We start from the raw sequence: 40,651 nt of genomic DNA on the forward strand, positions 1-40,651 counted from the left end.
GAGGCCGAGTGGAGGTTCTCTGTAGGAGCGATGCTTGCTCGCGATGGACGTCAACGATAACGCGTTCTGTCTGAATGATCGCGTTGCCTGGGCTTTTTTCGCGAGCAAGCATCGTTCCTACAGGCTCTTCCAAGTGACTCGCCGTAAGGGCGAAACCCTAAGTCGCCGTTACCGAAGCAACGGATATGTACACCTAAAGCGTGATACCCACTCACGCCCCAGGTGCTTGAAGCATCAATGCGCGATGCACACCGACTTCAGCTCGGTATAAGCCTCGATCACCGCACGCCCGAACTCACGGCCCATGCCCGATTGCTTGACGCCACCGAACGGCATCGCCGGGTCGAGCAGTACGTGGGCGTTGACCCACACGGTGCCGGCTTCGATGCGCGGCACCAGGTTCATGGCTTTGCTCAGGTCGTTGGTCCACAGGCTGGCGGCCAGGCCGTAGCGATTGTCGTTGGCCAGTGCGATAACAGCATCTTCATCGTCGAATGGCATCACACCCAACACCGGACCGAACACTTCTTCACGGGCCACGGCCATGCTGTGGTCGATGTCGGCGAGGATCGTTGGCTGCACGAAGAAGCCGTCGCCTTCCAGCAATTCACCACCGGTCACCACCCGCGCGCCTTCGCGGCGAGCCAGTTCGATGTGCTTGAGTACGCTCTGCTGTTGCTTGCGCGATACCAGCGGGTTGATCGCCGCGTCGCAGTTCATGCCGGCGCCGATTGGCATGGCCGATACCGCTGCTGCCAAGGCCTCGACGAACTGGTCGTGGATCGAGCGGTGCACGTAGAAACGGGACGCCGCTGCGCACACCTGACCGTTATTGAGCAGACCACCGAGGATCGCGCCTTGCACGGCTTTTTCGATGTCGGCATCGGCGAGCACGATCATCGGGTTCTTGCCGCCCAGTTCCAGGGAGAAGCGCGTCATGTTTTCCATGCACGCCACGCCCACGCTCTTGCCCACGGCGGTGGAACCGGTGAAGGACACTTTGCTCACCAGCGGGTGCGAGGTCAGCACGCCGCCAACGGAAGCACCGCCGCCGGTGACCACGTTGAACACACCAGCAGGGATGCCCGCTTCCAGCGCCAGTTCAGCCAGGCGCATGGCGGTCAGCGGCGTTTCCATCGCCGGTTTGATGATCACTGTGCAACCGGTGGCCAGGGCTGGCATCAGCTTCCAGGCAGCGATTAGCAGCGGGAAGTTCCACGGCACGATGCCGACCACCACGCCGACCGGCTCACGCTTGGTGAATGCGGTGAACTTGGCGCCCGGCGGCAGCGGGATCGACACGTCGAAGGTCTGGCCTTCGATCTTGGTCGCCCAGCCGGACATGTAGCGCATGAACTCCACGGTGGCATTCAGATCCAGCGCGCGGGCCATGTTGATCGACTTGCCCTGGCTCAGGGTTTCCAGCTGCGCCAGCTCTTCGGCGTGCTCTTCCACCAGGCGGGTGAAGTTGAGCAGGATGCGTTCGCGATCGGCCGGACGCAGCGAGGACCAGACACCGGACTTGAAGGCCTTGTGCGAGGACTGCACCGCTTGTTCGACGATTGCCAGCGGCGCATCGAGGGTTTCGCACAAGGTCTGGCCGGTGGCCGGGTTGACTACGGCAATGGTCTCGCCTTCGGCAAACACCCACTGACCATCGATAAAGCAGCCGTGACGGCGTTCGAGGAATGCAGCCACCTGCGGCAGGATTTCAACGTTGCTCATAAATCACCTCTCATTCGTTCAAATGTAGGAGCCGGCTTGCTGGCGAAGGCATCTTCAAGGACGGTGCAAGACTCAGGGCCGCCATCGCTGGCAAGCCAGCTCCTACAGGGTTCGGTAGCCGGATTCGGCCGCTTAGTGTTGTTCTTTGAGGTAGCACACGACCGCCTGACGATCGTCGGCGGAGGCCAGGCCCATGTAGGGCATGTAGGTACCGGGCACGTAGGCCTGGGGTTGAGTGATCAGTTGCTCGATGTTCTCGGCCTGCCAGTCGATATTTTTGCTACGCATGGCTTGGGAATAGTTGAAGCCTTCCAGCGAACCGGACCTGCGCCCCACTACACCCGCCAGGTTCGGCCCCATCATCCCGACCGCGCTTTTGGACACCGAATGGCAAACCCCACATTCGTTGGCGAACACTTCGGCGCCACGGCTCTGGACCGGTGCGCAATCGGCAGCGACAGCGGCCTGGGCCAGGGTGAAGGACAACAACCCCATGAGGGGCAAACGCAGGGCGGTAAACATAAGGAACGACCTTGAAAATCCACGCGTCCGTCACGCAGACGAACGCCAACACAGAAAGCGCCGGGGCAACGGAGCCCCGGCAGGTTGGAAAGGATTGTGGGTGGTCGTTGCAGCGCAGGTATTTCCCTGCGTGCCAGTTGTGTTGGCGGTTCTGCCAAAACGCTGGGCTGTTTGCTCACAGAACCTTGTGGTCATGGAAAACCCTGTAGGAGTAAAGCTTGCTCGCGATAGCGTCAGCCCTGCCAACGCGGCGGCGTCTGACCCTCCGCTATCGCGAGCAAGCTTTGCTCCTACAGGTTATCGTCAGTTTCTGAAATCAAGCCGTATAACAATAGAATTCCGTCAAACTCAGTCTTTGATAGTTTTGAATCTCTTAGCTCATTGATTGCTGACAATAGAGATGAGTCGGGCGCTTGTGGTACTTCGCGCCTTGAAACCATAAAACCATCAACAGGAAGGTTGAGTATTTCGAACTTGTGTGGATATAACTTCATAACAGTCCTTTCCACGATTGTACTGTTCAACACCAGAACAACCATGCCGAATGGGCTTTAAATCCTTACCCGCATCCCAGCAACGTTCGGCTCCAGGCGGGCAAGCGTTGATTTCCAACTCTTCGTCGTAGTTGAAAAAACTGTCACGTAAAAAGTCATTCATCATTGTTGAACCCCCGTCAGCCAAAAAAGTGTCGCGCCTATGGTTATTATTTTTCGCACGAAGTTACAAGCATGCATTTTCAATGCGTAGGAAACTTCGCTCAACATCAATAGATAGTTCGTACGGAAAAACAGGAAGTACTATTTACCAAAAACCGCAACACACGTTATTTGTAGACTCAGGCAACTGTAGGAAGCAGTAGGAACTTTCCTTCGCTGTCAAAAAAACGCTTTGTTCTAACAGGCTTCCTTCTAAACAAAAAACGACGAATGGTAATTTCAACGACACCACCATTCCCCTGCGGCAGCTCCTACAGAGGCTGCAATCCGACGCGGCAGAAGAGCCCGTCAATAGAAGCAGCAAAACCCTCCATGCCATCACCCCGCCACTCAATCTGGCATGCACAAGCAACTAATTGGCAAACAGGAAAAAGGCCGAAAAAACCGCCGCCCTTAGTATCTAAAAAGACCGCAACCCTGCGCCTAAGAACAAGAACGGATGTCATGCCATGCTCAAGTCCCCTTTGCTTCGACTTTCCACGCTCGCGCTGATGATCAGTGCCGGGCAGGCCGGAGCTTATGAACTGTACTCAGACAGCGACACTCACCTGAACGCCACGCTGGAAGCGGTTTTCGGCATTTTCCATAGCCAGGAAAACTACGCGTTGTCGGGTCGTCTCGATGAAGGTTCGTCGTCGTGGCGCGAGGGTTACATCAAGTACGGCCTGGCTTTCGACAAGGGCCTTGGTGGTGTCGGCACCACCTATGGCGCGGCGAATCTGCTGAGCTCCGGCACCTGGGGCGACGGCGATGCCGCCGGTTTCAGCGACGGCACGGAACGCACCACCAAGTTCGAAGATGCCTACCTCGGCTGGCGTTCGGCCGACCTGTTCCCTGTGCTGGGCAGCGACGGCATCGACTTCTCGTTCGGCCGCCAGAACATCGTGGTCGGTGACGGTTTCCTGATCGATGGCGACGCGCTGAACATCGGCAAGGGCCTGGCCGACGGCGAATTCAACCGTGGCGGCGCCTACTGGCTGGCCGCGCGCAAGGCGTTCGACGAGACCGCCGTGTTGCACATTGGCGGCAAGCAAGGCTGGCGTGGCGACTTGATGTGGCTGAAATCCGACAACCGCGCCCAGGCCAAGACCGAGATGTATGTCGGCACCCTGGAGCACGTGTCGGACATCGGCACGGTTGGCCTGACCTACATCGACACCACCGACGTCGACGAGCAATTCGCCTCGCCGATCCAGCTTGAACGCGACGGCATGAAGACCTATAGCCTGCGCGCCACTGGTAACGCCGGTGTGAAGGACCTGTTCCTCTCCGGCGAATACGCCAAGCAGGACAAACCCCACACTTCTGACGAAGACGCCTGGTACCTGGAAGCCGGCTGGACATTCTCCGACGTGGCTTGGGCTCCGTATGCCAGCTACCGCTACAGCCGTTTCTCGGAAAACTACGACACGCTGTTCTACGGTTTCAGCCGTGGCTTCGGCACCTGGTTCCAGGGTGAAGTGGCCGGCAACTATGCCGGTCCGTTCAACAGCAACGCGCGCATCCAGCAAGTCAAGTTCACCGTCACGCCACTGGAGAGCCTGACCGTCGGTGCGATGTACTTCAACTTCGACACCATCGACCGCAACCTGGGCAATGCCGACGGCCACGAAACAGACCTGTACGCCGAATGGCACGTCAACGACCACCTGAGCATCATGCCGCTGATTGGCCTGTTCCAGCCGGACAAGAGCGCCGACCAGGGTGGCACGCAGTTGGGCAACAACGACAAGAACCTCTACAGCCAGGTGATTTTCGCCACGACGTTCTAAGCCCCACACAATCCCTGTAGGAGCGAGCCTGCTCGCGAAAAACGTCCAGGCAACGCGGGCATCCAGACAGCCCGCGTTATCGTTGACGTCCATCGCGAGCAGGCTCGCTCCTACAGGGATCAGGTTCGTTTCCAGGAAAAAGGCATTTCCCATGCAGAAAAAATTTCTGACGATCCAGAGCAAGATCGCCCTGCTCGCCGGCCTCTGCCTGTTGTTGGTGGTGGGCCTGCTGATGGGGTTGTCGCTCTACCAGACCCATCAAAGCAGCCAGCAAGTGGCCCAGGCCAGCAGTGAAATGCTCGCCGATGCAGCCAGGGAACACATGCAGGCGCTGGGCCGGGTGCAGGCGATGCAGGTGCAACGCACCTTCATGCAGACCCACGAATTCGGCCAGGGATTGTCGCGATACTTACTCTATCTGCGACAACTCCAGCACCAGGGGACGCTGACCCGTCAACAACTGCGCCAGGAGCTGAGTACCCAGCTTCATCAGGCCCTGAACGACAAGCCCGACCTGCTCGGGCTTTACGTCATTTTTGAACCCGACGCTTTGGACGGTGCCGACGCCGGTTTCACCGACAAGGCGGATCTGGGCAGCAACGAAAAAGGCCGTTTCTCGTTGTACTGGGTGCAGAGCAAACCCGGTGAGCTGCAAGCGGTGATCGGCGACGAAGGCCTGCTCGCCAACACCGAACCAGGCCCGAGTGGCGCACCCTACAACTCGTTCTACACCTGCGCCCGCGATACCCGTCAGGCCTGCGTGCTGGAACCCTACTTCGACGAAGCCTCCGGCAGTCGCAAACTGGTGACCAGCGTTGCCTTCCCGCTACTGGAAAACGGCAAGGTCATCGCCGTGGTCGGCCTCGACATCAACCTCGCCGCATTGCAAAAGAACAGCGAAGCCAGTGCCCTGAAACTGTTCGAAGGCCACGGTCAGATCAGCATCGTCAGCCCCCGTGGCGTCATCTCGGCCGACAGTCAGGACGTCAGCCGCCTCGGCCAGCCGATGAACAGCGCCGACGTCATGGATGCCTTGCGCCAGGGTCAACCGAAAGTCTTTGTCGACCCGCAGCAGATCAAGGTCCTCGAACCGCTGACACCGATAGCCGGTGCCGCACCCTGGGGTGTTCTGGTGGGCGTGCCGCAGGAGGTGCTGCTGGCACCGGTCACCACCCTGCAAAAACAACTCGATGCCCAGGGCGCGCAAAGCACCGCGCTGGCCCTGCTGCTCGGCGGCGGCTCGGCCCTGCTCGGCCTGCTGTTGATCTGGTACACCGCGCAGCGCATCACCCGGCCGCTGCAAGTGCTGACGCGGGTCATGGAGGACATCTCCCTCGGCGAAGGCGATCTGACGCGGCGTCTGCAAGTGCAGTCCCGGGACGAAATCGGCCAGTTGGCCACGGCGTTCAATCGCTTTGTCGAGCGTATCCATCAGTCGATGCGCGAGGTGTCGTCGGCGGCTCTCGGCGTCAATCAGGGCGCTCGGCGCGTACTGGACGCGTCCAATTCGTCGCTGAGCAATTTCGACGATCAATCCACCCGCACCAACAGCGTGGCCGCCGCGATCAACCAGTTGGGCGCCGCCGCCCAGGAAATCGCCCATAACGCGTCCGATGCCTCGCACCAGGCCTCCGCCGCACGACAACAGGCCGAAGACGGGCGTCAGGTGGTGCAGCGCACGATCGAGGTGATGAACGAACTGTCGGGAAAGATCAGGACATCGTGCGCCAACATCGAAGTGCTCAATGGCAAGACCGTGAACATCGGGCAGATTCTCGAAGTGATCAAGGGTATTTCCCAGCAGACCAACCTGCTGGCGCTCAACGCCGCCATCGAAGCGGCCCGAGCCGGTGAAGCCGGGCGTGGATTTGCGGTGGTGGCCGACGAGGTGCGCAGCCTGGCCGGACGCACCCAGACCTCGGCGCTGGAGATCCAGCAGATGATCGAGGAGCTGCAAGTCGGCGCCCGGGATTCGGTCACCACCATGACCGAGAGCCAGCAGCACAGCGAGGAAAGCGTCAACATCGCCAACCTCGCCGGCACCCGCCTGGGCAGCGTGACCCAGCGCATCGGCGAGATCGACAACGTCAACCAGTCCGTCGCCGCCGCCACCGAGGAACAGACCGCCGTGGTCGAAGCCCTGAACGTCGACATCACCCAAATCAACACCCTCAACCAGCAAGGCGTGGAAAACCTGCAATCGACCTTGCGTGCCTGTACCGAGCTGGAGCAGCAGGCGACGCGGTTGAATCAGTTGGTGGGGAGTTTTCGCATTTAAGATTGATGTCGCCTGAGCTGCCGCCATCGCGGCGGTGCGGCGATCCGACAAGCCTTGCTCCCACAGTTGATCTGCGTCGTGCACAAATCTTGTGTTCACCAAAGATCCACTGTGGGAGCAAGGCTTGCCCGCGATGAGGACATCACATTCAACATCCATGTCGACTGACACTCCGTTTTTGCGGGCAAATTTCAATAATCTGGAGTGTTTTAGACCATGGGAGAATCCATTCTGTAACCCGCCCCCGGTGCACCTTCATGCAACGCCGACTGAATTTTCGAATACAAGGCATTTGCCTCCGCAGTTGTGATTGACCGCGAACAGTCACGTAGTACAACGCGCAACAGTACATTCTCCTGACCCGGCAATAGTCCGAGCCGTTCAATGGCCTGTACGGGTAAATCCGAGGACTGCCAACGCCCCTTGACCTGCATCTCTTCGATCCAATCGGAACAATCACCAGCAGCCTCCAACATCCTTTCGGTCAACACCTCCTCGCTTAATCCGGGTGTCACGGCGAGCGAAATATCACGAGCAATCGAAGGCAAACGCGATACAGTGCTCCACGGTTTCAGATCGTGCATCTGCGCCTGCACTCTTTCGTTCTGGTCGCGCAGCAATCGAATGTCCGGGATGCCTTTGCGCAGCATGGTCAGTCGATCCAACCCCATCCCCAGCGCTAACCCCCCATGTTGCGAAGGATCTATCTTCAGTCGCTCCAACAAAGACGTCGCTATACGACCACACTCCAGCACCTCGACCGGAGCGCCGTCATTCAACACATTCACCTCGATTCCACCCTCCGTGTAGTGATGCGGGCTATCGCTGTAGATCCAAGACTTGTCAGGTACAGCCGATTTGAGGATGTCTCCGACTAGACGCAACAAGTGTTCATGCGCCGCCAACTCCGGATCACCGAGCACCCAAATATCCATCTGATGCGGTTCTGCACAATGCCAACGATCCCGGCTGTCGCGACGAAAAGTGATGCCAGGTGCGGCCAACAATATTGTCTGTCCTGATTGTCGTGCCTGAGCCGCTCGCTGAAGTGCCGCCGGAATTTGACTGGTGGTTTGTGTTCGTAACAGAGACCACTCGTCGACCCATCGTGTGTGTGCACTTCCGAGAGTAATTTCAGACGGGTCGTAACCGAGCAACCCATAGTTCTCTTCAGCGGAGACAATTCTCGGCCCTGTCTGTATTTGTGCCTGTGGCCAACCCTTGTCAGCCAACCCCTGAAGAACTTCCTTCAGCAATAACCGAACTGCGTGGTCGGGCGCGGCAGGCTCTGTTAGATCGGCCAGTAACAAGGCTTGATGCACAGATGCATCTGTCAGATATTTCTTCAATTCCTGCACGAAACAATCCCTTTTTATCAGTTGAACATCGAGTCCCCAAAAAAGAGAACTCAAAATAAACCTAACCACCTCCAATCAGTGACTACAACTGAAATCGACAAAAAAATTAATTTTCGGAAGAGGACTACAGACGCAACTTACACAAATAACCTAGTGAGATTTACGAAAGAAAAACCAGAATAAATAATTCTAAAAAATCTTGAGACACCCCCTTTTATGCTTCAAAAAAATTTGCATTAATTACCCCGCCCCTGACGACTCAGACTCAGGGAGCTCAAACCAACAAAATGAAAAAGGATGATCAAATGAATAACAAAAACACTACAAAAGAAAATCTCACTCGCGTCACCTCTGGGCCAGACAATTTTGGCTGGGCACCTTTAGCCTGGGCTCACACTGAAGGATAACGATGTACCGGGCGTCAAGATCCGTCTTGCCGCCCGCTTACAAAACAAGGAGTTACTTATGTCACCCACAACAATGATAACGACGCTCTTTGGCGAAGGCAGACCTTCGATAATTGCTGACTCCGAAACATTTCTTCAGGAGTGCTCGAAATTAGGATTCGAGACTGCCAACATCTTTGATATCGATAGACTACCCCAAAACAGCATAATATTTTCATTCACTAATGACGCAGCAAAACTGACATTTGAAATAGCGCAAAGCACAAAACTTAAAAAGAGCATTTTTTGCGCAACTCAAGTATTCGAACCTACTTTAGATACTGCACTCTACAGCTTGAATCTTCTATTGAAGAGCGATTTCGAAAAAGCCTTGATTACTCAGAGACGCGTTCTTAATATGCTAAACTCGCACGACTCATTCGTCCTAACCGGAAATGGGGCTGAGGCAAAAGTAACGGTTTTCTCTCACGCACAGCCATATGCGTTAATTGCAGAAGACATTGAAGACAATTTCATCCAATCTGTGGCAGAGTTCTTTGAAGTTCATTACGCCCATATGAACCCGCAGAACCCAAGTCCATTTTCCTTTCACGGAACATTAAAAATATCCGGAATACTCACAGTTCTAAGAAGGCCCAACCCTACATTACCAGAAGGCTTAAAAACATCTTTGAGATGGTTGAGCAACCTTATATCTGAAAAAGGCGCCACATTATCCATTGAAAACAACATAATCACCTCACTAAAAACAGACAATGATGAGCATTTAAAACTACTTGATCTTGCTGCTGGCCCTCGAGGCCTTAATCTGACTGAATTTGCCATTGGAGTGAACGACTCAATTACAACAAGCATCAACTACAAGACCAATTCCCAGCTAAATGAAGGCATCAGTGGCGTTCACTTAGCTATCGGGGACGGATCTTCTGGCTACCACATAGATTTTCTTAGCCCAGAAGTAATTGTAAGCCCATCAAACTAGTAGCTAAACAATAAACCCTCTCCGCTCAACCCCGAACCCCATAATTAAATACGACTTTCACCGACAATAAAAAACATCAGTATTAAAAATTCCCAGGGCATAGTTTCCGGCGTCTTTCAGCTACGAGAGGTTTTCTTTTCACATGTAGGTCTCTGTCGCAAACAAATTTTTTACTCACGGCAGACGTCTGTGGGAGCTTGCTCGCGATGAGACCATTACATCCAACGTCAATGGTGACTGGCACTCAGTCATCGCGGGCAAGCCCGCTCCCACAGGTACGTACTCAACTCACCCAATCTGGCACCCACAACCAACCACATGGCATGCACGCAAACATGCCCCGCCGCACCCTGCGCGTAGTATCGAGACCAGCCCCATTCAGTGGGCGCAAGCAACGCTCAACCCTCTCCATTTCTCACTAAAACAATAAATCGACCTTCGGGTCGCGGGAGACTTCTGTGCTCAAGAAAAGTGCGCTGGGCTGGCCAAAGATTGCCGGCCTCGGAATTGCGTTGGTGGTGGCCGGGCAGTTTTCCGGCTGGAACTTCGGGCTGGCCGCTGGTGGCTGGATGAACATGCTGATCGCCACGCTGTTGATGGCGCTGCTGTGCGGTGGCTTGGCCTTGTGCGTGGCGGAATTGTCCACGGCGTTGCCCAGTGCGGGCGGCGTGTTTGTCTATGCGCAAAGTGCCTTCGGGCCGTTTGTGGGTTATCTGGTCGGGGTGGCTTGTGCGCTGGCCTTGACCATCGGTACCGGCGCCGCGGCGACCTTCATTTGTGCCTACACCGAGTCGATCTTCGGCCTCGGCGGCTGGCCGGTGAAAATTGCCCTGTTTGCCGTGATCATCGGCATTCACCTGCGCGGTGTCGGTGAGGCCATGGGTCTGACGTTCATTGCCGGGGTGATCGCTGTGGTCGCCCTGCTGACCTTCGGCGTGGCCATGGCGCCGCACGTCGAGCTGGCCAACCTGCTGGTGTTGCCGGCCAATGTCGCCACGCCTGTCAGCCTCGGCGGTATCTTCGCCTGCGTGCCGTTCGCCATCTGGCTGTTCATCACCGTCGAACAAACCGGCTCGGCGGCGGAAGAAGCGGACAACCCTGGCCGCACGATGCCGCGCGGCATTCTCGCGGCCATCGGCACCTTGCTGGTCACCGCGCTGGTTGTGATGGTGTGCGCTCCGGGCGCCGGAGGTGTTGAGCTGGTGGGCTCGGCGGGCGATCCGCTGTATGCGGCGATGTCCAGCAAAAGTGCTTTCGGTGAAGGCTCATGGCTGGCCAAGGTGATTGGTTGCGGCGGTGTGTTTGGCCTGATCGCCACCTTCTTCTCCCTGGTCTACGCCGCCTCCCGTCAATTGTTCGCCATGGCCCGCGACGGCCTGTTCCCTCAATGGCTGGGCAAGACCGGCAAGCGTGGCACACCCTACCCGGCGCTATTGCTGATCGGCGCCATCGGCCTGCCGTTGTCCACCGTCGACCCGGCCACGGTGATGCTCGCGGTCGTGCTGCTGCTCAACGTTTGCTACCTGTTCATCTTCGGCGCGTACCTGCGCATCAAAAGCAGTCAGCCCGACCTGCACCGCCCATTCCGTCTGATCGGCGGCAAGCTGGTCGCCTGGCTGGGCCTGGCCCTGACGCTGGTGGTGGTCGCTGCCTGCTTCCAGCTTGACCTGACCATGCTGATCGCCCTCGGCGTGACCTTCACCCTGTGCATTTTCAACTTCCTGCTGCGCACTCGCCGCGCCCCTGTCATCGAGGTTCCAGACCATGCCTGACACTCTCCTGCAACGCCGCCATCGTGTACTCGGCAGCGCCTCGCCGCTGTTCTACGACAAGCCCCTGCACCTGGTGCGCGGCGAAGGCGTGTGGCTGTTCGACGTCGACGGTCGCCGCTATCTGGACGTCTACAACAACGTGCCTTGTGTCGGTCACTGCAACCCGCGCGTGGTCGAGGCGATGCATCGCCAGGCCACCACCCTGAACATCCACACCCGCTATCTGGACGAGCAAGTGGTGCGCTATGCCGAGCGCCTGACCGCGACCTTCGCCCAGCCGCTGGACACCGCGATGTTCACCTGCACCGGCACCGAGGCCAACGAACTGGCGCTGCGCCTGGCGCGTTTCGCCAGCGGCGGCACCGGGATCATCGTCAGCGACTACAACTATCACGGCAACTCGGCGTCCCTGGCCGAGGTCACCACCGCCCTGCCCTCGCCGGAACCTTTTGCCGCCCATGCCCGGGCCGTACCGATTCCGTGCCTGTATCGCGCACCGGCGGGCACCACTGAAGCGCAACTGGCCGAGGAATACGCGGCCAATATCGCTGCCGCGATTGCCTCGATGCAGGCCCAGGGCATTCGCCCGGCGGCGCTGTTGATCGACACTTTGTTCGCCAACGAAGGCCTGCCACGGGTGCCGGCCAGTTTCGTCGCCAAGGCCGCAGAGCTGATTCGCGCGGCGGGCGGCTTGTTCATCGCCGATGAAGTGCAGTCCGGTTTCGGCCGTACCGGCGATCACCTGTGGGGGCATCAGGCCCACGGCGTGACGCCGGACATCGTCACCCTCGGCAAACCCATGGGTAACGGCTATCCATTGGCCGGGCTGATCACCCACAAGACGCTGGTCGAATCCTTCGGCCGCAACGCCATGTACTTCAACACGTTCGGCGGCTCGCCGGTGGCGGCTGCGGTGGGCATGGCCGTGCTCGATGAGATTGAAGAACGGCAACTGCTGCAAAACGCGCAGAACGTCGGTGCCTATGTGCAGCAGCGTTTGCAGGCGCTGGCCGCCAAGCACTCGATCATTGGCGATGTGCGCGGCAAGGGCCTGTTCTTCGCCATGGAACTGGTGCGCGATCACGCCAGCCAGGAACCCGCCGGGCTGGAAGCACGCAAGGTGGTCAACGACATGCGCGAGAACGGCGTGCTGATCAGCAAGATCGGTGCCGGCGACAACATTCTCAAGCTGCGCCCGCCGCTGGTATTCGGCCGCGAACATGCCGACCTGTTCGTCGACACACTGGACCAGGCGCTGAGCGCCATTTGAGGATCTGCCATGACTGAATTCAATACGTTGAGCCATGACCAGCAGGTCGCTCATCTGCACGATTTGGCGCGCCACGCCCTGCAACACTGGGACGGCGATTTTGCCGACATCGAACTGGTCAAATTCCGCGAGAACGCGGTGTTCTCCGCCTGGCGCCACGACGGCCAGCGCGTGGCCCTGCGCATCCATCGCAACGGCTATCACTGCGAAGCGGCGTTGCGCTCCGAACTGCAATGGATGGAAGCGCTGGAAACGGCCGGAATCACCGTACCGCAGATCATCCGCACGCAGGATCAGCGGCACCTGATCGAGGTGAGCCATGCCGACATCGGCGAACGCCATGTCGACATGCTCGCCTGGCTGCCGGGCGCCACCGCAGGCACCTCCGAAGCCGGGGTGCAGGCCGATACCGAGATCGATTTTCTGTTCAGGGAGGCCGGCGCGATTGCCGCGCGCATTCACCAGCATTCGGCGGATTGGCAGCAACCGGACGAGTTTGTCCGGCATGCCTGGGATGAGGAAGGCCTGATCGGTGCCAATCCGTTCTGGGGGCGTTTCTGGGAGCTGGAGCAACTGAGCGACGAGCAACGGGAGCTATTGCAACAGGCTCGACGCCAAGCGCGGCAGGACTTGCGTCAGTACGGCCGGCACCTGGGCAACTTCGGCATGATCCACGCCGACCTGGTGCCGGAAAACCTGCTGATCGAAGGCCCGTGCCTGCGTTTGATCGACTTCGATGACGCCGGGTTTGGCTGGCACATGTTCGAGCTGGCCACGGCGCTGTACTTCTGTCTGGATGACCCGCGTTATGAGCAGATCAAGACAGCGCTGATCGAGGGATATCATGCGGTGAAGCCGCTGACCGAGGCGGATCGGCAGACGCTGGCGCTGTTTCTGCTGTTGCGTGGCACTACCTACCTGGGCTGGATTCATACCCGCCAGGGCACGCAGACGGCGATTGAAATGGCGCCGATGTTGATTGAGCGGGCTTGTGGGTTGGCTCGGGAATATTTGCAGGTCTGATAGACCGCCATCGCGAGCAGGCTCGCTCCTACAGGGGGGCTCTGTCGTACACCAATCTTGTGTTCACAGCAGATCTATTGTGGGAGCGAGTCTGCTCGCGAAGGGGACGGCACATTCAACATCTGTATCGACTGACACACCGCCATCGCGGGCAAGCCTTGCTCCCACAGGTTTGAGGCGATCACAAAATGCGTGAACGACACAGACCTGTGGGAGCAAGGCTTGCCCGCGATGAACGATAACGCGGTCTAATCAAGCCGCACTGGCATGTTCCAGGCGATGGAACAACCGGTTGAAGTACACCAGGCTGTCTCGCGGTTCGCGTACGCCGACCTTCTCCAGCTCGACGAACATCACCGAATGCGACCCCACTTCCTTGCACTCGCTGATCCGCCCTTCCAGCTGCACCAGGGCGTCGCGCAGCACCGGCACGTCGGCGGCGCCGTCGTCCCACAGGTCCCAGGCAAAGCGTTCGTCCATCGGCACCTTGGTCATGCCGGCGAAGTGGCGGGCCAGTTCTTCCTGCTCACCGCACAGTACGTTGACGCACAGCCGGCCGTTGGTGCGGAACACGTCATGGGTGGCGCTGTTGCGGTTGACACACACCAGCACGGTGGGCGGTGAATCGGTCACCGAGCACACGGCGCTGGCGGTGATGCCGCAACGACCGCCAGGGCCGTTGGTGGTGATGATGTTCACCGCGGCCGGCAGTTGCGCCATGGCGTTGCGAAAGTCGATTTGCTGCTGGCTCAGGTCGGCCATGTCTTTGCCCCTTCCTTCAGGAGGACCGTCTGTTTGCGGTCCGTAGGTGATGGAACAAGAGTACGGCCGGGCACTGGGCCCAACCATTCTGACGATCACCACAACGAGCTAGGCTTTCCGCTAGTCGACTAGGTGGTTTCTTTATCGCAAGGGCCGATGACAGTGGGTATCCTGCTATCTGGCTCCAAAAAGATGAGCCGATGCGTGCCGCGCGTTCGCGCGCGATAACAATAATTAGAAACTCTCGTGGCAGCCCCTGATGCAAACCCGCAAACCGATTGTTTACATCGTTGACGACGACAAAGACCTGCGTACTTCGCTGGCCTGGTTGCTGGAGTCTGTCAGCGTGCAGGCGCAGTGCTTTGCCGGCGCCGAAGAGTTCCTCAGCCAGTACGACCCCAAGCAACCGGCCTGCCTGGTGCTGGACGTGCGCATGCCGGAAACCAGCGGCTTCCAGTTGCAGGAGATCCTCAACCAGCGCGGCAGCACCTTGCCGACCATTTTCGTCTCGGCCCATGGCGATATTCCGATGTCGGTGACGGCGATGAAGAACGGCGCGCTGGACTTCGTCGAGAAGCCCTACAACCCGCAGCAGATGATCGACCGCATCCAGGCCGCGCTGAAGGCCGCCGTGCACGCCCAGGCCGATCAGGAGCAGCGCCAGAACCTGCAAGGCAAGCTGGCCCTGCTGACCAGCCGCGAGCGCGAGGTGCTGATGCTGGTGATCGATGGCAAGGCCAGCAAGGTGATTGCCCGGGAGCTGAACATCAGCGTGAAAACCGTTGATGTGCACCGGACCAAGATCAAGGAAAAGATGGGCGTGAGCAGCATTGCGATGCTGGTGCGCGAGGTGCTGCATTTGCCGGGTGAGGAGCCGGTGCGGCATTGAGATAGGGATATGGATCTTCAGGGATCTTTAGGCCCTCATCGCGGGCAAGCCTTGCTCCCACAGTTATTGATGGTGTTCACAGATTTTGTGTACGACACCGATCACTGTGGGAGGGGTCTGGATCCTCAGGGATTTTGAGGCCCTCATCGCGGGCAAGCCTTGCTCCCATAGTTATTGATGGTGTTCACAGATTTTGTGTACGACACCGATCACTGTGGGAGCAAGGCTTGCCCGCGATGGGGCCAGGGCAATCACTATCAATTCTGGCTATAGCGCTTGCGATAGGCACCCGGCGACACGCCAAAGCGTGACTTGAACGCCGAGGAAAAGTAGCTGGAATCGGAAAAACCCCAGGCGTAGCACAGCGCCGACAGCTTCTGCTCGACATCCGAGCGGCGCAGGTTTTCCGCGCAGAAATCCAGGCGCCGGTGCTTGATGTACTGCGCCACCACCAGGCCGCGCTTGGAGAACATCCGGTACAGGCCGCGCACGGAAATCCCCACTTCTCGGGCAATCAGTTCGGGACACAGGTCTTCGTCGCTAAGGTGCGCGTCGATGAACGCAATGATCTTGCGAAACTGCCGCTCGTGGACATCGCCGTTGCTGTCGCGGGCGCTGACTCCGGGCAACAGCAGGCTGGCCAGGGCGTCGAGCACCGCCTCGCTTTCCTGCATGTCCAGCCCTTCCTGCTGGCGAGTCTCAAGTACCAGTCGGTTGGCCATCGCCGCCAACGGGTTATTGGCGCCGATGCGCGTGGCGCAATTGACCGCCGTGAAATGCGAACCGCGCTCGACCACCTGACGCGGCAGGATCAGCGACAGCTGTCGGGAATCGTGGTTGTAGGTCATGTCGCTGGGGCGGCTGGCGTCGATCAGGGCGATGTCGCCACACCCCAGTTGCGCACGGTTGTCGCCCTGCTCCAGCTGCGAGCTGCCGCGCATCTGGAACACCGCGTAGTAGTGGCCGTCGCTGCTGGTGCTGACGTCCTTGCTGCTGCGATACAGGTGCACGTGCGCCATGTCGACCACACTGAGTTTGATCGCGCCGCTGCGAAATTCCGCCAGCTCGCCATAAAAATCGGTGTCCAGTGCACGGGCATCGAAACGCCCGCAGGCCTGGTTAACCTGGCTCAGCCAACTTTCGAACGCCTCATTGCGCACCGTCGATGCTGTAATCATGTCCGCAAAGCCTCACGTGTTTTTGTTGTTATTTTCCGGCCGCTTCGTCGAGCGGCTCGCTAAAAATCATTCTTACTCCAGCCATCACCTCCCTCGATGGCCGCCGGGCGCCCATTCAACAGGCTCCGGCGTCGGCTTTCCAGCCGTATAAGCGCTTAGATGTCCAATACCAGACGAGCGGAAAGTGCCCGTGAAACGCAGGCGCAGATCTGCTTGTTGGACGCCTTTTCCTTGTTCGACAGGCAGTTGTCGCGGTGCTCCGGCAAACCGTCCAGTACTTCGACGATGCAGGTGCCGCAGATGCCTTCGCGGCACTCGGTGTCGATGTCGCAACCGTGTGCCTGCAACACATCCACCAGGCTGCTGTTGGCCGGCACGTGAAGCACCACCCCGGAGCTCGCCAGCTCCACTTCGAAACTGCCGGTCGGCGCGCTGTTGGCCGCCGGATCTGCCGCGAAATGCTCAAGGTGAATGGCGTCATCGGAACGGCTGCGCGCCGCTACTTCCACCACCTTGTTCATGAACGGCGCCGGGCCGCAGGTGTAGACATGGGCATCAACGCCGGCACGTTCCAGGCACTCGCTCAACGCGGCATCCAGATCACCCGGTTCGACGCCGTAGTGGAACTCCACGTTTTCGGCAAAATTCGTCGCCAGCAGCTCGGTGAATGCGGCGTACTCCGCCGAACGGGCAAAGTAGTGCAGGCGATACGGCTGGCCGCTTTCCGCCAGTCGATAAGCCATGCTCAACAGCGGCGTCACACCGATGCCGGCGGCGAACAGCACGTGTTCGCTGGCGGCTTCGTCAAGACGAAAGAGATTGCGCGGCGCGCCCATCTCCAGCTCCATGCCCTCTTCCACCTGCTCGTGCAGCGCCAGCGAACCGCCGCGCGATTGTGCTTCCTTTTTCACCGCCACCAGATAGGCGCGACGATCCTGTGGCGGGCTGCACAGGGAATACTGGCGGGTCACTCCAGTCGGGCCTGTAAGGTCGACGTGGGCACCCGGTTCATAGGTGTCGAGCGGCTGGCCGTCACTGCGCACGAGGCGAAAGGAACGGATATCCAGCGCTTCGTCGACGATCCTTTCGATCTTCACCTTCATCATTGCATCACCTGAATTTTGTTGTATTTGGGTCACCTCTGTAGGAGCTGGCTTGCCAGCGAAGGCGGCCTTGAGCCTTGCATCGCCCATGCGGACGCCTTCGCCGGCAAGCCGGCTCCTACAGGTGTTGCGTCAGCTGCTTTCAGCGCATGAACAAGCCGCCATTGATGTCCAGGCACGCGCCCGTGACGGAGGTGGCGTTTTCGGCGATCAGTAGCAAGACGCTGTCGGCTATGTACGACGGATCACCGAGGGTTCCGGCCGGGATCATTTTCAGGATCTGTTCCAGACGCTCCGGGGCCACGGTTTCGCGTACCACCGGCAAGTCCAGCGGGCCGGGCGAGATGCTGTTGACCGTCACGCCTTGCGACGCCAGCTCACGGGCGAACACCTTGGTCAAGGTCGCCACGCCGCCCTTGGCCGCTGCGTAGTGCGCACCGGTGGCGGTGCCGCCGTTCTGCCCGGCCAGGGACGCGATGTTGACGATGCGGCCGAAACCTCGCTCGGCGAAGTGCGCGCCGAACACCTGGCAGGCGACGAAGGTACCGCGCAGGTTGATCGCCATCGATTCGTCGAACTCTTCGGGCGTGATGTCCATCAGCGCCGCGACTTTCGACACGCCGGCGTTGTTCACCAGAATGTCGGTGCCGCCCCAGTGCGCGGCGAGCAGGTCGCGGGCACGCTGGAAGTCGGCCTTGCTGCGCACATCCAGCTCAATGGCGACCGCAGTCGCGCCACTGCCATCCAGCTCAGCGGCCAGCTGCCGTACACCTTCGAGACGCACATCGGCCAGGCCGACGCGATAACCCGCCGCGTGCAGACGACGGGCGATGCATTCGCCCAGCCCGCGCGAGGCACCCGTTACAAGGGCTACTCGACTCATGATGTTGCCCTCACAGCAGGAAGCCGAGCGCGCTCAGGCTGTCGGTGGAGTTGATCAGGCGCACCACTTTGCGCTCCAGGGTCGGCACGCCGTCGGTGAAGCGGATGCGGTGGTTCAGGTCGGCCACGAACGGCGTGTGCACGCCGCGCTTGTAGGCGTACAGCAACTGCGCCGAGTTGACTTCGACGATGTCGCCCGCCGCTTCCACCAGGCGGAAACGCGAGACGCTGCGAATGGTCTTCGCCGCGTCCACCGCCGACGGCGAGTAGCCGGCGGTCAGGCGTTCGATGCGCAGGTCACGCATGCGTGCGTCGTCGTAGGCGTAGTTCAGCGTCGCCTCGAAGTCTTCGGTGTCCGGGTCGATCGGCACGATGTACTTGCCGCTTTCGCTCCACAAGGTCGCCCACTCGGCGTAGTTCTTGTGGTCGAGCAGTTCGGCTTCGCGCCAGATGAATTCGATGGCCTGGGCCAACGGACCGGAAAAACCGTTCAGGGTGTCTTGATTGCTCATTGGCTCATCATCCTTTTCCACATGTCGTAGGCTCCGCGCATGCCGCCCTCGTCGGTGGCGTGGCTGACCTTGTCGCCGTTTTCAGCGGTGATTTCGCGGTTCAGGCCGCGGTTGACCAGGATTGGCGCGTCGACGCCGGCGTACGAGCCGCGCTGCACGCGGTCCCAGGCTTCGGCATCGTCGGGGCTGCCGAAACCGAACGGGCCCTGGAAGTGTTCGTGGATACGCATGCGTTCGCGGTTGGCGATTTCCGGGCCGCCGTCCATGCCCAGGGCAACGTGGCGGATCTCGGTTTCGGTGACCGACACCGGACGCAGCACGCGGAAGAACGACATCGACATGGCCACGTTGGGGAACAGGTTCAGGTTGAACCCGGCGCCGTGCAGCGAACGCACGATGCGGCGCACCTGTGCAGGTTCCATGGTCTTCGACAGTTCTTCGGTGACGTGGGCGAAACGCTCTTGCAGTTGCTCGGTGCCATCGTCGTGATCCAGATCGACGTGCTCCGGCACCATCACCATCACGCTGTGGCCATTGCCCAACGAGTGGGTCACGGCTTGCTCGTCGGTCATGAACGAGAGCATTTCCGAGGTCTCTTCATCCACCGAGGACATGAACGACTTGTGCACGATCGGGAAGTGATAACCGTCGGTGGTGTTTTCCAGCTGGATCTTCCAGTTGCCCTTGAAGCTGAACTTGTGTTCGCCCTGGGTCTTGATCGGATAACCGGCGCCCTGCTTCATGAACAGGTCCATCCAGTGTTTGGCGCCGCCGAGGAAGTCTTCCAGCGGCTCGATCTCGTCGTTGTAGCTGGCGAAGATCATGCCGGCGTAGCTTTCGACCCGCAGGCTGGTGAGTGGCAGCTCGGATTTCTCCAGGATGCCTTCATAACCGTCCGGGTATGGCAGTGCGCGCAGTTTGCCGTCCAGGCCGTAAGACCAGCTGTGGTACGGGCAGGTGAAACCGGTGGCGTTGCCCTTGTGCTTCTCGCACACGGTGGCGCCACGGTGGCGGCAACGGTTTTCCAGAACGTTGATGTTGTTCTTCTTGTCCCGCACGACGATCACCGGGCGACGGCCGATCATCGCGGTCTTGAAGTCACCGCTGTTGCGCACTTCGCTTTCGTGGGCGACCCACACCCAAGTGCGGTAGAAAATCTTGTCCAGCTCGGCTTCGAACAGCGCCGGGTCGTTGTACAGCGAGACGTCGACACGGTCGTGCTGGACCAGCTCTTCAGGGCTTTTCGACGTTGCGATCAGCCGGTATTCATGAGTGCTCATGCGGTTCTCCTCATGGCTTTTTTTATGATTGAGTTGAGGCTTGCAGCTGCGCACCAAAGGCGCAGACCACTTCGTCCTGACCTTTACGGCCGACGATTTGCAGGCCGACTTTCAGCCCGCCGCAATCGAGTTCCACCGGCACCGTCAGCGCCGGATGGCCGCTGAGGTTGAAAGGCCGTACCAGCGGAGTCATGCCGGCCACGGCCTTGCTACCAGCGCGGGCTTCGCTCAGGGTTGGCGGCAGGCTCGGCAGCGTCGGCAGCAATAGCACCGCGAACTCTTCCAGCGCTGCATCCACTTGCTGGGTGAAACGGATGCGCACGGCTTCGGCCTGGGCCAGTTCTTCACGGGTGGTGCGACTGGCCGCCAGCAGGCGGGTTTCCACGTCGGCACCAATCAGGCCTTGGCCAGTGAGGTGACCGAACGCGGCCCAGTTTTCGAAATTGATCACGGTCAGCCCGGCAGTGAAGGCGGCTTCGAATTCGCTCAGGTGCAGATTGCTGCGACGCCAGCCAGCACGGTCGGCGGCAGCACCGAGGCTGGCTTGCAAATGCGCATCGCAGGCCACGTCGAGAAAGCCGACCTTGGCGCCGTCACCGGGCAGGCCCTGCACGGTGAAGCCTGGGCAAATCACCTGCATGGCGGCGATCAGATCGTCCATGGTTCTGGCGAACGGGCCGATGCAATCGAGGCTGGATTCCAATGGATGCGCGCCAATGCGACTGACCCGGCCATAGGTGGGCTTGAGCCCGGCAATGCCGCAGCACGCCGCCGGCACCCGTACCGAACCACCGGTGTCGGTGCCGATGGCGATCTCCGCCAGGCCTGCGGCCACCGCCGACGCCGAACCGCTGGAAGAACCGCCCGGCACCCGGTCAGGGGCTTGCGGGTTAACCGGCGTGCCGGTCCAGTCGTTGATGCCGGTGACGCCAAAGGCCAGCTCATGCAGGTTGGTCTTGCCGACGATCTGCCAGCCTGCGTTGAGTATCGCGTCCACCACCTCGGCGTTTTTTGTTGCTGCAGGGGCATCGGCGAAAGCGCGGCTGCCGGAACGGGTCGGGTAGCCCGCGATGTCGATGGAGTCCTTGATGGCAACACGTTTGCCGTTGCCGCCGAGGAGAAATTCGCTGATGAAAGTGCTCATGCAGTCAGCTCCTGCTTTGATAAATGAGAGCTGAACAAGCGCTGCGTGCGGAAATGCGCGATCAGCCAGGTGCCGTCGACACAGCGAAAATCGATGTTCAGACGGGTGCCGAACAGTTCGCTGCGTTGATCCGCGTAGGTGGAGATCTGCTGCATGATCCACTGCCCCTGCGCTGTCTCGCCGTCGACCAGGATCGACTCGCTGGTGAGGTAATGCAGGTTCAGCTGGAAGTGATCCGAAGGCGGCAGATAACCGCCGACGAAAGCGGCCACGGCCTCGCGTCCACGGTGTTGACCGAAGGTCTGCGCGGTCTCGCGACCCACGCCTTCCCAGATCGCATCGGCGCAGAACAGCTCGGCCAGTTCGCTGACGTGAGTCGGCGCCCTTGGCACATCGCACAGGTCCATGTAGCGCGCCATCAGGCGACGCACTGCACTCTCCCCTTCGAGCGTCGCCAGACGCTGGAGCAAGGCCTCGTTCATGGCTTACACCTTGGCCGCGTCTGGAATGGTCAGCGGGCGGCCGATGCGCGCTTCGACCTTGGCGTAGCGCCACAGGCTGTATTCGTTCACCGGTGTGGTGCGGAACAGGTTGCAGGCGTCGATCACCGATTGGTGGCAATCGACGTCAGCCATGATGTACACGGTCCAGGGCGAGGTGGTGGACGGGCCGACCATCAGGCGGTCGTCATCCATCGCGCCGAGCACGGTGATGCCAGGCATCGCGCCGAGGTCGGCCATCATTTTGCTGAAGCCCTTCCACACGCTCAGGCCTTCGCCGGTGGGCAGGTCGAAAAAGTTCTGGGTGATGCCGATGCAGAAGACGACGCGCAGTGGTTCTTGGGTGGCTTGCGACATGAAATGGATACCTTGAAAAAGTGAGAAAAAACTCAGATGTAGCCTGGGAACGGCGGCACGCCGAGGAACACGGAACCTGCGCCGTCGTACAGCCCTTCGCTGAGGAAGGCGTGCTGGGTCACCACCATCGAGTCGCGCAGGTAGCGTTGCAGCGGGTGACGCAGGTAGATGGCCGTGGTGCCGGCCAGGCTGTAGGCGCTCTGCACCACAGCGGCACCGGCCTGGGACACATGGATCGCCGACAGGCGCAGCAGACTGGTTTGCTCCGGCATCACCGGGTTGCCCGCCAGGATCGAGTTCCACACCTGTTCGGTGGTGTTGTAGAAAAATCCGCGCGCGGCGCTGAGCTTCGCCTCAGCCTTGGCGATCTCGATGCGGACGTAGGCGCGGTCGGACAACTTCGGCGCACCGGTGATGCCACCGCCGTTGGCCATGCGGCTGACTTCGTCGAGGGCGGCGCGGGCCAGGCCGAGGTTGACCACGGCCAGCACTTGCGCGGCGTAGGCAATCGATGGGTAACGGAACAGTGGCTCGTCGATGGTCGCGGCACCGCCACGGATGAAGGTCCAGCGCTCATCGATATGTTTGTTGGTCACGCGCAGGTCATGGCTGCCAGTGCCCTTGAGGCCGACCACGTCCCAGTTCTCGACAATCTCGACCTGATCCGGGCGGAACACCGCAGTGCGAGGCTTGCCACCCGCCGCACCGATGCCGACACCGAGCAAGTCAGCGCCTTTGCAGCCGCTGGCGAATTTCCAGGTGCCGTTGACCTGCCAGCCACCCTCGACGGCTTCGGCCGGTTGCAACGGGAACAGGCCACCGGCGAATACCAGATCGGGGCTGTCGGCGTAGATTTCAGCCAGGGTTTCTGGTGGCAAAGCGGCGAGATAGACACCGGCACTGCCGAAACTGGCGACCCAGCCGGCGGAACCGTCGGCTTCGGAGATGCGCTCGATCATCTGCAGGAACTTCGCAGGTGCCAAGGCGTCGCCGCCGTAGCATTTCGGCGTGGCGGCGCGGTAGATGCCCACCTGCTTGAAGCGCTCGATCATGTCCCGTGGCACGTGGGAGACGCTATCGAACTCATCGCGACGTTGGCGCACTTCATCCAGCACGTGCTGGAATGCCTGGCTGTCGACGACAGGCTCGTCAACGCCGACCGGGGCGTCTTGTTGCGCAACCGCTGAACGCAGCATGGGCTTTCTCCGTTTTGCTTATTGTTAGTGGGGTGACACCGCGTTGCTGTTTCTGATCTGTGGGAGCAAGGCTTGCCCGCGATGGCGGTATCAAGGACGCCATCGCGAGCAAGCTTTGCTCCCACAAGGGATCAGCGGCGTGGCTACCCTTGCATTGGGGCCCAGTGTAAAAACCGCACCCCGGCGCAACTATTGGTGCGTGCAGCCCCCCGGCTAAAGAAAACCCCTAGGCCGCCCCCGGTTACCTCTGAGCGCATCCCCGGGCGCGAGCCGGTATAAAACGCCATACTTGCGGTTTCACCGCTCACTCCCCCCTGCCGCCAAGGGCTGCGCGATGTACTTGCCTAAACAGAACGACTTTTTCACCCTGATCGAAGCCATGCCGCTGTGCATCATTCTTCACGATGCCCATAGCAAGGAGATCCTCTGGGCCAACGCCGCCGCGCTGTCGGCACTGGGGTTTACCCTCGAAGAACTGACGCCGCTCAAAGCCCCGGACATGACCCGCGATGCGCCGAAATACCGGCGTTCGGTGGGTTTGCGCTGGCTGGAAGGCGCCGCGCGCACGGGCCAGCGTGCCATCGAGTGGTGCTACCGCTCCAAGCAAGGGGTGGAAATTCTTTCTGAGGCGGTCGCGACGCTGGTGCACCTGGAAGGTCGCGATGTGTTGATGGTGCAGTTCCGCGACATCTCCAGGGAGGACAAGGTCAAGCGCGACCTCAAGCGCTTCGAAAGCCGGCTCAAGGCGTTCATGCAGGACCTGGCCGAAGGTGTTGCGGTATTGGGTCCGGAGGGTGAAATACGGTTTATCAGCGACTCCGGCGCGCATCTGCTCAACAGCGATGTGCACAAGCTGATCGGCAAGAATTTTCTCGGCTGGTGCGACGACGCTTCACACCAGCGCCTGCTTGCGCAACTGTCCAACGAGACGCCCGAGCACCTGCCGTTCAGCGTGCACTACAAAGTGCAGCGGCGTGATGGCGAGTGGCGCTGGCATGACGCCACGTGCCGATTCATCGAAATCGAAGATGACCTGATTGGCCACTTGTTACTGTTTCGCGACGTCACCGAGCAGGTGCAAGCCGAAGAGGCACGGCGGGTCAGCGAACAAAAAATCGAATACCTGGCGCGCTACAACGCCATGGGCGAAATGGCCGTGGCCATTGCTCACGAACTCAGTCAGCCGTTGGCCGCTACCCGCAATTTCATCGAAGGCGCGTTGATTCGCCTGGGTAACGCGGCCGATTCCGATCAAGGCGTCGCCTGGGGCTTGCAGAACGCGGTCCGACAGATCGAGCACGCCTCGGTGATCATCAAGAGCGTGCGCGATTACGTGGTCAAGCTGGAGCAGAGCGAAGAGCTGATCGACCTCAATGAATTGCTGCGCGAAACCCGATATTTCATCAGCCTGCGGGCCGATCCGAGCCTGATACGGGTCGAAATCGTTGCGTCACCCGAGCCGCTGCGGGTGAGCTGTGAGAAGGTGTTGATCGGCCAGGTGATCCTCAACCTGGCCTTCAATGCGATCGAAGAAATGGCTGACCTGCCCCTCGAACGCCGCGTGCTGCGCATCCAGGCCAGCGCTGAAAACGGCGTGGCGCTGGTGCGTATCGAGGATCGTGGGCGTGGGATCCAGGCCGAAGCGCAGGAGAAACTGTTCGATGGTTTCTTCTCGTCCAAGGTCAGCGGCAATGGCATTGGCCTGGCGTTGTGCAAGAACATCATTGGCCGGCATCGGGGCGATATCTGGGCGCAGAACCTGGAGCCGTGTGGTGCCGTTTTCAGCTTCTCCCTTCCCCTCGCCTGACACTCCCCCTGTAGGAGCCGGCTTGCTGGCGAAGGCGGATTATCAGGCGCTGCATTATTGACTGGACAGCCGTCTTCGCCAGCAAGCCGGCTCCTACAAGGTTCGCGTACTCACTTCAATCAGGTCGCCTTCACGGGCAGCCTCGCGCCTGCAAATCAGGGTTGTGGCAGTGATTTCCTGACACTGGCACAGATACACAAACACTTGGCAGGCAGGGCAATTCCCGAGTTGGACGGGCGAGGCACTATTCACTGGTCAGAATCTGCCCACTCACCCGCGATCCGCGTTACCAACAATTCAGGAAGTTCCCCTTATGCGAACAAACAGGATCTCCGTACAGTCAGTGCTAGGCCTGAGCCTGCTTGTACTCGGCTTGAACAGTGCCCGTGCGGACCTGCCCGCCGACACTATCGGCCAGACTACCTTGGCATTCCCCGCTGAACCGCATCGGACATTCGTCGTCGATGTCGAGTTCGACAGTTTCGTCGCCGGTCGCATCACCGTGGTCGACCCTGACCAGAAACGCGTTCTGGGCATGGTGCCGACCGGCTTTGCCGCGCCTTCGGCCCTGAGCCATGACAAAAAGACCATCTACGCCGCCGACATCTGGTATTCCCGTGGCACCCGCGGCACTCGCACCGATGTGCTGACCGCCTGGGACAGCTCGACCCTGTCGCCGGCCTGGGAAGTGCTGATTCCGAACAAGCGCGCCGAGTCGCTGACCCAGCGCTACGGCCTGAAGACCAGCGGGGATGACCGTTTTGTCTACGTCTACAACTTCACCCCGTCCACTTCGGTGACTGTGGTCGATACCCAGTCCAAAGCCGTTGCCACGGAAATCGCGATTCCCGGTTGCGTGCTCAACTACCCGATCGGCAAGCGCAAGTTCGCCTCGCTGTGCGGCGACGGCAGCCTGCAAGTGGTGACCCTTAACGACGAAGGCAAGGAAACCGCGCGCAGCCGCACGCCGTTCTTCGACCCGAACGCGGAAAAACTGGTGGAGCGTGCGGTCAACGTCGGCGACACCTACTACTTCACCACCACTACCGGCACCGTGCGCGCCGTGGATTTCAGCGGCGATGCGCCGAAGATCCTGCCGAGCTGGTCGCTGGTCACCGACGAAGAGAAGAAGGCCGGTTGGGCACCGGGCGGCTGGCAGCTGATGGCCGTTGCGCCGAAGCTGAACCGCTTGTACGTGCTGATGCATGACGCTCACGAAGCGATGAAGTGGGAAGACCCAAGCACCTTGATCTGGGCCTTCGATCTGAAGACCGGCAAGAAAATCGCCACCCTGGAAGCCCCGGCCCCGATCTGGAGCATGCAGGCTACCGGCGACGACAAACCATTGCTGCTGGGTGCTGACGTCGAGGGCGGTTTGCAGATCTTCGATCTCAAGACCAACCAGCACACCGGCGCCATGGCCAAGGTCGCGAAAACCGCGACTCAAGTCATGAGCTACTAAACGAGATTCGGCCATGCAATCAGATCCGATCTTCATCATTGCCAGCGCCATCGCCATCGCGGTGCTGCTGGCCAGTGCCGCGACCCACAAGGTCCGGGCACCGGCTCGCTTTCGCAAACAGCTTGGCGACTATCAGTTGCTGCCCGAAGCGCTGGTGCGCCCGGTCGCACGGCTGATTCCCCTGCTGGAACTGGCCATCGCCTTCGCCCTGCTGGTGCCGGTCAGCCGGCATTGGGCGGCGTTGAGCGCCGCCAGCCTGTTGGCGCTGTATGGCGCCGCCATCGGCATCAACCTGTGGCGAGGTCGTCGCGACATCGACTGTGGCTGTGCAGGTCCCGACCAGGCGCAACCGCTGCGCCCGGTCCTGCTGCTGCGCAACAGCACGCTGGTGGCGCTGGCGCTGGTGGCCAGCGTGGCACCGGCTGCCCGCGACATGAGTGCGTTCGATGCCTTCGTGACCCTGGCCTCCGCCGCCGTCACATTGCTCATTTACGCCGCGGCCGATGGCCTGCTGGCGAACTCCCCTCTTCTGCTCAAATTGATTGGTAGGTAATCAAAATGGAAGGCTTGATAGTTTCCAATGTTCTGCTCTGGGTATTGCTGGTGGCCGTGGCGTTCGTCGTCATGGGCCTGGTGCGTCAGATTGGCGTGCTTCATGGTCGCCTCGCCCCGGCCGGCGCACTGATGATGGACAAAGGCGTGGCTGTCAACGAAGCCGCACCGCAAGTGACCGCTGCCGATCGTAATGGCCGCCCGGTGAACTTCGGCTATGCCGGTGAAAAATCGCAACTGCTGTTCTTCCTCTCGCCGACCTGCCCGATCTGCAAGTCCTTGCTGCCAGCGATCAAGTCGATCGCCAAGGAACAGGCCAGCACCCTTGACGTGGTGTTCGTCAGCGATGGCGACATGGACGCCCAGCAAGCGCTGATCCGCGAACACAAACTGGAAGACGCCACCTACGTGGTCGGTCCGGAAGTGGGCATGACCTACCAGATCGGCAAGCTGCCGTACGCCGCGCTGATCGACAAGTCCGGCACCCTGCGCGCCAAAGGCCTGGTGAACTCCCGCGAGCACCTGGATAGCCTGTTTGAAGTGGAACACCTCAAGCACGCCACTTTGCAGCAGTACCTCAACGCTCAGCCTCAAGAGCATAACCCTCACAACCATGACCACAGCCACGGCCATAGCCACTGATAAGGCAGGGAGACCTACATGAAACTGCTGGATCTGTTGTTCGAGCGCTCCTCGCGCCGTGTTGCCGACACGACTTCGCGCCGCAAACTGCTGGCACGCATGGGCTCGTTGATCGTTGCCGGTGCCGCTCTTCCCGTGCTGCTGCCGCTGGACCGTACCAGCAAGGCGCTGGCCGCCACTGACCCGAAAGCCGGCGACCCAGGCGATCCGAACAGCTGCGACTACTGGCGCTACTGCTCCATCGACGGCTTTCTGTGCAGCTGCTGCGGCGGTTCGGTGACCTCCTGCCCACCGGGCACCGAGGCCTCGCAAGTGACCTGGATCGGCACCTGCCGCAACCCGGCCGACGGCAAGGACTACATCATTTCGTACAACGACTGCTGCGGTAAACAAAGCTGCGCCCAGTGCGCCTGCACCCGTAACGACAGTGAAGAACCGGCCTACCGCCCGTTCAACAACAACGATGTGAACTGGTGCCTGGCCGCCAAATCGCACATCTACCACTGCACCGTTTCGATCATTCGTGGTGTGGCGGTTTAACGCGCATTACCGCCGGTTGCCCACGCAATCGGTGGTTTTCCCTGTAGGAGCGAGCCCTGCTCGCGATGGACGTCAACGATAACGCTGGCAGCCTGGCACCCCGCGGTGTCCTGTCGTCCATCGCGAGCAGGGCTCGCTCCTACAGGTTTTACGTCACAACAATAAGAGGGGTTGTCATGCGTCATTTGCTAATCCTCGGCCTGGCCTGCCTTCTCATCACCCCGCAGGTGTATGCCCGGGCCATCCCCAACCCGAACCAGCACCACGCACCGGGAAACGAATCGCCGCAAACACCCATCGCCCAGGCCAATTACAGCGTGGGGGTGAATTACCAGTTGCAATGCGCCGGCTGTCATTTGGGTGACGGCACGGGTTCGGCCGCCAATGACACGCCGCGGATGAAGGGCTTTGTCGGCAACTTCCTGAAAGTCCCCGGCGGTCGCGAATTCCTCGTGCGCGTGCCGGGCATGTCGCAATCGGCGCTGAACAACGCTCAGCTGGCGGACTTGCTCAACTGGCTGATGCGCGAAGACGGCATGGCGGGTGCGAGCATGCCCGAGCATTACCAGCCTTACACCGCCGAAGAAATCACGGCATTGCGTGCCACCACCATGCTCAACCTGCCCGGCACCCGCGCCGGGTTGATCAAGGAAATGCGTGCGCAAGGCATCGCCATCGACGACGGCATGAACTACTGAGCGGCCGTCAGCCTGAGTTGGCGATACGCGTGCACCAGTTGTTCAAGGCTGAAGGCGCGATTTCGTCCGCTCGGGTTGGGCAGGACCCATACGGCGGCATTGCCGAAGGTTTTTTCCTGTAGCCCCCACGCCACTTCTCGCTGCCCCGAGAGCGCCGAGTACGCCGCCTTGCCGAGAAACGCCACGCAGCGTGGCGCATAACGGGCGATCTTGCGTTCGAAATCCCCCGCCGCCGCGATGAATTCATGCTGTGATAGCTGATCGGCCCGCGCCGTCGGTCGCTCGACCACGGCGGTCAAGCCACAGTGATATTGCAGAATCGTCCGGTCATTTTCCGGACACAGCTCGATGGGCGTAAAGCCGGCCAGATGCAAGGTGCGCCAGAAGCGATTGCCGCGCCCGGCAAAATGGTGACCCTGGGCGGCGGCCATCACCCCCGGATTGATGCCACAAAAAATCACCGCCAGCCGTTCGGCCAGAATGTCTTCGAGTCCTTCGCTCACATCGACCTCAGCCGCCGCAGATCACGTTGACGGCATTGCGCGCGAGCTCGCTCAGTTCTTCACGCGGTTTGCCTGCCCGTGCACGGATCGAAATGCTGTGCAGCAGCGATGAGGCGAGTACAGCCAGCGCCGCCACATCGGCATCGCCTTTCAACTCACCGGATTCGCTGGCTGTTCGCAGGCGCACTTCCAGATCGGCGTCGAGCCGGCTGAGCCGGTCTGACAGCACCTCGCGTATCTCAGGGTCTTCGACCGCCTCGGTGGTCGCCGTGCCGATGGCGAAGCAGCCACGCGGCTGGCCTTCGCCAGAGAAGTAGATCGACAACTGCCCCTCATACAAACGTATCAATGCTTCGCGCAATGGCAGGTCGTTATCCATCAGCGCGGCCTGCATATCAGCGGCGGCGATCTCCCAGTACTGCTCGAGCGCCTTGATGTACAGCGCATGTTTGTCGCCGAAAGCGGCGTAGAGGCTGGGGCGATTCATGCCCGCAGCGGTGGCGATGCTGTCCAGGGACGCGCCGGAATAGCCGGTGCTCCAGAACACATCGAGCGCTTGCAGCAGCGCGGTTTGCGGGTCGTAGGCGCGGGGCCGTCCGCGGCCTTTGCCCTCTGTAGCTTTATTTTGTGCCATGTCGTACAAAATCCTTGTGGAAGGGTGGGTACGGGGATATTCTTACACCATCGCACAAAATTAAGGAACCAGAAGTTCCTGAATTTCACGTTTGTTGAAGCGAAGCTCGAACCGGGTATTGCGGCGACGAAACACGCGAGGCGGAGCAACCCTCCTCACCGCGCACGGGTTTGCTTTCTCACAGCAATTATTCGTTTTGAGGTGTATTCGTCATGACCAAACAGTTCGACATCCCGGCATCGCAGACTTTCGAGCAGCCCGAGCGGATCAAGAAGCCGTTCAAGGAAAAACTGCGCCCATGGCTGGTGTTCGGCGTGCCTGCCCTCGCCGCCATTATCGGCTACACCAAATACGTGGCGGGCGAACCCTTCGTCACCACCGACAACGCCTACGCCCGGGTGGCCAAAGCCTCTATCAACGCCAGGATTTCCGGGCAGGTCGTGGACATTGCGGTCGAGGACAATCAAAAGGTACACAAGGGCGATGTGCTGTTTCGCATCGACCCCAAGCCGTTGCAGATCGCCATTGACCGCGCCCAGGCCCAGCTCAGCGTCGCGCGGCTGCGCATCGATGGCCTCAAGGCCAGCTACCGCCAGCAACAGGCGGAATTGCAATCGGCCAAAGAGTCCGCCGACTTCGATCAAAAGGAATTCGGACGCAAAAAAGCACTGGTGGCGACCGAGTTCGTGTCCCGTGCCATTTACGAGCGCTCGGAAACCGACATGAAGATTTCCCGGCAGCGCATCGCCTCGATCGAACAACAGATCGCCAGCACCGTAGTGGCCTTGAACGGCAACCCGAACATCGAAGCCGACAGCCACCCGACGGTGCGCGAGGCCAAGGCGCAGCTGGACGAGGCGCAGTTGTACCTCTCCTACGCCACGGTTTATGCACCGGCCGACGGCATCGTCGCCAAAGTCGACGATTTGCAGGTGGGCAACTACCTCAATAACGGCGCACCCGCCTTTGCACTGATTTCCGATCACGAAATCTGGGTCGAAGCCAATTTCCGCGAAACCCAGGTCACGCACATGCGTGCGGGCCAGGAAGCGACCATCAGCATCGACACCTACCCGGATCGCGTGTTCAAGGCCCATATCACCAGCATGAGCCCCGGTGCCGGCTCGGACTTCTCCCTGCTACCGCCGGAAAACGCCACCGGCAACTGGGTGAAAGTGGTCCAGCGGGTACCTGTGCGTCTCGAACTGGATGACATGGACCCTGCCCTGCCGCTGTTCTCAGGCACCAGCGCCACGGTCAAGGTCGATACCGGCCACCGCACGCCGTGGTGGAGCCCGCTCAAATCGCTGTTGACCGCAGGTAACTAGTGATGAACGCCAATACGACTCCAGATACAGGTGCCGCAGGCTCGCTCAGGTTCGCCGTTCTGTTGGCGACCTGGATGCAGTCGGCCAACCTGCCGTTGCCGAACGCGGTACTGCGGTTGATTCAAGGCTCGCTGTCGATGACCGACGACCAGGCCGGATGGATTTTCACCGCGTACCTGGCGGCGAGCGCCATCACGCTGCCGATTGCCCAGTGGCTTGCCGCGCGCTTTGGCTTGAAGCGGGTTTATCAAGCTGCATTGGCTTTCTTCATGCTGGGCCTGGTGCTGGCCACGGTGTCCACGACGCCGCTGGAGTTCATCGGTGCCCGCATCATTCAAGGCCTGGCCGCCGGTGTGTTGGGGCCGCTGTCGATGGGGATTGCCCTGGAGACACTGGCACCGGAAAAACGCATGAAATTCGGCGTCACCCTGACAGCAGCGGTGCTGCTGGGCATTGCCACCGGCCCGGCCATCGGTGGCTGGATCGCCGAGCATTTCGACTGGCGGCCGATCTTCTACATCAGCCTGCCGCTGTCGGCCTACATCTTCATGGTGATTGCGCTGCTGCTGGCCGAGAAGAAAGCCGACAAGGCGCCGACCTACGACTTCTTTGGCTTCACCAGTTTCACAGTGGCGATGATCAGCCTGCAAATGCTGCTCGACCGTGGCGAACGCATGGACTGGTTCGACTCGCCGGAAATCTGGATCGAAGCGCTGGCCTGTGGACTGGGGCTGTATCTGTTCTTGGTCCACGTAATGACCCGAAACGTGCATTTCTTCAACAAGAGCCTGCTGCGCGATCGCAACTACGTGCTGTCGACGCTGATCTTCTTCGCCATCGGTTTCGTGCTGCTGTCGACCATGGCCCTGACCTCGCCGATGCTCGATGAAATCCTCGGCTACCCACCTGACACCACCGGCGCCCTGACCCTGCCGCGTGGCGCGGGCATGGTGGGCGCGTTCCTGCTGACGATGCGTCTGCCGGAGCGTTTCGACCGCCGGTTGTTCGTGGCCATTGGCGTCGCCCTGGTGATCTATGCCAACTGGCTGATGCTCGGTTACTCACCGTTGATGGACTGGCCGCCGGTGGCGATTGCCGGCGCGCTCCAGGGGTTCGGTATCGGCATGTCGATGGCGGCGCTGGCCAAGGTAGCGTTCAGCACCCTGGCCCCCGCTCTGCGCCCTGAAGCCACGGGGCTTTACAACCTGCTGCGTGCCTACGGCAGCACCCTGGGCGTGGCGATTGTGCAGATCTACTTCTTCAACAACACCCAGGCGATGCATCAGGCGTTGGGCGCCAACATCACACCCTATCGCGCCGCTACGTCGATGTCCTTGCCGGCCCTGGAGGGGATCAACCATTTGATCACCCACCAGGCCGCGTTCATCGCGGTGATCGACCAGTTCAAGATTCTGATGGTGGCGATGCTCGTCGTGAGCCCGCTGGTTCTCTTCCTTCGCAAACCCGCTGCGACTAACTAGCTTCGTGGAGTGTGCCAAATGAAATCCAGTCATCTGTTCCAAACGCCATTCCCCGCCAAGCTCAGTGCCCTGTCGGTGTTTGTGTTCCTCGCTGCCTGTACCGTCGGCCCGGACTTCAAAACCCCTGCCGACAGCGCGTCGCAGCACTATGACCAACAGGCCGAGCAACGCCTTGGCCAAAGCGGCGAGCAGCACATCCAGTTCGGCAAGCACATCACCGGCCAGTGGTGGTCGGCGTTTCGTTCGCCCAAGCTCGATCAGGTCGTGCGCCGCGCCATCGACGGCAACCTCGAACTGGTCGCCGCCGACGCCACCATCCGCCAGGCGTCCTCCTCCGTGGCCGCAGCCGAAGGCGCGCTGTATCCGCAGGTCGATTTCGGCGCAGCGGCCGGTCGTCAGCGAACGCACAACGCCAAGGACCCTGCGATCAACAACTTCTATGCGATCGGGCCACGGGTCGGTTTCGACCTGGATGTGTTCGGCGGCAACAAACGCCAGGTCGAAGAACAGCAAGCCTTTACCGATCTGCAAAAACGCCGTTACGACGCGGCGTACCTGAAGCTGACCAGCGATGTGGCCAGCCAGGCATTGCTGGTGGCGTCGGCCAATGCGCAGATACAGGCCGTGGACAAACTGCTGGCCAACGACAGCAAAAACCTCGAACTGGTGCGCGCCGCGCATATCAATGGCACCACCACGCAGATCGACGTGTCGCTGGCCGAAACGCGACTGGCCCAGGACCGCACCCTATTGCCGCCACTGGCCCAGCAGCGCGATGCAGCGAGCCATGCGCTGTCGATCCTGACCGGCAAAGGTCCGGCGGACTGGATTCCCCCGCCGTTCGACTTGGCCGACTTCACCTTGCCGGCGAATGTGCCGGTGAGCTTGCCTTCAGAAATGGCGCACTCCCGGCCGGACGTGCAGCAAGCCGAGGCCGAGCTGCATATCGCCAGCGCCGCCGTGGGCGTGGCAACCGCCAATCTCTATCCAAAGGTGACGCTGTCGGCGTCGCTGGTCCAGGCCGCTTCCGGCAATGGCGGCGCGGCACTCTGGGGCTTCGCGGCGGGGATCACCGGGCCAATCTTCAACGGCGGCACGCTCAAGGCTGAACGCCAGGCTGCCGTAGAGGGTTACAACGCAACGCTGGCCGGGTACCAGCAGACCGTTATCAGCTCGTTCGGCCAGGTCGCCGACACATTGCAGGCCATCAACCATGACGCCGAGGAATTCCGTGCGCAGGAAGACGCGTTGCGCGCGGCCGAGACCAGTTCACGCCTGAACCAGCAGGCTTACGCCCAGGGCGAAAACAGCATCCTTCAGGTGCTGGAAGCGGAACGGGCTTATCAGCAGGCGTTGCTGGGCTACATCCGGGTGAAGACCTCACGGTATCTCGACACGGTGCAGTTGTTCGTGGCGTTGGGCGGGAATTCGGTCGGAGTGTTCGATCAACAAGTGGCCAGTCGCGAAACACGCAACCCATTGTAGGAGCGAGCCTGCTCGCGATGAACTCGAGAGCGCCGCGTTCTTTCAGAGAACCCGCGTCATCGTTGACGACCATCGCGAGCAGAGCTCGCTCCTACAGGTATCTTTTTGAACCTGAGTGGAATCCAGACATGTCCTACGAACCGATCTTTGATGAACTTGCCGATACCCGATTTACGCTAAACAACGGTGCGGGACCGATGCCCGCCGTTGGGTTCGGCACTTTGTTCAAGGACCTCAGCGTCACCACACAGGCGGTCACCCACGCACTGCAAAACGGCTTCCGTCATTTCGATTGTGCCGAGCGTTTTCGCAACGAAGAACAGGTTGGCATTGCCCTGCACGCGTTTATCGAAGCGGGCAAGGCACGGCGCGAAGAGGTGTTCATCACCACCAAACTGTGGAACACCAACCATCGTCCGGAGCGGGTGTTGCCAGCCTTCGAGGCCAGTTGCCGACGCCTCCAGGTGGATTACATCGATTGCTACCTGATCCACACTCCGTTCGCCTTTCAACCCGGAGACGATCTGTACCCCCGGGACGTGTTCGGCCATGTCCTCTATGACTCGGGCGTGACGTTGATCGAAACCTGGCGTGCACTCGAAGGCCTGGTGGATGAAGGCCGCTGCCGGTCCATCGGCTTGTCCGACATCACTCTTGAGGCGCTGAAAGACATCGTGGCCGTGGCGCGGATCAAACCTGCCGTGGTGCAAATCGAATCCCACCCTTACCTGCCGGAATGGGAACTGCTCGAATTTTGCCGGGAGCATGGGATCATCGTCGTGGCCTTTGCCCCTCTCGGGCATGGCCTGGAACCGAACGTGCTGGAAGAACCGGTGATTACCGGCATCGCCCGACGCTTGCAAAAGACCCCTGCACAAGTCGCCCTGGCCTGGTCGGTGCAACGCGGCGTGGCGTTCCTGACCACCTCGGCCACCCTGAGCCACATTCAGCAAAACCGGGACATATCCACCCTGCCCCATCGCGCCATGCAGGAGATCCGCCAGGACATCAGCACGCGGGTGCGCTTCAACTCGGTGGTTGAAACCGGTGTCCCCGTATTCATTCCCCAGCAAAAGTGATACCTGACACCGGAGCGGCTCTTTACACAGCCGCTCTTTTTTTGGCCTGGCGAATCATTGTGCCGGCCAACCCCTTATAATTTTTGACTGACCCACTGAGGTGACACCGATGGATGTTTTCCAGACCATGCGTTTTTTCATGGCGGTCGCCCAGAGCGGCAGCTTCACGGCCGCAGCCGATCTGCTGGACACCTCCACGACCAACGTGTCCAAAGCCGTGTCGAGCCTGGAGAGCAGGCTGCAGACACGCCTGATCAACCGCACAACCCGACGCCTGGCCTTGACCGAGGCGGGTGTACGCTATTTGCAGCGTTGCGAGAGAATTCTGGAGGAGGTGCGCGAAGCGGAAGAGGAAGCAGGCACGGCACAGGTCAACCCTGTTGGCCGCTTGAAGATTCATGCAATGTCAGCCATCGGCAATCATTACGTGATCGATGCCATCGCCCGTTACCGCGAGACGCATCCCTCGGTCTTGTTCGATTTGACCCTGACCAATCGGCTGCCCGACCTGCTGGAGGAAGGCTATGACGTGTCGATCGTGTTGGCGCGCGACCTGCCCGACTCGGGATTCGTCGCCCAGCGGCTCGGCATCACCTACAGCATTCTCTGTGCTTCGCCCACCTATCTTGAGAAACGCGGAATACCCGACACGCCGGGCTCACTGGCTGCACATGATTGCCTGAGACTGGTGAACACGGTCATGCCGGCTGAACACTGGGTGTTCGAAGGGCCCGAAGGCATGGAGACCGTTAGCACCCCGGCATCGCCATTTCACGTCAATACCGCCGACGCCATGACCACTGCCATCAGCCGTGGCATGGGGATCGGGATTCAGCCACTCGCCTCTGCCGTTGCCGGCCTCAAGGCGGGAACGTTAGTGCGGGTACTGCCCGAGTATCATTTTGAAGAGCTGAATTTGTTTGCGATCTATCCGTCACGAAAATTCGTCGATGCAAAAATAAAAACCTGGGTGGAGTTTCTCAAGGACTACATTCCCGGGTTGCTGGCTGCCGATGAAAAAATTGCTCGTTCGTCATAAACCGTTCGGGATGGAGTGTCGACCCTCCACCGTCCGCACAGCCCTCAACCGTTCGAACATCCGCTGCCCAACACTTGATACTGCAGGACATGGCGTTGACCCCGAGAGTCTTCATAGGTCATTTGCGCCGGGACCGGCCCGCACTCGTTCGGTACATCGCTGACGGTAATGACCTTCTTGATGTCCAGGTTCGAGCCGTAGGTGTAGGTCTCGATCGGTGTCTTGTTGGTGGGTGCCTTGGCCTGGCTTTCTTCGGCAAAGGCTTGTGCGCCGATACAACTGAGCGCGAGAACAATCGCAATTTTTGAAATGTTCATGGTATTCACCGTCTCGTTGGAGTTTGGGCCTTGTGAACCGCTTGCGTAGGTTCATTCGGTAGAGACGATGCTAGGGGTTTGGATGGGCGCGAAACAGCGCCGGGCAGGACAAACACTGTTAACAAAATGCGCAGGAATGGGGTGAGCAGGTACGCTCCCCCCTGTAGGAGCGAGCCTGCTCGCGAAAAACGTCCGGACAACGCGGTCATTCAGTTGGCGCGAGTTATCGTTGACGTCCATCGCGAGCAGGCTCGCTCCTACAGCAGAGATGAACAGCAAGCTTATGCGGCGGTCAGCGAAGCCGTCTTGCCCATGCCAGATTCCGTATCACGACGCTCACCCTGCCCCGCCAATCCATCCAGCGCAGGCGTCCACGCCGGCACGCTCGGCATTTCCTTGCGCAAGCTATGAATCAGTGTGTACGACATCACCAGCAGCAACATGGCAATCGGCAACCCCGCCGCAATGCTCGCCATCTGAATGGCTTTCAACCCGCCGGCCAACAACAGCCCCGCCGCAATAGCCCCCTCCAGAATGCACCACAGCAACCTGATCCAGTTCGGCGGATTGGTGCTGCCCAATGCACACAAGGTGCACAACACCTGGGTTCCGGCGTCCGCCGTGGTGACAAAGTGCACACCAAGCAGGACGCAGACCAGAATCGAGAGTGCGGCGCCAATGGCTGTGCCATCGAGCGATTGCAGCAACGTGAACATGGCAGCGGTGGTTTCTTTCTTGGTGGCGAGAAGTACCGTGCCGCCTTCGAACTTCGGCTGCTCTTGAGTCACGCCTTGAGTCGCGACGGAAGCCTGGTAAGCCTGTCGGTCAAGTTGTTCATTCTTCAGCGCCGCGCCACCGAATACGGACATCCACAGGATGGTCACCAGGGTCGGCACCACCAGCGCCCCGATCACCAGTTCGCGGATGGTGCGGCCCTTGGAGATGCGCGCAATGAACAACCCCACGAAAGGCCCCCAGGTCATCCACCACGGCCAGTAGAACGCGGTCCACCAGTTTTGCCATTCGGTGTCTTTCTGCGTGTCCATCCAGAAACTCAGGCCGACGATGTTTTGCACATAGTCGCCGGTGGACTCAAACATCAGATTGAGAATGTAGCGAGTCGGACCAATGGCAAGTACCGCCAACATCAATATGAAGGACAAATACATATTGAGGGTGGAGATACGCTTCATGCCTTTCGACAGTCCGGCAAGTAGCGAGATACAGGCCACAACACTGACAAACAGAATAATCGACAACTGCAACCCGACACTCACCGGAATACCGAATACTTGATGTAACCCGGTGTTGATCTGAACAACACCCAGCCCCAAAGACTGGGAAACACCGAAGGCGGTAATAACAACACCCATGATGTCGACAACATGCCCGATCCATCCATAAATACGGTCGCCAATCAACGGATACAACAGCGAGCGCAGTGCCAGCGGCAAGCCTTTACGGTAGGCAAAATAAGCGAGGCTCAGGCCGATCATGGAGAAAATCGCCCACGGATGCAGACCCCAGTGGAACAGCGTGATACGCATGGCCAGGGTGGCGGACTCATCCGTCAAACCCTTGGAGAACGGGTTGTCGGCGTAATGCAGCATGGGTTCGGCCACCGACCAGAAAATCAGGCCGATGCCCATCCCGGCACTGAACAGCATCGCAATCCATGAGGCGAAACTGAACTCGGGCCGGTCATGTTCGGCGCCCAGTTTAAGATTGCCGAAACGGCTGATGGAGATATAAAGCAGTACACCAAGTACACCGCTGATCAGGGCGATGTAATACCACTTGAAGTTATGCAGGATAAACACCGAAGCCATTTGAAAGGCCTTGGATGCCTGTTCATCTTTGAAGGCACAAAACAGAACAAAGGTGACCACCGCTAATATGGAAGCGACTGTCACATTCGGATTCAAGCCTTTCAACATGCCGGATTGCGCACGCATTGTTTTCCCCTTTTGTTTTTGTTTAAGGGTGTAGTTACTGTTCCGCAGGATGTTTGCCGCCGGGTATCGAATGACACCAGAGCGCTTTATCCGCAGGTTATTCCGGACTATCTCGGTTTTGGCAGCATCGCCAAGATGATTGAAACCTGACCACCGCTCAAACCATTTTTAGTCACCGACTCATGAGAAAAACGCATTAATAAAACCACCTGCAACCCTGTAGGAGCGAGCTTGCTCGCGAAAAACGCCCGGACAACGCGGTCCTACAGACAGCCCTCGTTATCGTTAACGACCATCGCGAGCAAGCTCGCTCCTACAGCTGGCCATCCCGTTGGGTGTCACCGGGTGATGAAGCGGCGCATCCTTTTGCAGGTGCTTGCCGGTGATTTTTTTCTGACCCACGAACAGCGCAAGCATCAGTGCGCTGCCGGCGTAGAAAAAGTAGAAACTCGGGGCCCCGAGATATTCCATCAGCGCACCCGCGATCAACGGCCCGATACAGGCGCCGACGCCGAAGGTGATCAACAGCATGCCGGAGAGCGATACGCGCAACGGCGGTTCCATGTTGTCATTGGCCAGTGCCACCCCTAACGGATAAAGGCAGAACTGCAGGAAGCCGATGCCCGCGCCAAACCACAGCAAGGTGGCAAACGAAGGGGCTTGATCGAACGCCAGCGGCAGGCTGACGACGATCAGCAACACTGCCACGGCGCGGATCAGGCTGGCGCGGGGCAAGCGATCCGAGAGCCAGCCCAATGGCAACTGCGCCAGCAACCCGGCACCGATGGTCAATGCCATGAACTGACCGACCTGCGCCGTGCCCAGCCCTTGCTTGCTGGCATAGATTGCGGCCAGCCCGTAGAAGCTTCCGTTGATCATCCCGGACACCAGAATGGTCACCAGCGACTGCGGAATCCGCCGCAGAAACAATCGCAGGTCAATGGATGCCGCCGGCACCGCCGTGGGGTGCGCGCTTCGGGTCAGCGCCACCGGCACCGAACAGAGGGCGAACACCATGGCCACCGCGAGCAGCGCACCGATGCCCAACCCTTCATCGAGACTCAAGGCCAGTTGACCGAGCATCATGCCGACGTAACTGGCAACCATGTACAACGCCAGGACACCGCCGCGCTGTTCAGTCCTGGCCCGGTCGTTGAGCCAGCTCTCGATCACCATCAACTGGCACATCATCGCCATCCCGACCAACGCCCGCAGCACCAGCCACAACGGCAGCGACGTGCTGAACTCATGGGCCAATACCGCCGCGGCAATGATTCCGGCGCAGGCTGCATAGGTTCGAATGTGCCCAACCTGCGCGATCAGGCTGCGCCCCGCCCCCCCGCCCCACACCCCTCCCCGGGGAATAGGGGCCCTCAACCCACCGCCCGCCGGCTTTGCCGCCGCCGGACAACTTTGGCGGGGGGGCGGCCAGGGGGTCATGCCGGTGGGCTGCCGTGCGCGGAGCAATCGGTCGCGCTAGAGTGGTGGGCGCGGCGACGGG

35 protein-coding genes and 2 pseudogenes are annotated in these 40,651 nt (G+C 60.1%); 19 read left to right on the forward strand and 18 right to left on the reverse strand.

Translation table 11 applies throughout. The features are described from left to right. Positions 1-234 precede the first annotated feature (234 nt). Both GPL81_RS28250 and GPL81_RS28255 read right to left on the reverse strand, forming a co-directional pair. Positions 235-1,725 (reverse strand): aldehyde dehydrogenase family protein, encoded by a 1,491-nt coding sequence (locus GPL81_RS28250; protein WP_160109388.1) that lies wholly within the window; start codon positions 1,723-1,725, stop codon positions 235-237. Between the two features lie 132 nt (positions 1,726-1,857). Further along, a complete protein-coding gene (locus GPL81_RS28255; RefSeq protein WP_160109389.1) occupies positions 1,858-2,247 on the reverse strand; it encodes a c-type cytochrome in 390 nt (129 codons plus the stop codon). A 1,165-nt stretch (positions 2,248-3,412) separates the two neighbouring features. Here GPL81_RS28255 and GPL81_RS28260 point away from each other — a divergent pair. The 3 genes and pseudogenes from GPL81_RS28260 to GPL81_RS32095 all read left to right on the forward strand — a co-directional run. Beyond that, on the forward strand, positions 3,413-4,735 hold the full coding sequence (locus GPL81_RS28260; protein ID WP_160109390.1) for an alginate export family protein: 1,323 nt from the start codon (positions 3,413-3,415) through the stop codon (positions 4,733-4,735). A 370-nt stretch (positions 4,736-5,105) separates the two neighbouring features. Next, a pseudogene (locus tag GPL81_RS32090) lies at positions 5,106-6,158 on the forward strand (HAMP domain-containing protein); the annotation flags it as partial. Positions 6,159-6,413: 255 nt separating this feature from the next. Beyond that, positions 6,414-7,013 (forward strand): annotated as a pseudogene (locus GPL81_RS32095) (methyl-accepting chemotaxis protein); the annotation flags it as partial. A 209-nt stretch (positions 7,014-7,222) separates the two neighbouring features. On the opposite strand, the gene srmL reads toward GPL81_RS32095, so the two are convergent. Continuing rightward, positions 7,223-8,371 carry a PheS-related mystery ligase SrmL gene (gene srmL, locus GPL81_RS28270; protein WP_160109392.1) on the reverse strand — a complete coding sequence of 383 codons (1,149 nt, stop codon included), beginning with the start codon at positions 8,369-8,371 and terminating at the stop codon, positions 7,223-7,225. Between the two features lie 465 nt (positions 8,372-8,836). Here srmL and GPL81_RS28275 point away from each other — a divergent pair, with 465 nt between their 5' ends. From GPL81_RS28275 to GPL81_RS28290, 4 genes are all read left to right on the forward strand, one after another. Continuing rightward, the gene (locus GPL81_RS28275; RefSeq protein WP_160109393.1) at positions 8,837-9,760 is read left to right on the forward strand and encodes a CgnE/CgnB domain-containing protein; all 924 of its coding nucleotides are present in this window, start codon (positions 8,837-8,839) and stop codon (positions 9,758-9,760) included. Positions 9,761-10,218: 458 nt separating this feature from the next. Further along, the gene (locus GPL81_RS28280; RefSeq protein ID WP_160109394.1) at positions 10,219-11,532 is read left to right on the forward strand and encodes an amino acid permease; all 1,314 of its coding nucleotides are present in this window, start codon (positions 10,219-10,221) and stop codon (positions 11,530-11,532) included. Then, a complete protein-coding gene (locus tag GPL81_RS28285) occupies positions 11,525-12,802 on the forward strand; it encodes an aspartate aminotransferase family protein (protein ID WP_160109395.1) in 1,278 nt (425 codons plus the stop codon). Before GPL81_RS28280 ends, GPL81_RS28285 begins: the two co-directional genes overlap by 8 nt. A 9-nt stretch (positions 12,803-12,811) precedes the next feature. Beyond that, positions 12,812-13,825 carry a phosphotransferase enzyme family protein gene (locus GPL81_RS28290; RefSeq protein WP_160109396.1) on the forward strand — a complete coding sequence of 338 codons (1,014 nt, stop codon included), beginning with the start codon at positions 12,812-12,814 and terminating at the stop codon, positions 13,823-13,825. A 252-nt stretch (positions 13,826-14,077) separates the two neighbouring features. Here GPL81_RS28290 and hpaC read toward each other — a convergent pair whose 3' ends face one another. Beyond that, on the reverse strand, positions 14,078-14,587 hold the full coding sequence (gene hpaC, locus GPL81_RS28295; RefSeq protein ID WP_121102605.1) for a 4-hydroxyphenylacetate 3-monooxygenase, reductase component: 510 nt from the start codon (positions 14,585-14,587) through the stop codon (positions 14,078-14,080). A gap of 259 nt (positions 14,588-14,846) precedes the next feature. Between hpaC and GPL81_RS28300 the strand changes: the two genes are divergently transcribed. Next, positions 14,847-15,476, forward strand: coding sequence for a response regulator transcription factor (locus GPL81_RS28300; protein WP_121102607.1), 630 nt, complete (start codon positions 14,847-14,849; stop codon positions 15,474-15,476). A gap of 257 nt (positions 15,477-15,733) precedes the next feature. Here the strand turns inward: GPL81_RS28300 and feaR are convergent, their stop codons facing one another. The 9 genes from feaR to GPL81_RS28345 form a co-directional block, all read right to left on the reverse strand. Further along, the gene (gene feaR / locus GPL81_RS28305) at positions 15,734-16,654 is read right to left on the reverse strand and encodes a transcriptional regulator FeaR (RefSeq protein WP_160109397.1); all 921 of its coding nucleotides are present in this window, start codon (positions 16,652-16,654) and stop codon (positions 15,734-15,736) included. A gap of 155 nt (positions 16,655-16,809) precedes the next feature. Continuing rightward, positions 16,810-17,760: a PDR/VanB family oxidoreductase gene (locus tag GPL81_RS28310; RefSeq protein WP_160109398.1), complete on the reverse strand. Its 951-nt coding sequence runs from the start codon at positions 17,758-17,760 to the stop codon at positions 16,810-16,812. Positions 17,761-17,899: 139 nt separating this feature from the next. After that, complete coding sequence (locus GPL81_RS28315) at positions 17,900-18,640, reverse strand: SDR family NAD(P)-dependent oxidoreductase (RefSeq protein WP_160109399.1); 741 nt, start codon at positions 18,638-18,640, stop codon at positions 17,900-17,902. Between the two features lie 10 nt (positions 18,641-18,650). Continuing rightward, complete coding sequence (locus GPL81_RS28320; RefSeq protein WP_160109400.1) at positions 18,651-19,151, reverse strand: aromatic-ring-hydroxylating dioxygenase subunit beta; 501 nt, start codon at positions 19,149-19,151, stop codon at positions 18,651-18,653. Continuing rightward, positions 19,148-20,431 (reverse strand): aromatic ring-hydroxylating oxygenase subunit alpha, encoded by a 1,284-nt coding sequence (locus GPL81_RS28325; protein WP_160109401.1) that lies wholly within the window; start codon positions 20,429-20,431, stop codon positions 19,148-19,150. The genes GPL81_RS28320 and GPL81_RS28325 overlap by 4 nt, the downstream gene beginning before the upstream one ends. 22 nt (positions 20,432-20,453) lie before the next feature. Further along, positions 20,454-21,575: an amidase gene (locus GPL81_RS28330; protein WP_160109402.1), complete on the reverse strand. Its 1,122-nt coding sequence runs from the start codon at positions 21,573-21,575 to the stop codon at positions 20,454-20,456. Next, a complete protein-coding gene (locus tag GPL81_RS28335) occupies positions 21,572-22,057 on the reverse strand; it encodes a nuclear transport factor 2 family protein (RefSeq protein WP_160109403.1) in 486 nt (161 codons plus the stop codon). The genes GPL81_RS28330 and GPL81_RS28335 overlap by 4 nt, the downstream gene beginning before the upstream one ends. Before the next feature lie 3 nt (positions 22,058-22,060). Then, positions 22,061-22,432 (reverse strand): hypothetical protein, encoded by a 372-nt coding sequence (locus GPL81_RS28340; RefSeq protein WP_160109404.1) that lies wholly within the window; start codon positions 22,430-22,432, stop codon positions 22,061-22,063. Positions 22,433-22,464: 32 nt separating this feature from the next. Further along, a complete protein-coding gene (locus GPL81_RS28345; RefSeq protein ID WP_160109405.1) occupies positions 22,465-23,628 on the reverse strand; it encodes an acyl-CoA dehydrogenase family protein in 1,164 nt (387 codons plus the stop codon). A gap of 334 nt (positions 23,629-23,962) precedes the next feature. On the opposite strand from GPL81_RS28345, the gene GPL81_RS28350 reads away from it, so the two are divergent. From GPL81_RS28350 to GPL81_RS28375, 6 genes are all read left to right on the forward strand, one after another. Then, entirely contained in the window at positions 23,963-25,435 is a 1,473-nt protein-coding gene (locus GPL81_RS28350) for a sensor histidine kinase (protein WP_160109406.1), read from the forward strand. A gap of 313 nt (positions 25,436-25,748) precedes the next feature. Further along, the gene (locus GPL81_RS28355) at positions 25,749-26,897 is read left to right on the forward strand and encodes an amine dehydrogenase large subunit (protein WP_160109407.1); all 1,149 of its coding nucleotides are present in this window, start codon (positions 25,749-25,751) and stop codon (positions 26,895-26,897) included. Positions 26,898-26,910: 13 nt separating this feature from the next. Next, positions 26,911-27,450, forward strand: a complete 540-nt coding sequence (locus GPL81_RS28360) for a MauE/DoxX family redox-associated membrane protein (RefSeq protein WP_160109408.1) — start codon at positions 26,911-26,913, stop codon at positions 27,448-27,450. 5 nt (positions 27,451-27,455) lie between these two features. Beyond that, a complete protein-coding gene (mauD, locus tag GPL81_RS28365; protein WP_160109409.1) occupies positions 27,456-28,091 on the forward strand; it encodes a methylamine dehydrogenase accessory protein MauD in 636 nt (211 codons plus the stop codon). Between the two features lie 18 nt (positions 28,092-28,109). Then, the gene (locus GPL81_RS28370) at positions 28,110-28,631 is read left to right on the forward strand and encodes a methylamine dehydrogenase light chain (protein ID WP_008062110.1); all 522 of its coding nucleotides are present in this window, start codon (positions 28,110-28,112) and stop codon (positions 28,629-28,631) included. A 176-nt stretch (positions 28,632-28,807) separates the two neighbouring features. Further along, positions 28,808-29,329, forward strand: coding sequence for a cytochrome C (locus GPL81_RS28375; RefSeq protein ID WP_160109410.1), 522 nt, complete (start codon positions 28,808-28,810; stop codon positions 29,327-29,329). On the opposite strand, the gene mug is transcribed toward GPL81_RS28375, so the two are convergent. Continuing rightward, complete coding sequence (gene mug, locus GPL81_RS28380) at positions 29,323-29,832, reverse strand: G/U mismatch-specific DNA glycosylase (protein ID WP_160109411.1); 510 nt, start codon at positions 29,830-29,832, stop codon at positions 29,323-29,325. The two genes, GPL81_RS28375 and mug, sit on opposite strands and share 7 nt — an antisense overlap. 7 nt (positions 29,833-29,839) lie before the next feature. Next, positions 29,840-30,466 carry a TetR/AcrR family transcriptional regulator gene (locus GPL81_RS28385; RefSeq protein ID WP_160109412.1) on the reverse strand — a complete coding sequence of 209 codons (627 nt, stop codon included), beginning with the start codon at positions 30,464-30,466 and terminating at the stop codon, positions 29,840-29,842. Between the two features lie 212 nt (positions 30,467-30,678). On the opposite strand from GPL81_RS28385, the gene GPL81_RS28390 reads away from it, so the two are divergent. The 5 genes from GPL81_RS28390 (at position 30,679) to GPL81_RS28410 (ending at position 36,878) form a co-directional block, all read left to right on the forward strand. Then, positions 30,679-31,794, forward strand: coding sequence for an HlyD family secretion protein (locus tag GPL81_RS28390; RefSeq protein ID WP_160109413.1), 1,116 nt, complete (start codon positions 30,679-30,681; stop codon positions 31,792-31,794). Between the two features lie 2 nt (positions 31,795-31,796). Beyond that, complete coding sequence (locus tag GPL81_RS28395) at positions 31,797-33,275, forward strand: DHA2 family efflux MFS transporter permease subunit (protein ID WP_160109414.1); 1,479 nt, start codon at positions 31,797-31,799, stop codon at positions 33,273-33,275. A gap of 18 nt (positions 33,276-33,293) precedes the next feature. Next, on the forward strand, positions 33,294-34,760 hold the full coding sequence (locus GPL81_RS28400) for an efflux transporter outer membrane subunit (RefSeq protein WP_160109415.1): 1,467 nt from the start codon (positions 33,294-33,296) through the stop codon (positions 34,758-34,760). A gap of 128 nt (positions 34,761-34,888) precedes the next feature. Next, entirely contained in the window at positions 34,889-35,839 is a 951-nt protein-coding gene (locus GPL81_RS28405; RefSeq protein ID WP_160109416.1) for an aldo/keto reductase, read from the forward strand. A 109-nt stretch (positions 35,840-35,948) separates the two neighbouring features. Continuing rightward, positions 35,949-36,878, forward strand: a complete 930-nt coding sequence (locus GPL81_RS28410) for a LysR family transcriptional regulator (RefSeq protein ID WP_160109417.1) — start codon at positions 35,949-35,951, stop codon at positions 36,876-36,878. 44 nt (positions 36,879-36,922) lie between these two features. On the opposite strand, the gene GPL81_RS28415 is transcribed toward GPL81_RS28410, so the two are convergent. The 3 genes from GPL81_RS28415 to GPL81_RS28425 all read right to left on the reverse strand — a co-directional run bounded on the left by GPL81_RS28415 (position 36,923) and on the right by GPL81_RS28425 (position 40,527). Further along, positions 36,923-37,195, reverse strand: a complete 273-nt coding sequence (locus GPL81_RS28415) for a DUF2790 domain-containing protein (RefSeq protein ID WP_177435561.1) — start codon at positions 37,193-37,195, stop codon at positions 36,923-36,925. Positions 37,196-37,476: 281 nt separating this feature from the next. Further along, positions 37,477-39,150 (reverse strand): BCCT family transporter, encoded by a 1,674-nt coding sequence (locus GPL81_RS28420; protein WP_160109418.1) that lies wholly within the window; start codon positions 39,148-39,150, stop codon positions 37,477-37,479. Positions 39,151-39,435: 285 nt separating this feature from the next. Next, a complete protein-coding gene (locus tag GPL81_RS28425; RefSeq protein ID WP_246218996.1) occupies positions 39,436-40,527 on the reverse strand; it encodes an MFS transporter in 1,092 nt (363 codons plus the stop codon). Positions 40,528-40,651 lie beyond the last annotated feature (124 nt).

This window comes from Pseudomonas izuensis (assembly GCF_009861505.1).
Taxonomy (GTDB): domain Bacteria; phylum Pseudomonadota; class Gammaproteobacteria; order Pseudomonadales; family Pseudomonadaceae; genus Aquipseudomonas; species Aquipseudomonas izuensis.

Excerpts from the sequence above, each read along its gene's own strand:
- GPL81_RS28250 (WP_160109388.1), bottom strand. The coding sequence starts at position 1,725 with ATGAGCAACGTTGAAATCCTGCCGCAGGTGGCTGCATTCCTCGAACGC.
- GPL81_RS28255 (WP_160109389.1), bottom strand. The coding sequence starts at position 2,247 with ATGTTTACCGCCCTGCGTTTGCCCCTCATGGGGTTGTTGTCCTTCACC.
- GPL81_RS28260 (WP_160109390.1), top strand. The coding sequence starts at position 3,413 with ATGCTCAAGTCCCCTTTGCTTCGACTTTCCACGCTCGCGCTGATGATC.
- GPL81_RS28275 (WP_160109393.1), top strand. The coding sequence starts at position 8,837 with ATGTCACCCACAACAATGATAACGACGCTCTTTGGCGAAGGCAGACCT.
- GPL81_RS28285 (WP_160109395.1), top strand. The coding sequence starts at position 11,525 with ATGCCTGACACTCTCCTGCAACGCCGCCATCGTGTACTCGGCAGCGCC.
- GPL81_RS28290 (WP_160109396.1), top strand. The coding sequence starts at position 12,812 with ATGACTGAATTCAATACGTTGAGCCATGACCAGCAGGTCGCTCATCTG.
- hpaC (WP_121102605.1), bottom strand. The coding sequence starts at position 14,587 with ATGGCCGACCTGAGCCAGCAGCAAATCGACTTTCGCAACGCCATGGCG.
- GPL81_RS28300 (WP_121102607.1), top strand. The coding sequence starts at position 14,847 with ATGCAAACCCGCAAACCGATTGTTTACATCGTTGACGACGACAAAGAC.
- feaR (WP_160109397.1), bottom strand. The coding sequence starts at position 16,654 with ATGATTACAGCATCGACGGTGCGCAATGAGGCGTTCGAAAGTTGGCTG.
- GPL81_RS28310 (WP_160109398.1), bottom strand. The coding sequence starts at position 17,760 with ATGATGAAGGTGAAGATCGAAAGGATCGTCGACGAAGCGCTGGATATC.
- GPL81_RS28315 (WP_160109399.1), bottom strand. The coding sequence starts at position 18,640 with ATGAGTCGAGTAGCCCTTGTAACGGGTGCCTCGCGCGGGCTGGGCGAA.
- GPL81_RS28320 (WP_160109400.1), bottom strand. The coding sequence starts at position 19,151 with ATGAGCAATCAAGACACCCTGAACGGTTTTTCCGGTCCGTTGGCCCAG.
- GPL81_RS28325 (WP_160109401.1), bottom strand. The coding sequence starts at position 20,431 with ATGAGCACTCATGAATACCGGCTGATCGCAACGTCGAAAAGCCCTGAA.
- GPL81_RS28330 (WP_160109402.1), bottom strand. The coding sequence starts at position 21,575 with ATGAGCACTTTCATCAGCGAATTTCTCCTCGGCGGCAACGGCAAACGT.
- GPL81_RS28335 (WP_160109403.1), bottom strand. The coding sequence starts at position 22,057 with ATGAACGAGGCCTTGCTCCAGCGTCTGGCGACGCTCGAAGGGGAGAGT.
- GPL81_RS28340 (WP_160109404.1), bottom strand. The coding sequence starts at position 22,432 with ATGTCGCAAGCCACCCAAGAACCACTGCGCGTCGTCTTCTGCATCGGC.
- GPL81_RS28345 (WP_160109405.1), bottom strand. The coding sequence starts at position 23,628 with ATGCTGCGTTCAGCGGTTGCGCAACAAGACGCCCCGGTCGGCGTTGAC.
- GPL81_RS28350 (WP_160109406.1), top strand. The coding sequence starts at position 23,963 with ATGTACTTGCCTAAACAGAACGACTTTTTCACCCTGATCGAAGCCATG.
- GPL81_RS28355 (WP_160109407.1), top strand. The coding sequence starts at position 25,749 with ATGCGAACAAACAGGATCTCCGTACAGTCAGTGCTAGGCCTGAGCCTG.
- GPL81_RS28360 (WP_160109408.1), top strand. The coding sequence starts at position 26,911 with ATGCAATCAGATCCGATCTTCATCATTGCCAGCGCCATCGCCATCGCG.
- mauD (WP_160109409.1), top strand. The coding sequence starts at position 27,456 with ATGGAAGGCTTGATAGTTTCCAATGTTCTGCTCTGGGTATTGCTGGTG.
- GPL81_RS28370 (WP_008062110.1), top strand. The coding sequence starts at position 28,110 with ATGAAACTGCTGGATCTGTTGTTCGAGCGCTCCTCGCGCCGTGTTGCC.
- GPL81_RS28375 (WP_160109410.1), top strand. The coding sequence starts at position 28,808 with ATGCGTCATTTGCTAATCCTCGGCCTGGCCTGCCTTCTCATCACCCCG.
- GPL81_RS28385 (WP_160109412.1), bottom strand. The coding sequence starts at position 30,466 with ATGGCACAAAATAAAGCTACAGAGGGCAAAGGCCGCGGACGGCCCCGC.
- GPL81_RS28390 (WP_160109413.1), top strand. The coding sequence starts at position 30,679 with ATGACCAAACAGTTCGACATCCCGGCATCGCAGACTTTCGAGCAGCCC.
- GPL81_RS28395 (WP_160109414.1), top strand. The coding sequence starts at position 31,797 with ATGAACGCCAATACGACTCCAGATACAGGTGCCGCAGGCTCGCTCAGG.
- GPL81_RS28400 (WP_160109415.1), top strand. The coding sequence starts at position 33,294 with ATGAAATCCAGTCATCTGTTCCAAACGCCATTCCCCGCCAAGCTCAGT.
- GPL81_RS28405 (WP_160109416.1), top strand. The coding sequence starts at position 34,889 with ATGTCCTACGAACCGATCTTTGATGAACTTGCCGATACCCGATTTACG.
- GPL81_RS28410 (WP_160109417.1), top strand. The coding sequence starts at position 35,949 with ATGGATGTTTTCCAGACCATGCGTTTTTTCATGGCGGTCGCCCAGAGC.
- GPL81_RS28415 (WP_177435561.1), bottom strand. The coding sequence starts at position 37,195 with ATGAACATTTCAAAAATTGCGATTGTTCTCGCGCTCAGTTGTATCGGC.
- GPL81_RS28420 (WP_160109418.1), bottom strand. The coding sequence starts at position 39,150 with ATGCGTGCGCAATCCGGCATGTTGAAAGGCTTGAATCCGAATGTGACA.